The organism is Pseudomonas mediterranea CFBP 5447 (genome assembly GCF_000774145.1).
In the GTDB taxonomy this organism is placed as follows: domain Bacteria; phylum Pseudomonadota; class Gammaproteobacteria; order Pseudomonadales; family Pseudomonadaceae; genus Aquipseudomonas; species Aquipseudomonas mediterranea.
In genome coordinates, this window is record NZ_KN322986.1 from 173,015 (window position 1) to 229,146 (window position 56,132).

55 protein-coding genes and 1 riboswitch (2 of these 56 running past the window's edge) are annotated in these 56,132 nt (G+C 61.8%); of the genes, 24 read left to right on the forward strand and 31 right to left on the reverse strand.

The features are described from left to right. From mdtD to yccS, 4 genes are all read left to right on the forward strand, one after another. Positions 1-1,275: the 3' portion of a multidrug transporter subunit MdtD gene (gene mdtD, locus N005_RS17610; RefSeq protein WP_047702383.1), read on the forward strand. It extends 153 nt beyond the left edge of the window; 1,275 of the gene's 1,428 nt are visible here — the last part of the coding sequence; its start codon lies off the left edge, out of view; its stop codon occupies positions 1,273-1,275. A gap of 223 nt (positions 1,276-1,498) precedes the next feature. Further along, a complete protein-coding gene (dbpA, locus tag N005_RS17615; RefSeq protein ID WP_230164244.1) occupies positions 1,499-2,836 on the forward strand; it encodes an ATP-dependent RNA helicase DbpA in 1,338 nt (445 codons plus the stop codon). 148 nt (positions 2,837-2,984) lie between these two features. Further along, positions 2,985-4,163: a BaiN/RdsA family NAD(P)/FAD-dependent oxidoreductase gene (locus tag N005_RS17620; RefSeq protein WP_047702384.1), complete on the forward strand. Its 1,179-nt coding sequence runs from the start codon at positions 2,985-2,987 to the stop codon at positions 4,161-4,163. A 235-nt stretch (positions 4,164-4,398) separates the two neighbouring features. Beyond that, the gene (gene yccS / locus N005_RS17625; RefSeq protein ID WP_047702385.1) at positions 4,399-6,582 is read left to right on the forward strand and encodes a YccS family putative transporter; all 2,184 of its coding nucleotides are present in this window, start codon (positions 4,399-4,401) and stop codon (positions 6,580-6,582) included. 119 nt (positions 6,583-6,701) lie between these two features. Here the strand turns inward: yccS and N005_RS17630 are convergent, their stop codons facing one another. Then, positions 6,702-7,439: a substrate-binding periplasmic protein gene (locus N005_RS17630; protein WP_047702386.1), complete on the reverse strand. Its 738-nt coding sequence runs from the start codon at positions 7,437-7,439 to the stop codon at positions 6,702-6,704. A gap of 255 nt (positions 7,440-7,694) precedes the next feature. Here N005_RS17630 and N005_RS17635 point away from each other — a divergent pair, with 255 nt between their 5' ends. After that, entirely contained in the window at positions 7,695-8,147 is a 453-nt protein-coding gene (locus N005_RS17635; RefSeq protein ID WP_047702387.1) for a GNAT family N-acetyltransferase, read from the forward strand. Positions 8,148-8,243: 96 nt separating this feature from the next. On the opposite strand, the gene N005_RS17640 is transcribed toward N005_RS17635, so the two are convergent. Genes N005_RS17640 through N005_RS17650 form a run of 3 tightly spaced genes read right to left on the reverse strand, consistent with a single transcriptional unit; the run spans position 8,244 to position 11,214 of the window. Further along, positions 8,244-8,540, reverse strand: a complete 297-nt coding sequence (locus N005_RS17640) for a winged helix-turn-helix domain-containing protein (RefSeq protein WP_047702388.1) — start codon at positions 8,538-8,540, stop codon at positions 8,244-8,246. Positions 8,541-8,544: 4 nt separating this feature from the next. Next, on the reverse strand, positions 8,545-9,048 hold the full coding sequence (locus tag N005_RS17645) for a M48 metallopeptidase family protein (RefSeq protein ID WP_047702389.1): 504 nt from the start codon (positions 9,046-9,048) through the stop codon (positions 8,545-8,547). A gap of 42 nt (positions 9,049-9,090) precedes the next feature. Beyond that, positions 9,091-11,214: a putative bifunctional diguanylate cyclase/phosphodiesterase gene (locus N005_RS17650; RefSeq protein WP_047702390.1), complete on the reverse strand. Its 2,124-nt coding sequence runs from the start codon at positions 11,212-11,214 to the stop codon at positions 9,091-9,093. A 312-nt stretch (positions 11,215-11,526) separates the two neighbouring features. Here N005_RS17650 and N005_RS17655 point away from each other — a divergent pair, with 312 nt between their 5' ends. The 5 genes from N005_RS17655 (at position 11,527) to N005_RS29095 (ending at position 14,876) form a co-directional block, all read left to right on the forward strand. After that, the gene (locus tag N005_RS17655; protein WP_047702391.1) at positions 11,527-12,198 is read left to right on the forward strand and encodes a polysaccharide lyase family 7 protein; all 672 of its coding nucleotides are present in this window, start codon (positions 11,527-11,529) and stop codon (positions 12,196-12,198) included. Between the two features lie 299 nt (positions 12,199-12,497). Further along, on the forward strand, positions 12,498-13,166 hold the full coding sequence (locus N005_RS17660; protein ID WP_047702392.1) for a polysaccharide lyase family 7 protein: 669 nt from the start codon (positions 12,498-12,500) through the stop codon (positions 13,164-13,166). Positions 13,167-13,654: 488 nt separating this feature from the next. Continuing rightward, a complete protein-coding gene (locus N005_RS17665; RefSeq protein ID WP_047702393.1) occupies positions 13,655-13,939 on the forward strand; it encodes a fructose-bisphosphate aldolase in 285 nt (94 codons plus the stop codon). 287 nt (positions 13,940-14,226) lie between these two features. Further along, positions 14,227-14,499, forward strand: a complete 273-nt coding sequence (locus N005_RS17670; RefSeq protein WP_047702394.1) for an I78 family peptidase inhibitor — start codon at positions 14,227-14,229, stop codon at positions 14,497-14,499. An 83-nt stretch (positions 14,500-14,582) separates the two neighbouring features. Next, positions 14,583-14,876, forward strand: a complete 294-nt coding sequence (locus N005_RS29095) for a hypothetical protein (protein ID WP_144402697.1) — start codon at positions 14,583-14,585, stop codon at positions 14,874-14,876. 253 nt (positions 14,877-15,129) lie between these two features. Here N005_RS29095 and fba read toward each other — a convergent pair whose 3' ends face one another. From fba to tkt, 6 genes are all read right to left on the reverse strand, one after another. Then, entirely contained in the window at positions 15,130-16,194 is a 1,065-nt protein-coding gene (gene fba, locus N005_RS17675) for a class II fructose-bisphosphate aldolase (protein ID WP_047702395.1), read from the reverse strand. A 245-nt stretch (positions 16,195-16,439) separates the two neighbouring features. After that, entirely contained in the window at positions 16,440-16,772 is a 333-nt protein-coding gene (locus tag N005_RS17680) for an MliC family protein (RefSeq protein ID WP_047702396.1), read from the reverse strand. Positions 16,773-16,829: 57 nt separating this feature from the next. Continuing rightward, positions 16,830-17,051, reverse strand: a complete 222-nt coding sequence (locus N005_RS17685) for a hypothetical protein (protein WP_047702397.1) — start codon at positions 17,049-17,051, stop codon at positions 16,830-16,832. A 31-nt stretch (positions 17,052-17,082) separates the two neighbouring features. Beyond that, positions 17,083-18,246 (reverse strand): phosphoglycerate kinase, encoded by a 1,164-nt coding sequence (locus N005_RS17690; RefSeq protein ID WP_047702398.1) that lies wholly within the window; start codon positions 18,244-18,246, stop codon positions 17,083-17,085. Positions 18,247-18,270: 24 nt separating this feature from the next. After that, positions 18,271-19,326, reverse strand: coding sequence for an erythrose-4-phosphate dehydrogenase (gene epd, locus N005_RS17695; protein WP_047702399.1), 1,056 nt, complete (start codon positions 19,324-19,326; stop codon positions 18,271-18,273). Between the two features lie 161 nt (positions 19,327-19,487). Beyond that, positions 19,488-21,485: a transketolase gene (gene tkt, locus N005_RS17700; RefSeq protein WP_024778840.1), complete on the reverse strand. Its 1,998-nt coding sequence runs from the start codon at positions 21,483-21,485 to the stop codon at positions 19,488-19,490. Between the two features lie 255 nt (positions 21,486-21,740). Between tkt and N005_RS17705 the strand changes: the two genes are divergently transcribed. Both N005_RS17705 and metK read left to right on the forward strand, forming a co-directional pair. Beyond that, positions 21,741-22,736 carry an ArsR/SmtB family transcription factor gene (locus N005_RS17705; RefSeq protein ID WP_047702400.1) on the forward strand — a complete coding sequence of 332 codons (996 nt, stop codon included), beginning with the start codon at positions 21,741-21,743 and terminating at the stop codon, positions 22,734-22,736. A 19-nt stretch (positions 22,737-22,755) separates the two neighbouring features. Beyond that, the gene (gene metK, locus N005_RS17710) at positions 22,756-23,946 is read left to right on the forward strand and encodes a methionine adenosyltransferase (RefSeq protein WP_047702401.1); all 1,191 of its coding nucleotides are present in this window, start codon (positions 22,756-22,758) and stop codon (positions 23,944-23,946) included. Between the two features lie 224 nt (positions 23,947-24,170). Here metK and N005_RS17715 read toward each other — a convergent pair whose 3' ends face one another. Further along, positions 24,171-24,791 (reverse strand): LysE family translocator, encoded by a 621-nt coding sequence (locus N005_RS17715; RefSeq protein ID WP_047702402.1) that lies wholly within the window; start codon positions 24,789-24,791, stop codon positions 24,171-24,173. Between the two features lie 207 nt (positions 24,792-24,998). Between N005_RS17715 and ligB the strand changes: the two genes are divergently transcribed. Continuing rightward, on the forward strand, positions 24,999-26,672 hold the full coding sequence (gene ligB, locus N005_RS17720; protein WP_047702403.1) for an NAD-dependent DNA ligase LigB: 1,674 nt from the start codon (positions 24,999-25,001) through the stop codon (positions 26,670-26,672). A gap of 89 nt (positions 26,673-26,761) precedes the next feature. After that, complete coding sequence (locus N005_RS17725; protein WP_047702404.1) at positions 26,762-27,157, forward strand: DUF1090 domain-containing protein; 396 nt, start codon at positions 26,762-26,764, stop codon at positions 27,155-27,157. 91 nt (positions 27,158-27,248) lie between these two features. Here N005_RS17725 and N005_RS17730 read toward each other — a convergent pair whose 3' ends face one another. Beyond that, positions 27,249-27,698, reverse strand: a complete 450-nt coding sequence (locus tag N005_RS17730) for a c-type cytochrome (protein WP_047702405.1) — start codon at positions 27,696-27,698, stop codon at positions 27,249-27,251. Between the two features lie 125 nt (positions 27,699-27,823). On the opposite strand from N005_RS17730, the gene mltA reads away from it, so the two are divergent. After that, complete coding sequence (gene mltA / locus N005_RS17735) at positions 27,824-29,011, forward strand: murein transglycosylase A (RefSeq protein ID WP_047702406.1); 1,188 nt, start codon at positions 27,824-27,826, stop codon at positions 29,009-29,011. A gap of 151 nt (positions 29,012-29,162) precedes the next feature. On the opposite strand, the gene N005_RS17740 is transcribed toward mltA, so the two are convergent. Both N005_RS17740 and N005_RS17745 read right to left on the reverse strand, forming a co-directional pair. Next, positions 29,163-29,546: an MAPEG family protein gene (locus tag N005_RS17740; RefSeq protein WP_047702407.1), complete on the reverse strand. Its 384-nt coding sequence runs from the start codon at positions 29,544-29,546 to the stop codon at positions 29,163-29,165. A gap of 53 nt (positions 29,547-29,599) precedes the next feature. Then, on the reverse strand, positions 29,600-30,433 hold the full coding sequence (locus N005_RS17745; RefSeq protein ID WP_047702408.1) for an EamA family transporter: 834 nt from the start codon (positions 30,431-30,433) through the stop codon (positions 29,600-29,602). A 206-nt stretch (positions 30,434-30,639) separates the two neighbouring features. Between N005_RS17745 and N005_RS17750 the strand changes: the two genes are divergently transcribed. Then, positions 30,640-31,809, forward strand: a complete 1,170-nt coding sequence (locus N005_RS17750; protein WP_047702409.1) for an MFS transporter — start codon at positions 30,640-30,642, stop codon at positions 31,807-31,809. Here the strand turns inward: N005_RS17750 and N005_RS17755 are convergent. Then, positions 31,760-32,641, reverse strand: coding sequence for a formate/nitrite transporter family protein (locus N005_RS17755; protein WP_047702410.1), 882 nt, complete (start codon positions 32,639-32,641; stop codon positions 31,760-31,762). The two genes, N005_RS17750 and N005_RS17755, sit on opposite strands and share 50 nt — an antisense overlap. 179 nt (positions 32,642-32,820) lie before the next feature. Beyond that, positions 32,821-33,225 (reverse strand): acyl-CoA thioesterase, encoded by a 405-nt coding sequence (locus N005_RS17760; protein ID WP_047702411.1) that lies wholly within the window; start codon positions 33,223-33,225, stop codon positions 32,821-32,823. Between the two features lie 190 nt (positions 33,226-33,415). Continuing rightward, positions 33,416-33,521: riboswitch (S-adenosyl-L-homocysteine riboswitch) on the forward strand. A gap of 23 nt (positions 33,522-33,544) precedes the next feature. Between N005_RS17760 and ahcY the strand changes: the two genes are divergently transcribed. From ahcY to rhlE2, 4 genes are all read left to right on the forward strand, one after another. Then, positions 33,545-34,954, forward strand: a complete 1,410-nt coding sequence (gene ahcY / locus N005_RS17765; protein WP_024778853.1) for an adenosylhomocysteinase — start codon at positions 33,545-33,547, stop codon at positions 34,952-34,954. Between the two features lie 186 nt (positions 34,955-35,140). Then, positions 35,141-35,986 carry a methylenetetrahydrofolate reductase [NAD(P)H] gene (metF, locus tag N005_RS17770; protein WP_047702412.1) on the forward strand — a complete coding sequence of 282 codons (846 nt, stop codon included), beginning with the start codon at positions 35,141-35,143 and terminating at the stop codon, positions 35,984-35,986. A gap of 160 nt (positions 35,987-36,146) precedes the next feature. Then, positions 36,147-36,905: a substrate-binding periplasmic protein gene (locus tag N005_RS17775; protein ID WP_047702413.1), complete on the forward strand. Its 759-nt coding sequence runs from the start codon at positions 36,147-36,149 to the stop codon at positions 36,903-36,905. A gap of 258 nt (positions 36,906-37,163) precedes the next feature. Beyond that, positions 37,164-38,996 carry an RNA helicase RhlE2 gene (gene rhlE2 / locus N005_RS17780; protein WP_047702414.1) on the forward strand — a complete coding sequence of 611 codons (1,833 nt, stop codon included), beginning with the start codon at positions 37,164-37,166 and terminating at the stop codon, positions 38,994-38,996. A 243-nt stretch (positions 38,997-39,239) separates the two neighbouring features. On the opposite strand, the gene N005_RS17785 is transcribed toward rhlE2, so the two are convergent. From N005_RS17785 to N005_RS17795, 3 genes are all read right to left on the reverse strand, one after another. Beyond that, a complete protein-coding gene (locus N005_RS17785; protein WP_047702415.1) occupies positions 39,240-39,836 on the reverse strand; it encodes a YceI family protein in 597 nt (198 codons plus the stop codon). Between the two features lie 32 nt (positions 39,837-39,868). Next, the gene (locus tag N005_RS17790; RefSeq protein WP_047702416.1) at positions 39,869-40,420 is read right to left on the reverse strand and encodes a cytochrome b; all 552 of its coding nucleotides are present in this window, start codon (positions 40,418-40,420) and stop codon (positions 39,869-39,871) included. A gap of 567 nt (positions 40,421-40,987) precedes the next feature. Next, positions 40,988-42,769, reverse strand: a complete 1,782-nt coding sequence (locus N005_RS17795; protein ID WP_047702417.1) for a flavin monoamine oxidase family protein — start codon at positions 42,767-42,769, stop codon at positions 40,988-40,990. Between the two features lie 223 nt (positions 42,770-42,992). Between N005_RS17795 and N005_RS17800 the strand changes: the two genes are divergently transcribed. After that, positions 42,993-44,399, forward strand: coding sequence for an adenosylmethionine--8-amino-7-oxononanoate transaminase (locus N005_RS17800; RefSeq protein ID WP_047702418.1), 1,407 nt, complete (start codon positions 42,993-42,995; stop codon positions 44,397-44,399). A gap of 130 nt (positions 44,400-44,529) precedes the next feature. Further along, complete coding sequence (locus N005_RS17805) at positions 44,530-45,249, forward strand: 16S rRNA (uracil(1498)-N(3))-methyltransferase (RefSeq protein WP_047702419.1); 720 nt, start codon at positions 44,530-44,532, stop codon at positions 45,247-45,249. Positions 45,250-45,375: 126 nt separating this feature from the next. Here N005_RS17805 and N005_RS17810 read toward each other — a convergent pair whose 3' ends face one another. Both N005_RS17810 and N005_RS17815 read right to left on the reverse strand, forming a co-directional pair. After that, the gene (locus N005_RS17810; protein ID WP_047702420.1) at positions 45,376-46,278 is read right to left on the reverse strand and encodes a transporter substrate-binding domain-containing protein; all 903 of its coding nucleotides are present in this window, start codon (positions 46,276-46,278) and stop codon (positions 45,376-45,378) included. Positions 46,279-46,301: 23 nt separating this feature from the next. After that, positions 46,302-47,543, reverse strand: a complete 1,242-nt coding sequence (locus N005_RS17815) for a D-amino acid dehydrogenase (RefSeq protein WP_047702421.1) — start codon at positions 47,541-47,543, stop codon at positions 46,302-46,304. Positions 47,544-47,648: 105 nt separating this feature from the next. Here N005_RS17815 and N005_RS17820 point away from each other — a divergent pair, with 105 nt between their 5' ends. Further along, the gene (locus N005_RS17820; protein ID WP_047702422.1) at positions 47,649-48,566 is read left to right on the forward strand and encodes a LysR family transcriptional regulator; all 918 of its coding nucleotides are present in this window, start codon (positions 47,649-47,651) and stop codon (positions 48,564-48,566) included. Here the strand turns inward: N005_RS17820 and trhA are convergent. Further along, on the reverse strand, positions 48,563-49,180 hold the full coding sequence (gene trhA / locus N005_RS17825; RefSeq protein WP_047702423.1) for a PAQR family membrane homeostasis protein TrhA: 618 nt from the start codon (positions 49,178-49,180) through the stop codon (positions 48,563-48,565). The two genes, N005_RS17820 and trhA, sit on opposite strands and share 4 nt — an antisense overlap. Before the next feature lie 308 nt (positions 49,181-49,488). Here trhA and N005_RS17830 point away from each other — a divergent pair, with 308 nt between their 5' ends. Continuing rightward, entirely contained in the window at positions 49,489-50,409 is a 921-nt protein-coding gene (locus N005_RS17830; protein WP_047702424.1) for a LysR family transcriptional regulator, read from the forward strand. Positions 50,410-50,462: 53 nt separating this feature from the next. On the opposite strand, the gene madM is transcribed toward N005_RS17830, so the two are convergent. From madM to mdcA, 9 genes are all read right to left on the reverse strand, one after another. Beyond that, entirely contained in the window at positions 50,463-51,227 is a 765-nt protein-coding gene (madM, locus tag N005_RS17835; RefSeq protein WP_047702794.1) for a malonate transporter subunit MadM, read from the reverse strand. 5 nt (positions 51,228-51,232) lie between these two features. Next, entirely contained in the window at positions 51,233-51,625 is a 393-nt protein-coding gene (gene madL, locus N005_RS17840; protein ID WP_047702425.1) for a malonate transporter subunit MadL, read from the reverse strand. A 67-nt stretch (positions 51,626-51,692) separates the two neighbouring features. Next, positions 51,693-52,613, reverse strand: a complete 921-nt coding sequence (mdcH, locus tag N005_RS17845) for a malonate decarboxylase subunit epsilon (RefSeq protein ID WP_047702426.1) — start codon at positions 52,611-52,613, stop codon at positions 51,693-51,695. After that, complete coding sequence (locus tag N005_RS17850; protein ID WP_047702427.1) at positions 52,610-53,233, reverse strand: malonate decarboxylase holo-ACP synthase; 624 nt, start codon at positions 53,231-53,233, stop codon at positions 52,610-52,612. Before N005_RS17850 ends, mdcH begins: the two co-directional genes overlap by 4 nt. Next, complete coding sequence (gene mdcE, locus N005_RS17855) at positions 53,227-54,030, reverse strand: biotin-independent malonate decarboxylase subunit gamma (protein WP_047702428.1); 804 nt, start codon at positions 54,028-54,030, stop codon at positions 53,227-53,229. Before mdcE ends, N005_RS17850 begins: the two co-directional genes overlap by 7 nt. Beyond that, positions 54,027-54,878 (reverse strand): biotin-independent malonate decarboxylase subunit beta, encoded by an 852-nt coding sequence (locus N005_RS17860; protein WP_047702429.1) that lies wholly within the window; start codon positions 54,876-54,878, stop codon positions 54,027-54,029. The genes mdcE and N005_RS17860 overlap by 4 nt, the downstream gene beginning before the upstream one ends. After that, the gene (locus tag N005_RS17865; protein WP_047702430.1) at positions 54,871-55,170 is read right to left on the reverse strand and encodes a malonate decarboxylase subunit delta; all 300 of its coding nucleotides are present in this window, start codon (positions 55,168-55,170) and stop codon (positions 54,871-54,873) included. Before N005_RS17865 ends, N005_RS17860 begins: the two co-directional genes overlap by 8 nt. Next, positions 55,170-56,045 carry a triphosphoribosyl-dephospho-CoA synthase gene (locus N005_RS17870; RefSeq protein ID WP_047702431.1) on the reverse strand — a complete coding sequence of 292 codons (876 nt, stop codon included), beginning with the start codon at positions 56,043-56,045 and terminating at the stop codon, positions 55,170-55,172. The genes N005_RS17865 and N005_RS17870 overlap by 1 nt, the downstream gene beginning before the upstream one ends. Then, a protein-coding gene (gene mdcA, locus N005_RS17875; RefSeq protein ID WP_047702432.1) for a malonate decarboxylase subunit alpha crosses the window boundary here: on the reverse strand, positions 56,045-56,132 show its end. It continues 1,583 nt past the right edge of the window; 88 of the gene's 1,671 nt are visible here — the last part of the coding sequence; the start codon falls outside the window, past its right edge; it ends in the stop codon at positions 56,045-56,047. Before mdcA ends, N005_RS17870 begins: the two co-directional genes overlap by 1 nt.

Consider the following 56,132-nt stretch of genomic DNA (forward strand, 5'->3'; position numbering starts at 1 on the left):
CAGGGCGTGATCATCGCCTACATGCTCACCGTGGCGCTGCTGATCCCGGCCTCGGGCTGGATCGCCGACCGTTTCGGCACCAAGAAGATCTTCTTCGGCGCAATCCTGTTGTTCAGCTTCGGCTCGCTGCTGTGCGCCTTGTCCGGCTCCCTGACGATGCTGGTCGGCGCACGGGTGGTCCAGGGCCTGGGCGGCGCGCTGATGCTGCCGGTGGGCAGGCTGGTGGTGCTGCGGGCCTATCCGCGCTCGGAACTGGTGCGGATCATGGGCTTCATCACCATTCCCGGCCTGCTAGGCCCGCTGATCGGCCCGACCATGGGCGGCTGGATGGTGCAATACCTGACCTGGCACTGGATTTTCATCATCAACCTGCCGGTGGGTGTGATCGGCTGCTATGCAGTGTGGAAATTCATCCCCGACCTGCGCGGCAGCGAACGCACCCGCTTCGACGGCGTGGGCTTCCTGCTGTTCGGCGCGGCGATGGTGCTGATCACCATCGCCATGGAAGGCCTTGGCGAACTGCACTTGCCGCACCTGCGGGTGATGTTGCTGCTGTTCGGCGGCATGGCCTGCCTGGCGGCTTATTGGTTGCGGGCCGGACACATCGAGAACCCGCTGTTCGCGCCGTCGCTGTTCAAGACCCGGACTTTCGCAGTGGGCATCCTTGGCAACCTGTTCGCCCGCCTGGGCAGCGGCGCCCTGCCCTTCCTGGTGCCGCTGCTGCTGCAAGTGGCCCTGGGTTATTCGCCGTCCCAGGCCGGGATGAGCATGTTGCCCCTGGCGGCGGCGGCCATGGTCGCCAAATCCGTGGCCCGGCCATTGATCGAGCGCCTGGGCTATCGCATCGTCCTGACCGGAAACACCCTGGCCTTGGGCGTGATGCTGGCGAGCATGGGGTTGGTCAGCGAACAGACTCCGTACTGGCTACTGTTGGCGCAACTGGCGGTATTGGGAGCGATCAACTCGTTGCAATTCACGGCGATGAACACGGTGACTCTGATCGACCTGGACGATGCCAGCGCCAGCAGCGGCAACAGCCTGCTGTCCGTGGTGGCACAACTGTCCCTGAGCCTCGGCGTCGCCTGTGCCGGCGCCCTGCTCGGCGGTTTCACGGCCCAAGTGGGTAACGATGGAGTCGACACGGTGCTGGGCGCGTTCCAGCTGACGTTCGTGACGGTGGGCGTCATGGCGATGTTGGCGGCGACGATTTTTTCCCAGTTGTCGAAGCAGGATGGGCGGCGGCAGAAACGTCACGATGAGCATATCGAGCATTAGCCCAAGCTTGAGTGGCTTCAGTAAGCTTTTGTGGCGAGGGGATTTATCCCCTCGCCACAGGTTCATCACCCAGCCTTCCAAGAGCCCCATGGCTCGCACAGCTCGTCCAGAACTTTCGAAGAAAGTGGCACGAGGCTGCTACACTGCGCGACATTTTGTTTTGCAGGCCTGTCCCGTGACCACCATTGCCACCGCTTTCAACACTTTGCCGCTGTCCGCCGCCATGCTGGCTAACCTCGAATCCCTCGGTTATGCCCAGATGACGCCGATCCAGGCGCAAAGCTTGCCGGTGATCCTCAAGGGCCTGGACCTGATCGCCCAGGCCAAGACCGGCAGCGGCAAGACCGCGGCGTTCGGTATCGGCCTGCTGAACCCGATCAATCCGCGCTACTTCGGCTGCCAGGCGCTGGTCATGTGCCCGACCCGCGAGCTGGCCGACCAGGTCGCCAAGGAAATCCGTCGCCTGGCCCGCGCCGAGGACAACATCAAGGTCCTGACCCTGTGCGGCGGCGTCTCCTTCGGCCCGCAGATCGCCTCCCTCGAACACGGCGCCCACATCATCGTCGGCACCCCCGGGCGCATCCAGCAGCATCTGCGCAAGGGCTCGCTGGTACTCGATGGCCTCAACACGCTGATCCTCGACGAAGCCGACCGCATGCTCGACATGGGTTTCTATGACGCGATCGAAGACATCATCCAACAGACCCCGGAGCGTCGCCAGACGCTGCTGTTCTCCGCTACCTACCCGGTGGGCATCAAGCAACTGTCGTCCAAGTTCATGCGTGACCCGCAACAGGTGAAAGCCGAGGCACTGCATTCCGACGCGCAGATCGAGCAGCGTTTCTACGAGATTTCTCCAGAGGAGCGCATGGCCGCGGTGGTCAAGGTACTCGCGCACTTCCGCCCGGCCTCTTGCGTGGCCTTCTGCTTCACCAAGCAGCAGGTTCAGGAAACCGTCGACCACCTGACGTCCAAAGGCATTTCCGCCGTCGGCCTGCATGGCGACCTGGAACAGCGCGACCGCGACCAGGTGCTGGCGATGTTCGCCAACCGCAGCACGTCGGTGCTGGTGGCCACCGATGTGGCGGCCCGCGGCCTCGATATCGATGCCCTGGACATGGTGATCAATGTCGAATTGGCCCGGGACTCGGAAATCCACATCCACCGGGTCGGCCGCACCGGCCGCGCCGGCGAAACCGGCGTTGCCATCAGCCTGGTAGCGCCGTCCGAAGCCCACCGCGCCCAGGCCATCGAGCAATTGCAGAAGGCGCCGTTGAACTGGGACCAGTTGGACAACCTCAAGCCCCAAGGGGGCGGCCCACTACTGCCGGCCATGAGCACCCTGTGCATCGCCGCCGGTCGCAAGGACAAGGTGCGCCCCGGCGACATCCTCGGCGCCCTGACCGGCGACGCGGGCATCCCCGGCACCCAGGTCGGCAAGATCGCGATTTTCGATTTCCAGGCGTACGTGGCCGTGGAACGCGGGATCGCCAAACAGGCCCTCAAGCGCCTGAACGAAGGCAAGATCAAGGGCCGTTCGTTGCGGGTGCGGATCCTGTAACCATCCCAACCAACGAAGTTCCCCTGTGGGAGCGAGCCTGCTCGCGATTGCGGCGGGTCAGCCAACCTTTATTTGACTGACACGCCGCAATCGCGAGCAGACTCGCTCCCACAATGGGTTTTGTGGTGACACATGAGAGGACACCGTTTTGCGCTCTACCGAAGTCGTGATCATTGGCGCTGGCGCCGCAGGGTTGATGTGCGCGCTGACCGCCGCGGGGCGCGGGCGACAGGTGCTGTTGCTGGACCACGCCAACAAGGCCGGCAAGAAAATCCTCATGTCCGGCGGTGGACGCTGCAATTTCACCAATATGTACACCGAGCCGGGCAACTTCCTTTCGCAAAACCCGCACTTCTGCAAATCGGCCCTGGCCCGCTACACCCAGTGGGATTTCATCGCCCTGGTGGCCAAGCACGGCGTGCCGTATCACGAGAAGAAACTCGGCCAGTTGTTCTGCGATAACAAGTCCAGCGACATCCTCGGCATGCTCCTGGACGAGTGCGAGCAGGTCGGGGTCAACCTGCACCTGGACACCTCGATCGAGCACATCGAGAAAACCGACGGCGGCTATCGGTTGCAAACCACCCTCGGCGCCATCGCCTGCCAATCCCTGGTGATCGCCACCGGCGGACTGTCGATCCCGACTCTCGGCGCCACCGGTTTCGGTTACCAGATCGCCAGGCAGTTCGGCCACCAGTTGCTGCCAACCCGCGCCGGCCTGGTGCCGTTCACCATTACCGATCAGCTCAAGGCCTTGTGCACCGAACTCTCGGGCACGTCGGTCGATTGCCTGGTGAGCTGCAACGACCAGAGCTTTCGGGAAAACATCCTGTTCACCCACCGCGGCCTCAGCGGCCCGGCGATCCTGCAGATCTCGTCGTTCTGGGAGCCGGGGGACACGGTGCAGATCAACCTGCTGCCGGACCACGACGTGCCCCAATGGCTGCAACAACAGCAGGCCGAACGCCCCAATAGTGAGCTGAAAACCCTCCTGGGCGAGTTGTTCACCAAGAAAATGGCCAACCTGCTGGCCGACAGCTGGTTCATCTCCAAACCCATGAAGCAATACACCCACGGGGAACTGGCGGACATTGCCGAGAAACTGGCGAGCTGGAACGTCATCCCGGCCGGCACCGAAGGTTATCGCACCGCCGAGGTGACATTGGGTGGCGTCGACACCCGGGAAGTCTCGTCCAAGACCATGGAATCGCTGAAGAGCCCCGGGCTGTACTTCATCGGCGAAGTGCTGGACGTGACCGGTCACCTGGGAGGGTTCAACTTCCAGTGGGCCTGGGCTTCGGGCTATGCCGCCGCACAGTACGTCTGACTCAACAGCACCTTGAATGCAGGCAGAGTCCTCTGTGGGAGCGAGCCTGCTCGCGATAGCGATGGTTCAGCCACTGATGAATTGACTGACATACCGCCATCGCGAGCAGGCTCGCTCCCACAGGGTTCGTGTCAGATGACGGAACACTTTTTGCTGCCAGATGTGATCGCCGCCATTGCGCCGGCGTCATTACTGCCTCAATTTAGTGTCATTGCCCGTCAGGCCCTTGCATTTCATGTCATCGACCTCGTTCCGTCAGTCTTTGCGTCGCCTCTGGGCGTTGGATAAATTCAGTTATAGCGTGCGGGTGTTCATCGCCCTGACCGGCAGCATGGCGCTGTGCTGGTACCTGGACGAGATGACCCTGTTGATTCCCTTGTTCCTGGGCATCATCGCCAGCGCCCTGGCCGAGACCGACGACAACTGGCAGGGCCGTCTCAATGCGCTCGCCGTGACCCTGGTCTGCTTCACCGTCGCGGCATTGTCGGTGGAGCTGCTGTTCCCCTACCCGATCCTCTTCATCGTCGCCTTTGCCCTGGCCAGTTTCGGCCTGACCATGCTCGGCGCCCTGGGCGAACGCTATGGCGCGATTGCCTCGGCCACCTTGATCCTGTCGGTCTACACCGTGATCGGCGTGGACCAGCGCGGTGGCGCGGTCACCGATTTCTGGCACGAACCCTTGCTGCTGGTGGCCGGCGCCGCGTGGTACGGCATGCTCTCGGTGCTGTGGCATGTCCTGTTTTCCAACCAGCCGGTGCAACAGAGCCTGGCGCGATTGTTCCGCGAGCTGGGCCGTTACCTGAAACTCAAGTCGTCGCTGCTCGAACCGGTCCGCCAACTGGATATCGAAGCCCGACGTCTGGAACTGGCCCAACAGAATGGCCGCGTGGTGGCGGCCCTCAACGCGGCGAAGGAAATCATCCTGCACCGCGTCGGCAACGGCCGCCCGGGCTCGAAGGTCAGCCGTTACCTGAAACTGTATTTTCTCGCCCAGGACATCCACGAGCGCGCCAGCTCCTCCCACTATCCCTACAACGCCCTGGCCGAGGCGTTCTTCCACAGCGACGTACTGTTCCGCTGCCAGCGCCTGCTGCGCCAACAAGGCAAGGCCTGCCAGGCGCTGGCCGAGTCGATCCAGATGCGCCAGCCGTTCGTCTACGATGATCGCTTTGCCGAGGCCTTGAATGACCTGCACGCGTCTCTGGAACACCTGCGCATCCAGAGCAATCCGGCCTGGCGTGGCCTGTTGCGTTCGTTGCGGGCCTTGTCGGCGAACCTCGGCACGCTTGACCGCCTGCTCAGCGACGCCAGCAACCCTGACGCCCTGGCCGACGCTACCGACAGCAGCCTGCTGGACCGCTCGCCGCGCAACCTCAAGGACGTCTGGCTACGCCTGCGCACACAGCTCACACCGACCTCGCTGTTGTTCCGCCATGCCTTGCGCCTGCCCCTGGCGCTAAGCGTCGGCTACGCGATGGTGCACTGGATCCACCCGTCCCAGGGTTACTGGATCGTGCTCACCACACTGTTCGTCTGCCAGCCCAACTACGGCGCCACCCGGCGCAAACTCGGCCAGCGGATCATCGGCACCGCCATTGGCCTGACCGTGGCCTGGGCGCTGTTCGACCTGTTCCCCAGCCCGCTGGTGCAGTCGAGCTTCGCCATTGCTGCAGGAGTGGTGTTCTTCACCAACCGTACGACCCGCTACACCCTGGCTACGGCGGCGATCACGGTCATGGTGCTGTTCTGCTTCAATCAGGTCGGCGATGGCTACGGGCTGTTGCTGCCACGGCTGTTCGATACCCTGCTCGGCAGCCTGATCGCCGGTCTGGCGGTATTCCTCTTCCTGCCGGACTGGCAGGGCCGGCGGCTGAACAAGGTCCTGGCCAACACGCTGACCTGCAACAGCATCTACCTGCGCCAGATCATGCAGCAATACGCCGCCGGCAAAAGTGACGACCTGGCCTATCGCCTGGCCCGACGCAACGCCCACAACGCCGACGCTGCGTTGTCCACGACGCTGGCGAACATGCTGATGGAGCCGGGGCATTTCCGTAAGGAAGCCGACGTCGGGTTCCGCTTCCTGGTGCTGTCCCATACCTTGCTCAGCTACCTGTCGGGCCTGGGGGCCCACCGGGGAACCGAACTGCCAACGGATGTTCGCGAGCAGTTGATAGACGGCGCGGGGACGAAGCTGGCCTCCAGCATCGACGAAATCGCCCAGGGCCTGGCAACCAAAACGTCGATCATGATCCAGAGTGACGAGGAAGAAGCCCTGGCCAACGAGCTCGAGCAGATGCCTGATGAAATCGATGAAGGCCAACGGCTGGTGCAGACTCAGTTGGCGTTGATCTGCCGTCAGCTTGGACCGTTGCGCACCCTGGCGGCGCATCTGATCAAGGATACAAGCGAGGCCTGAAAACTGTGGCGGTCAATCGGGCCCCATCGCGAGCAGGCTCGCTCCCACAGGAGTATGCATTCCAATGTGGGAGCGAGCCTGCTCGCGATGAGGCCGGCACGAGCGCCGCAAAAACTCGCTCACATGCCGTGCATTTCCATGATCCGCGCATAACTCCCATCGGCCTTCATCGCGGCGATTTCCCGATCGAACCCCGCCACGATCTGCTCATGCTCCGGGTTCTTCAGGCTGACCAGGATATGCAGGCTGTTTTCGCTCAACGGTTTGGGCAGGAACTCCACGGAATTGCGCACCTTGGGCGATTCGCGAGCCAGGTAATAACGAGCGACATACTCGTCTTCCAGGGTCAACTTCACGCGGTCGGCAGCGACCATGCGCACCGCCATCGCAAAGTTGTGCACAGGGACTTTCTGCAGTTGCTGGTTCTCATCGAACGTCTTGGAATAGGCATAACCGCGAACCACTGCGATGGGATAGTCGTAGAGTTGTTGCAGGCTGTCGAACTGGATCGAAGTCTCCTTGCGCTTGAGGAAGCGCACGCGGTTGAGCAGGTATTCAGCCGAGAACTGGCCTATATGAGTGCGCTCTTCGCTGTACCAGGCGTTGACCAGCACGTCATAACGCCCCTCGCCGATGCCCAGCATCGCCCGGGCCCAAGGTACCTGTTCGAATTCGGTGGCATAGCCGGCACGCGCCAGGGCGGTGCTGACGATATCGGTCGCCAGGCCGCCATTGACCAGCGTCGAGTCGGTAAAAGGCGGCCAGCCATCCGCAACCAGGCGCAATTTCTGCGCACAGGCGTTGTGACCCAGCAATAGCAACCCGATCAAAACAAGAGCTCGATGCAATTGCGGCATGCCATACATCCTTGAAGGTTGCGAAGCTCATGTTTTCAGCCGAAATTCGGGGGGATAAACAGAGACATCCGACCTAACATTAGCTCATTGGAACCGCTGTGCAGCGCTTGGACGAAGATTACATAAAGACGACAATGCTGCGAAAGAAGAATGATGGCAATTTGGTCTTTTTCACAGATTTCGTTCATCCGGGAAAGAGACCTCCAAACACAGCGCACTTAATATCGGCATCAGGTTTTTCAGGAAATTCAGAACATGGACATCGATTGGGTCTGCAAACACCACAGTGACCTGAGCAAGGAACAGCTGTATGCCATTCTCAAATTGCGCGCCGACGTGTTCGTCGTCGAGCAGAACTGCGCCTATCCGGACGTCGATGGGCTGGACCTGGAGGGCGACACCTTCCACCTGATGGCCTGGCGGGATAACCACCTCGTGGCCTATCTGCGCCTGCTCGATCCCCACTCGCAGAACAGCGACGTGGTGATCGGCCGGGTGATCATCGCTCCAGAAGCCCGGGGCCAGGGGTTGGGTCACACCTTGATGGAGCACGGGCTCAAGCACGCCGAGAAGCACTGGCCCGGAACGTCGATTTCATTGTCGGCGCAGGCGCATCTGCAGGGGTATTACGGGCGGTATGGGTTTGAAGTGGTGGGGGTCGAATACCTGGAGGATGGGATCCCGCATATAGGCATGCATCGGCCCTGAGGTCGTCATCGCGAGCAGGCTCGCTCCCACATTGGCATACCTACCCCTGTGGGAGCGAGCCTGCTCGCGATGAGGCCAGCACAGCCACTATCCCTATCAGGGGTATTCGAGCACCGCCTTGATCCGCTGCAGATTGGCCTCGATCCAGCCTCGATCTATCGCTCCCCAATTGCGGATCCGATAACACCCGGCATGGTTGCGAGCACCTTCCTGCTGCTCGAACTCGCACACGATATCCAGGTCCGCCAGCGCCGCGACGGTGTCCTGGGCGGTGCGTCGCGGCATGCCGGTCGCGTCGACGAGTGCCGGGACATTGCTGGCCACGCCGCTGTCGATCAGATATGCAACATACAAGCGGCGATAGAAGCTGCTCTTGGTCTTGCTGACATCCATCCGGTCATTCCTTCGGTTGTTGCAGATCGCGCCAGGTCAGGTACACCCGCAGGTCGAATTCCAGCTGGTGATACCCCGGCAACATGTGCTCGCAGAGTTGGTAGAACGCCTTGTTGTGGTCCGATTCCTTGAAGTGGGCCAGTTCATGCACCACGATCATGTTCAGGAATTCGGGCGCTGCGTCCTTGAACAGCGACGCGATGCGGATTTCCTTCTTCGCCTTGAGCTTGCCACCCTGCACCCGCGAAACCGCGGTATGCAGACCGAGGGCGCGATGGGTCAGGTCGAGGCGGTTGTCGAACAACACCTTGTCGATGGCCGGCGCATTACGCAGATACTGTTGCTTGAGCTCTAGCGCATACGTGTACAGGGCCTTGTCGCTCTGGATCGGATGTCGGCCCGGATAGCGCTGGTGCAGGTAATCACCCAGGCGGGCCTGGACAATCAGCTGCTGCACCTGGGCTTGTAGTGCGGCGGGGTAGGCCTGGAGATACTTGAGCGCGATCATCGGGCAGAAATACTGTGGGAAAAGGCCGCCAGTGTAACGAACTCAGGCGGTTAGCGCGCCCCAGTCAAAGGGTTTGGCAAACGCATCGGTGTCTGCGGCCATCAAGGGTCGCGCCACCAGGAATCCCTGCACATACTCACAACCATGGTCCTTGAGCCATCGATATTGCTCCAGGGTTTCCACGCCTTCGGCGATCACCCGCAAGCCCAATTGCGTGCATAGATCGATCACCGAGGCCGCCAGGGCAGCATCCCGCGGCGAATCCGGCAATCGGGCGATCAGGTGCCGGTCGAGCTTGAGAGTATCGAGTTCAAGGTCGCGCAAATGGGTCAGGGAGCACGGTCCCGAGCCGAAGTCATCCAGCGCCACCCGCACCCCGAGGTGGCGCAACAGCCGCAACTGCTTCTGGGTTTCGTCGGGATTACGCATCAGCGCGTCTTCGGTCACCTCGACCTCCAGCTGTCGGGGCTTCAAGGCATGCCGCTCCAGGACCTGGCGCAACTCGGTCACAAGGTTCGGCATGCCGAACTGGGTGCTGCTCAGGCTCACGCCCAGCACCAGGTCATCGGCGAAATTCCGCTCCCAGACTTTGCGCTGGGCCGCGCTGCGATGATAAATCCAGCTGCCCAGCCGGCTGATCAGCCGCGCTTCCTCCAACAAAGGCAGGAACAGGCCCGGCGGCACATCGCCGACGCTCGGGTGCTGCCAGCGCAATAACGCTTCGAAGCCGCGAATTTGCCCATCGTGAATGTTCACCTGGGGCTGGTAGACCATATTGAAATCGCGGTTCTCGATGGCCGAGCGCACACTTTCCTCAAGCATCAGCCGTGAACGGGCTCGACCGTTCATTTCGTGGTCGTAGAAACGGTATTGCTGGCGGCCGGCGCGCTTGGCTTCGTACATGGCGATGTCGGATGCTCGCAGCAAACCATCAAGATTGGCGCCGCAATCCGGGTACGTGGCAATGCCGATACTGGCGCCCAACGCCACATCCATGCCTTCAATCTGCTGGCAGATCGCGACCCGCTCGATGAGTTTTTCCGCGATCTTGGCCGCCTGCTCCGGGTGCTCCAGATCCAGCAGGGCCGTGAACTCGTCACCGCCCAATCGCGCCAGGATGTCGAAGGGGCGCAGGCAGGCTTTCAACTGCTCCGAGACCCAGCGCAACACCCGGTCACCGGCATCGTGACCCAACGAGTCGTTGACGCGCTTGAAGCCGTCGAGATCCAGGTACAGCAGCACCCAGTTGCTTTCCAGGCGCTCGCTACGCATCAACAGGTTTTCGGCGGTCTGATAAAACCCCCTGCGGTTGAGCAAACCCGTCAGCGGGTCCGTGACAGCCTGGAACTCGAGTTGCTGGTGCAAGTGCCGGACCACCGACATGTCCTGGAGCGTCACCACCATGGCCTTCTGTTCCGAAGGCAGCGGAGCGCAGGACAAGGCCACCGACACCTGTTGGCCGGGGGCGGTACGCAGGACCGCATCATGCAGGCGCCAGGTCTGGCCACGGCAATAGGCGACATGAATATCGGAGTTGACCCATTGTGGAATATGAGGTTTCTGCAGGTAATCCAGGAACGGCGTCCCCTGCAGCTGCTCCGCCTTTGCATTGAGCAGACGGCAAGTCGATGGGTTGGCGAAGCGGATGCAACCGGCCTCGTCCACCACGAGAATCCCTTCGGCAGCGTTATCCAGCACCGAGGCGTTGAACGCCCTGGCCGCTTCCAGGTCCTGGCTCAGGCGCTGCAAGGCACGGCGATTGCGCTGGTGCTCCAGCAACGCCTGGACCTTGGGCTTGAGGATCTGCGGATCGAAGGGTTTGAACAGATAGTCCACCGCCCCACTGGCATAGCCCTTGATCACCGCGTCCTGGGATTGCTCATTGGCGGTCAGGAAAATGATCGGCGTGAGCCGCGTGCGCTGGCTGCCGCGCATCAGGCGCGCCACTTCGAAACCGTCCATGTCCGGCATCTGCACATCGAGCAGAACCAGGTCGATGTCATGTTCGAGCAGCAGGTTAAGCGCCTCGACACCCGAGGCAGCGGTCATGACCTGCCAATCCTGACGCTGCAACAACGCCCGCATGCTGAGCAGGTTTTCAGGGTAATCATCAACAATCAAAAGGACGGAGTTGTCTTCACCAAGCGTAGGTTGCGCGCATTCCATGCTGCTTCTCTTATCGGGGCGCCACGTCCGTTTTACGTCGCAAAACAGACAAATACTGTGTTCTCACTCTAGACCGTGATTTTGAAAAGCAGTAGGTGTCATCACGCCATCATCCCGACAATGCCCAAAATAGCCGACTAACGGTCACCCATCTCGGGCACAGAAACTGCAATAGACCACAGTGACGATCACTTGACGTCAATCATTCGCCGCAAGAACGACAACAAGCTCACACCGGTGCTATCAGGACGCCCCAACTCGCGGGCTAGAGCCTCGCGTTGTTGCGCCCACATTTCACTGCAGGAACTGAACATGATCGACCTTAACACTTGGAACTTGAGCATCCCCGAAGGCAGCCCGGCGATGACCATCGAAACCCCTCGCCTGGCGCAAGGGTTCAAGGATCAGTACTTCAACGCCGAAACCGGCACCGTGTTTTTCTGGGCACCGGTGACCGGCACCAGGACCGAAAACGCAATCTACCCACGTAGCGAACTGCGCGAAACCTATAGCGACGGCACCCTGCGAAACTGGCTGTACTCGGCGGCGGACAACACCCTGCGGGCCACGGTCACCGTCAACCAGGTCCCCAGCAGCGGCAAGGTCGTGATTGGCCAGATCCACACTAAGAACAGCACCAGCCCCATGGTGAAACTGGAATACCAGTACAAAGCCTATAGCGCCTCCGGCAACATCGTCGCCAAGGTACGGATGCGCCCCGATGACGAAACCGGTCAAGTCATCACCGTCGCCACGGGTGTGAAGCTCGATCGTAGTTTCTCCTACATGATCCACCTCAGCCCCAAGGGTGCCCTGGGCATTACCGCGGCGGGATACAACTGGAGAACGACCATCGACCCGAGCTGGAAGGACAAGCCCCTGTACTTCAAGGCGGGTGTGTATGTGCAGGACAACACCGGTTACCCCACCGAAGGTGGAAAAGTGTCGTTCAGTCTGCTGGAAATCAAACACACCGCTCTTTGACGATTGCTCCATCCTTAAAAAGGCATCCGTTTCCGGATGCCTTTTTTTGTCCGTACGCAACGAAGCGCCAAATGGCCATGTGCCAATTGTTCCGAGAAAAATCAGCCTGGCCGACCAACGGTCAGTTGTCTCGGGCACAAAAGCGGCAAATGCAACTCTGACGGACTGTTGACGCCAACCCCCCGCCGTACGAGCGTACCAATTACTCGTGCGCACCCTCTCCTGGCCTCAGCAAAAGCGCGTCTTAGAGCCTCCGGCTGTGGCGTAAATCATTTCTTCTTCTCGGAAAGGATCCGAACATGGTCGATCTTGCAACCTGGAACCTGAGCATCCCCGAAGGCAGTCCGCCGAAGACCATCGAAACCCCTCGGCTGGTGGATGGGTTCCGGGATAAATATTTCAATTCCGAAGGCAGCACCGTGTATTTCTGGTCACCCGTCACCGGTACCAAGACTGAAAACGCGATCTACCCGCGCAGCGAATTGCGCGAAACCTACAGAGACGGCACCTTGCGCAACTGGCTGTATCCCGATGCCGACAATAAATTGAGCGCGACCCTGGTCGTCAATCAGGTACCCAGCAGCGGCAAGATCGTGATCGGTCAGATTCATGCCAAGGACAGCAGCAAACCCATGGTGAAACTGGAATACCAGTACAAGGACGCCAGCGACACCGGCGATATCGTCGCCAAAGTCCGCATGCGCCCCGATGACAGCAAGGGCCGGGTCGTCACAGTCGCCAGCGGGGTGAAACTTTCTCAGGCGTTCTCTTACCGGATCCACCTGGATCGTACCGGCGACCTGGGTATCACCGCGGCAGGTCGTAGCTGGTACACCACCATCAGCTCCACGTGGCGGGTCAAGCCGCTGTACTTCAAGGCTGGCGTGTACGTGCAGGACAACACGGGCTATACCAGCGAAGGCGGGAAAGTGACGTTCAGCAAATTGGATATCGATCACAACACCTGATATCGCCTCAGGCGCCGCAGCGAAATGCTGCGCGCCTGCCCTACTGAAAATCTCGTAGGAATCCGCTCCTTGTAGCGAGGGGATTTATCCCCGCTGGGCTGCGAAGCGGCCCCTCTTCTCGTCAGCCCCACCCCATGCCTCAAGGTTTACGGCGGCTACGCCACCGAGCGGGAGCAAGCTCCCTCGCCAGAGGGGTTGCGGGCGTCCTACAGGTCGGTTGTTGCGCCGAAAATCGCCTTCTATAGTTCGGCTCGTCTGCTGGCTTTGGTCAGGGACAGGGTTTCGCAGCCCGAAAGAGAAATGACTTTGCACCGCAAAATGAAAACTCAGGCAAAATTGCCGACGTTCATTTTATGGCGGTTGTGCGCGGGAGATCTTCGGGTCTGCCGGGTTTGGTCATTCTCGGTCTGCGAACCCACGCGCAACTGCCACCCCTTTTGTTTCGCAGCGAAAAGGTGGCAATTCATTTTCTCCATGGATTCCATCATATGACCACGAACCAAACATTCAGCCGCTTCACCCCACTAACCCCAATCGCCACCACAGAACCCGTCCTGTTCATCGACAGCACGGCCTCACTCCCCGAACTCCACGCCTGCGCCAGCGAACGCCTGCACGCCACACTCGACTACCTGACGCTCATGGCCTGCGCCACCCTGCGCGACTCCGCCGCCGGCGACTTCAATACCCTCACCAATGTCGCCCGGATTCTGGTTCAGGATGTCACCGACGTGTTCGGGGTAATTGAACGACGCGGGCTCGAAGGAAAATAAAAACCCTGTGGGAGCGAGCCTGCTCGCGATGCGCCGGTTCAGCAACATGAAGGGTGACTGACACAGCGCTATTCCGAACAAGCTCGCACCCGTTGAATCTGGCGAGCGGGCGCCTGGCCCTCCAAAACGTCGGAAGCTGCTCTATTTAATATCGAATATTAAATAAGTCAAAAAGTGAAAAAACCTATAAAGAACTGTCATCTATGACAGTAGCTTTCAACATTACAAAGTTTCAGGCTGGCTCCACCCCGCTTGTAAACGGAGGCCCATAGAAAGGGAGCCTATCTATGAAAAATCAATTACTGATCCTTGCATCGACCCTGTTGTTGGGCGCAGCCGCCCATGCGCAGGCCGCCTGCGATGCAACACTCGTCAAGGACCTTATCGGCAAAAGATTCGACGCCGCTACTGAGAAGGATGCAAAGGCTCGAGCGGGAGCGGATATCGTAAGAAGCACACAGCCAGGAGGGATCTTTATGACTAAAGAAGGAAAAAAGGACAATCGTCTCAGCATTATGGTCGACGGGGAAGGCAATATAAAGAGCATCGACTGTAACTAGTAGCAGCGGCGGAAATTCATCAAAAGACAATGATCGTTGACTTAACCATTGTTCAACACCTCTGTAAATAAAGGGAGAAAGACATGGCTATCCAAGAACCAGTATTTCAAAATCCAGCCAGAGATAGCACTAATAACGGGACAAATCCCTATGTCGACGGAACAGCGCAACCTGGCACATTTGTCACAATAATGGAGTCCAACACATACAATGTACTAGCAAAGGTATATTGCGACATTAACGGCCACTTTTCGGCACGCTTGAATTTGAGCGGCATTCATAACCCTAACCCTGGCCGAATGCTTTCAATCGGAGCATATACTGAAAATGGTCAAGAGCAATCTGGTTGGGCGAGAGATCTCCAATTCTATCTTTAATGCTGCCCCCCAAAAATACCTGACCCCACTGGCGATAAAAATAAAAGGGGACGAGTTTATTTAAAAGATAAATTCGTCCCCTTGCCCAACGGGGCGGCCGTATAGCCGGCCTGATTTGGAGTGAAAAGCGTTCATCCTGCGGGAACGATCACAATCAATTGCTCGCCTGGCCTTCTGTAAGTCTCGTAGGAATCTACTCCCATAGCCCATAAAAAAACCCGCACAAATGCGGGTTTTTTCCAAACCAAAAGACTCAGTTGACCTTGGCGTTCAACTCACCCTTCAGATAACGCTGGAACATCGCTTCCAGGGAGATTGGCTTGATCTTCGAGGCCTGGCCGGCAGTACCGAACGCTTCATAACGCGCAATACACACATCACGCATCGCCGTCACGGTCGCGCCAAGGAACTTGCGCGGATCGAACTCGCTCGGGTTGGTCGCCATCAAGCGGCGCATGGCGCCGGTAGACGCCAGGCGCAGGTCGGTGTCGATGTTGACCTTGCGCACGCCGTGCTTGATACCTTCGACGATTTCCTCGACCGGCACGCCGTAGGTTTCCTTGATGTCGCCACCGTACTGGTTGATGATCGCCAGCCATTCCTGCGGCACCGACGACGAGCCGTGCATCACCAGGTGGGTGTTGGGAATGCGCTTGTGGATTTCCTTGATGCGGTCGATCGCCAACACGTCACCGGTGGGCGGCTTGGTGAATTTGTAGGCGCCGTGGCTGGTGCCGATGGCGATGGCCAGGGCGTCGACCTGGGTTTTCTTGACGAAGTCGGCGGCTTCTTCCGGATCGGTCAGCATCTGGCTGTGATCCAGCACGCCTTCGGCGCCGATACCATCTTCCTCACCGGCCATGCCGGTTTCCAGCGAGCCCAGGCAACCCAGCTCACCTTCCACCGAAACACCGCAGGCGTGGGCCATGGCGACGGTTTGTTGGGTGACGCGTACGTTGTACTCGTAGTCGGTCGGGGTCTTGCCGTCTTCGCCCAGGGAACCGTCCATCATCACCGAGCTGAAGCCCAGTTGGATGGAGCGCTGGCAGACGTCAGGGCTGGTGCCGTGGTCCTGGTGCATGCACACCGGGATGTGCGGGAACTCTTCGATTGCCGCCAGGATCAGGTGACGCAGGAATGGCGCACCGGCGTATTTGCGGGCGCCAGCCGAAGCCTGGACGATTACCGGAGAGTCGGTCTTGTCAGCGGCTTCCATGATGGCGCGCATCTGCTCAAGGTTGTTGACGTTAAAGGCTGGGACGCCATAGCCGAACTCGGCTGCGTGGTCCAGCATCTGACGCATGCTGATAAGTGCCATTGTGTGTCTCTCCCGGTCGAGGGTCGTTAATCGTGCCAGCCTGCCGTAGCGGCGGCGGCTATTCAAGTCATTGCGGGCAAGGGGTTAGCCTCGGCCGCGAATTCGGTGTTACCTGTATCTTCAGTGTTCACAGAACCCTGTGGGAGCGAGCCTGCTCGCGATAGCGGTAGATCAGTCGACATCCGATTGGATAATATATCGCTATCGCGAGCAGGCTCGCTCCCACATGGGTCCATGGGCTTCAATTACTGCGCCTTGCAACCCCGGCCAATCAAATCATTGGTGGCAACCCAGTAGGCCAGGCCTTCGTCACCGTTGATGTGAAACGCCAGCATGTCATCGCTGTACAGCGCGCCCGACGCGCCCGGCTCCTGCTTCAGGCGGTAAACCTGCTCGGCCCCGCCGAGGCGTACATCGACGGCCTTGCGGGTGGCGTCGGTATAGCGCCAGAGCACCTTGGCCTCGCTGTCACAGGTCCAGGTCGTCCACCCCGCCACAGGTTCGGATGCGTTCGAAAAACCCAACTGCGCACAACCGGCCAGCGATGCCAATGCCACAACGGCGATCAAGCCTTTCATCCGTGTTCCTCGACCGGCGGCGCATGCCGCCAGCCATGAGTTAAAGGGTCAGACCCGTCAAGGACAACCATGTTCCTTGGTCGGGGTTTGCGTTTCGTATTTGTCCAGACCGTCCGGCCCGGAGCGCTTGTTCAGCACCGGGTTGGTTTCCGCCTGCCAGTCCGCCTGGTAGCAGCCTGGCTCCGGATCGCCGGTGGCCGGTTCCGGCGTCGCTGGCGGGTGACTCCCGCAAGCGGCCAGGGCCCCGGTCAGCAACAAAAGCGTCCACGTCTTGACCATAAAAACACTCCCTTGCCTGGTCAATGCAGCCTCAGGCCTTGGCCCGGCTTTCCAGGACTTCTACCGCTGGCAGCACCTTGCCCTCGACGAACTCGAGGAACGCACCGCCGCCGGTGGAGATGTAGGAGATCTGTTCGGCCACGCCATATTTGTCGATGGCCGCCAGGGTGTCGCCACCACCGGCGATGGAAAACGCAGCGCTGTCGGCGATGGCCTGGGCCAGGACCTTGGTGCCGTTGCCGAACTGGTCGAACTCGAACACACCGACCGGGCCGTTCCACAGGATAGTCCTGGAAGATTTCAACAATTCGGCAAAGTTGGCCGCTGTCTGCGGACCGATGTCCAGGATCATGTCATCGGCGGCCACGTCAGCGATGGCCTTGACGGTCGCAGCGGCACTCTCGGCGAATTCCTTGGCGACCACCACGTCCACCGGCAACGGCACGCTGACCTTGGCGGCGATTTCGCGGGCGGTGTCCAGCAGATCCGGTTCGTAAAGGGACTTGCCGACCGGGTGACCGGCTGCGGCGAGGAAGGTATTGGCAATGCCGCCGCCGACGATCAGCTGGTCGCAGATCTGGCTCAGGCTGTTCAGCACGTCGAGTTTCGTCGACACCTTGGAGCCGGCGACGATGGCCGCCATCGGCTTGGCCGGTGCGCCCAGGGCCTTGCCCAATGCATCCAGCTCAGCAGCCAGCAGCGGGCCGGCCGCGGCGACCTTGGCGAACTTCGCCACACCGTGGGTCGAACCCTCGGCACGGTGGGCGGTGCCGAAAGCGTCCATCACGAACACGTCGCACAAGGCGGCGTATTGCTGGGCCAACTCGTCGGCGTTCTTTTTCTCGCCCTTGTTGAAGCGCACGTTTTCGAACAGCACGACATCGCCGGCCTTCACGTCGACGCCGCCCAGGTAATCAGCCACCAGCGGCACTTCGCGCCCTAGGGCACGGCTCAGGTAGTCGGCCACGGGCTTGAGGCTGTTTTCGGCCGAGAACTCGCCTTCGGTCGGGCGGCCCAGGTGGGAGCAGACCATCACGGCCGCACCTTTTTCCAGGGCCAGCTTGATGGTCGGCAGCGAGGCCAGGATACGCGCGTCGCTGGTGACAACACCGTCCTTGACAGGGACGTTGAGGTCTTCGCGGATCAGTACGCGCTTACCTTGCAGATCGAGGTCGGACATCTTCAACACGGTCATGGGTCGCAATTCCTGGGTAACTGTTTAGAGAGCAGGTTTTTTGGAAGCGGTTTGCAGGTAATGCTCGGCAACATCCAGCATTCGGTTGGCAAACCCCCATTCGTTGTCGAACCAGGCCAGGATATTCACCAGCCTCGGGCCGGATACACGGGTCTGGCTGGCATCGACGATGGCCGAATGGGGGTCATGGTTAAAATCACAACTGGCATGAGGCAACTCGGTATAGGCCAGCAGGCCTTTGAGCGGGCCGCTGGTAGCGGCTTCGCGCAGGATCCGATTGACCTCGGTGGCGTCGGTATCGCTCACGGTCTGCATCGTCATATCGAGGCAGGACACGTTGACCGTCGGCACTCGCACGGCTTTGGCCTGAATTCTCCCCGCAAGTTCCGGCAGCAGCCGTTCAATGCCTCGCGCCAGACCAGTGGACACCGGAATCACCGACTGGAACGCCGAGCGGGTGCGGCGCAAGTCTTCGTGATGATAGGCGTCGATCACCGGCTGATCGTTCATCGCCGAATGGATAGTGGTGATCGACACGTATTCCAGGCCAATGGCCTGATCCAGCAAGCGCAACAGCGGCACGCCACAATTGGTGGTGCAGGAGGCGTTGGAGACCAGCAACTCGCGGCCGGTCAGGCAATCCTGGTTGACGCCGTAGACGATGGTGGCATCTACATCCGCTTCACTGGCCATCGGCTGGGAAAACAGCACCCGTGGAGCACCGGCAGCGAGGAAACGCTCACCGTCTTCGCGGGTGTGATAGGCGCCGGAACACTCGAGCACCAGATCGACGCCGAGGGACGCCCAATCGATGCCTTCGGGAGTGGCACTGCGCAGGACTTTCACGCAGTTGCCATTAATGTGCAGACAATCGTCCTCGACCCGTACTTCGCCGGGAAACCGGCCATGGGTGGAGTCGAAGCGTGTCAGGTATTCGATGCTGGCCATATCGGCCAGATCGTTGATGGCCACGATTTCGAAACCCGCCTCTGCCCCTCGCTCGAACAACGCACGCAAGACGCAACGACCAATCCGGCCGTAGCCGTTGAGTGCAACTTTGTAGGGACGCGGTTGGGGCATGAGGGCTCTCTGACCAGGTGAATCCATTAAGACAGGGTTGCCTGAACCACCGCTATCGCGAGCAGGCTCCCTCCCCCAGGGGGGTTGATGGCGATCGGTGGAGATCCTTGTGGGAGCGAACTGGCTCGCGATGGCGTCAGAACAGGCAACCTATTTGCAGATCAGTCTTCCAGCAATTCTTCAGCCTGACCCAGGATGTTTTCCAGGGTGAAACCGAATTCCTCGAACAACGCCGGGGCAGGCGCCGATTCGCCGTAGGTGGTCATGCCGATCACGCGGCCTTCCAGACCCACGTACTTGTACCAGTAGTCGGCATGAGCAGCCTCGATGGCGATCCGGGCGCTGACCTGCAGCGGCAATACCGATTGCTTGTAGCCGGCGTCCTGGGCATCGAACACGCTGGTGCAAGGCATGGACACTACGCGCACGTTGCGGCCCTGCTCGGTCAGTTTGTCGTAGGCCTGGACCGCCAGGCCGACTTCGGAACCGGTGGCGATCAGGATCAGCTCAGGCTCGCCGATGCAATCCTTGAGCACATAGCCGCCACGGGCGATCTCGTCGATCTGGCCGACTTCGCGAGCCTGATGCTGCAGGTTCTGGCGGGAGAAGATCAGCGCCGACGGGCCGTCGTTGCGCTCGATCGCGTACTTCCAGGCCACCGCCGATTCCACGGCGTCGCATGGACGCCAGGTGTCCAGGTTCGGGGTGCAGCGCAGGCTCGCCAATTGCTCGATCGGCTGGTGAGTCGGGCCGTCTTCGCCCAGGCCGATGGAGTCGTGGGTGAAGACGTAGAGCACGCGCTTCTTCATCAAGGCCGACATGCGTACGGCATTGCGGGCGTATTCCATGAACATCAGGAAGGTAGCGCCGTAAGGCACCAGGCCGCCGTGCAGCGCGACGCCGTTCATGATCGCGCTCATGCCGAACTCACGAACGCCGTAGTACATGTAGTTGCCGCTGGCATCTTCGGCGCTGACGCCCTTGCAGCCTTTCCACAGGGTCAGGTTGGAGCCGGCCAGGTCGGCCGAACCGCCCAGCAGTTCCGGCAGCAATGGACCGAAAGCGTTCAGGGTGTTCTGGCTGGCCTTGCGGCTGGCAATGGTTTCGCCCTTGGCCGCGACTTCGGCGATGTAGGCCGAGGCTTTTTCGGCGAAGTCGGCAGGCAGCTCACCGCTGAGGCGACGCACCAGTTCGTTGGCCAGCGCAGGGAATTCGGCGGAATAGGCAGCGAAACGCTGATCCCAGTCGGCTTCGAGGGCACGGCCTTTTTCCTTGGCGTCCCATTCGGCGTAGATGTCCGCCGGGATTTCGAACGGACCGTGTTCCCACTTCAATGCAGCGCGGGTCAAGGCGATTTCCTCGGCACCCAGGGGGGCGCCGTGGCAGTCTTCCTTGCCCTGCTTGTTCGGCGAGCCGAAACCGATGGTGGTCTTGCAGCAGATCAGGGTCGGCTGGGCGCTCTTGCGGGCCGTCTCGATGGCGGTCTTGATCTCTTCCGGATCGTGGCCGTCAACATTGCGGATCACCAGCCAGTTGTAGGCTTCGAAACGCTTCGGCGTGTCATCGGTGAACCAGCCTTCGACTTCACCGTCGATGGAAATGCCGTTGTCGTCGTAGAACGCGATCAGCTTGTCCAGGCCCAAGGTACCGGCCAGGGAGGCGACTTCATGGGAAATGCCTTCCATCATGCAGCCATCACCGAGGAACACGTAGGTGTGGTGATCGACAACGTTATGCCCTGGACGGTTGAACTGTGCTGCCAGGACTTTTTCCGCCAGGGCAAAGCCCACGGCATTGGCCAGGCCCTGGCCCAGTGGGCCGGTGGTGGTCTCCACGCCCGGGGTGTAGCCGTATTCGGGGTGGCCCGGGGTGCGGCTGTGCAATTGGCGGAAGTTCTTCAGGTCATCGATCGACAGGTCGTAGCCGGTCAGATGCAGCAGCGAGTAGATCAACATCGAGCCGTGGCCGTTGGACAGCACGAAGCGGTCACGGTCAGCGAACGATGGATTGCTCGGGCTGTGCTTGAGGTAGTCGCGCCACAGCACCTCGGCGATATCCGCCATGCCCATCGGGGCACCTGGGTGGCCGCTGTTGGCTTTCTGCACGGCATCCATGCTGAGGGCACGAATGGCATTGGCACGCTCACGACGGCTGGGCATCGCTGATCTCCTGGGTTTGAATAACGAAACTGAAAAAAGGCGTGCATTTTCCCTCACCCACCCGCCCGGGGCAATGACAGATAGTCATCCAGAGCGGTTTTTCCGGTGGATAAAGTCGCTTTCGCCAGGTGAAACCTTTCCGCTGATGGTTTGTAGAGTAAAGCCCGTTTCCGGAAGTGCCATTTATCGAGCAATATCAAAACTTTTTGATATTGACCTTGCGAGGAACCGGACCCATCACTAGACTGCCGCCCTATGAACTTACGCGTGCCGTCCATTCGCCATGAAGACAGCGATGAGCTGGCGGCCCTTTGCAAGGCCGGCGGCGATCCGTTGCGGCTCAATGTATTGCGCGCCCTGGCCAACGATTCGTTCGGCGTATTGGAGCTGGCGCAGATTTTCGGCATCGGCCAGTCCGGCATGAGCCATCACCTCAAGGTCCTGGCCCAGGCCGACCTGGTGGCAACCCGCCGCGAAGGCAACGCCATTTTCTATCGCCGCGCCCTGCCCCACACCGAGCTGTTGGGCGGCAAGCTGCATGCGGCATTGCTGGACGAAGTGGACGAGTTGCACCTGCCGGCGGACGTGCAGGCCCGCATCGCCCAGGTGCATGGGCAGCGGGCCGCCGCCAGCCAGGACTTTTTCGCACGGGTAGCGGAAAAATTCCGGGCCCAGCAGGACCTGATCGCGGGACTGCCGCAATACCGTGAGAGCGTCGTGGCACTGCTCGACAAGCTGAGCTTCGAGCCTGCCGCCACCGCCATTGAAGTCGGCCCCGGCGACGGCGCTTTCCTGCCGGAACTGGCGCGGCGCTTCAGCCAGGTAACGGCACTGGACAACAGCCCGGCCATGCTCGAACTGGCGCGCCAGGTATGCGAACGCGAACAGCTGACTCATGTCAGCCTGCAATTGGCCGATGCCTTGGAGGGTGTGAACCTGCGGGCCGATTGCGTTGTATTGAACATGGTACTGCACCATTTTGCCGCACCGGCCGATGCGCTCAGGCACATGGCCGACCTGCTGCAACCAGGCGGTAGCCTGTTGGTGACAGAGTTATGCAGCCACAACCAGAGTTGGGCCAGGGAGGCCTGCGGTGATCTCTGGTTGGGGTTTGAACAGGACGACCTGGCCCGTTGGGCCACCGCTGCGGGCCTCGTGCCCGGGGAAAGCCTCTATGTAGGCTTACGTAATGGTTTCCAGATCCAGGTTCGCCATTTTCAGCGACCGGCTGGCGACACTCACCATCGGTAACTTGTAGGAAAACATCGAGATGAGCGAATACTCCCTTTTCACCTCCGAGTCCGTGTCTGAAGGGCATCCGGACAAAATCGCCGACCAGATTTCTGATGCGGTGCTGGACGCCATCATTGCTGAAGACAAGTTCGCCCGCGTGGCGTGCGAGACTCTGGTGAAAACGGGCGTGGCGATCATCGCCGGCGAAGTCACCACCTCGGCCTGGGTCGACCTGGAACAGATCGTCCGCGACGTCATTCTGGGCATCGGTTACAACAGCTCCGACGTCGGCTTCGACGGCGCGACCTGCGGCGTGATGAACATCATCGGCAAGCAATCGGTGGACATCGCCCAGGGCGTTGACCGCAGCAAGCCGGAAGACCAGGGCGCCGGCGACCAGGGCCTGATGTTCGGCTATGCCAGCAACGAAACCGACGTGCTGATGCCAGCGCCGATCACCTTCTCGCACCAACTGGTGCAGCGCCAGGCCGAAGCCCGCAAGTCCGGCCTGCTGCCGTGGCTGCGTCCGGATGCCAAGTCCCAGGTCACCTGCCGCTACGAAAACGGCAAGGTGGTGGGTATCGACGCTATCGTGTTGTCGACCCAACACAACCCTGAAGTTTCCTACAAAGACCTGCGCGAAGGCGTGATGGAGCTGATCGTCAAGCACGTGCTGCCTGCCGAGCTGTTGAACAAGGACACCCAGTTCCACATCAACCCGACCGGCAACTTCATCATCGGTGGCCCGGTAGGCGACTGCGGCCTGACCGGTCGCAAGATCATCGTCGACAGCTACGGCGGCATGGCCCGTCACGGCGGTGGCGCCTTCTCCGGCAAGGATCCATCGAAGGTTGACCGTTCGGCGGCCTACGCCGGTCGCTATGTGGCCAAGAACATCGTCGCCGCCGGCCTGGCCGAGCGCTGCGAGATCCAGGTTTCCTACGCCATCGGCGTTGCCCAGCCTACGTCGATCTCCTTGAACACCTTCGGCACCGGCAAGATCGGCGACGACAAGATCATCAAACTGGTCCGTGAAGTGTTCGACCTGCGTCCGTACGCCATCACCACCATGCTTGACCTGCTGCACCCGATGTACCAGGAAACCGCAGCCTACGGCCACTTCGGTCGCACGCCGCAAACCAAGACTGTCGGTGGCGATACGTTCACCACCTTCACCTGGGAAAAAACCGACCGCGCCGACGCCCTGCGCGCCGCTGCCGGCCTGTAATACCTGCTGTCATGAAAAAGCCCCTGGCGACTTGGTCGCCAGGGGCTTTTTCATGCTTGGTATCAACTGACACACCGCGTTTTGTGGCGAGGGGATTTATCCCCGCCGGGCCGCGCAGCGGCCCCATATGGTTGAACGGACGGCCTGATACCTCCAGGCAGACTTTAGGGCTGCTGCGCAGCCCAGCGGGGATAAATCCCCTCGCCACAAAAGCCAGCAGACCTTCAGGAACGCCGCGCCACCAGCAGGAACGAAGCCGCGCTCGCCAACAGTCCCGCACACATCCGGTTGAACAGACGCTTGCCGCTGGGTCGGGCAAACAACTTCCGCGCATAGATGCCCATGTAGCAATACAACCCGATGGCAATGCACTCCAACGCCAGGAACAACCCGCCCAGCACGGCGAACTGCTGGGTGACGGTACCCGAGCGGTCAACGAATTGCGGCAGAAACGCGGTAAACAACAGGATCGCCTTGGGATTGCCGATTGCGACCAGGAACTCCTGGCGCGCCAGTTGCCCCATGCCCTTCGAACCCATCGCAGCTTCGCTACCGGCCTCGGGTCGGGCCCGCCACAGTTGCACGGCGAGGTAGAACAGATACCCGGCCCCCAAGAGTTTGATCCCCAGGAACAACAACTCCGAGGTATGCAGCACGGCGGTCAGTCCCACCGCTGCCAGGGCAATCATGATGGCGAACGCCAGCAGCCGGCCAATACCGCCGCTGCACGCCCGGACGAAGCCATAACGCGAGGCGTTGCTGATGGACAACAGGTTATTGGGACCTGGCGCCATGTTCAGGGCGAAACAGGCCGGAATGAAAACAGCGAGTGTCGTCAGGTCCATCGGGTGCACTCCTGGCAGCGTGGATCGGGGGATCCATTCTGCGCCGGCCAGCGATGGGTTCAAGAGACAGTTGCACGATCAAATCGCGCCCCACTGTACCGCCATAGCAGTGCCATCAGGCTCGGCAAAATCCGGTAACCATCCGACCCTCGCCTCCTCCGTGTCAGTGGCTAGCCTTCAGGCACACCACCCAGCAAGGATGCTTCGATGCTGCCGCTATTGTGTGCCCTCGCCGTTTTAATACTCATCCCCATTCCCGTCATCGCCGGCCCTTGCCCCGACTGGCCTGACGAACGAGCCCGGGCGGAGGTCGCGGGCCTGCAAGGGCAAATCGACGCCTGGGACGACAGCTATCACCGCCTCGGCCGTTCGTTGGTCGCCGACGAGCTTTACGATCAATCCCGTAGGCAGCTGGACCAATGGCGCAACTGTTTCGATCTTGCGGTAACCGCTGACCCGCTGCGCTCGGCGGCCGGCAAAGTGCGCCATCCGATCCCTCATACGGGCCTGGACAAACTGAAGGATGCCGACGCCGTGCGGGCCTGGCTGCAAAATCGGGAAGACATCTGGGCCCAGCCGAAAGTCGACGGTGTAGCAGTCACCCTGATCTATCGCGAAGGTCGCCTGCATCAGGCGATCAGCCGCGGCGATGGCATTCAAGGCCATGACTGGACGCCGACGGCGCGCAAGATCGGCGCCATTCCCCAACGCCTGCACCGGCCTTTGGACCTGCTCGTTCAGGGAGAGTTGTACTGGCGACTGGACAAGCATGTGCAGGCCAGGGATGGCAGTCTCAATGCCCGCTCAACCGTGGCGGGTTTGATGGCCCGCAAGGACCTGACGACTGATGAAGCCTCGGGTATCGGCCTGTTCCCCTGGGACTGGCCCGAAGGGCCCGCCACCCTCCCCGAACGGGAGGCCGCATTGAATGCCCTGGGCTTCACCGACACCAGCGGCTACAGCCAACCCGTCCAGGCCGCGACCGACGCCGAACGCTGGCGCGATCACTGGTATCGCACGGCGCTGCCATTCGCCAGCGACGGGATCGTCCTGCGCCAGAGCCGCCGACCGCCTGCCGAGCGCTGGCAGGCCAAGGCGCCGTTCTGGGGCGTGGCCTGGAAATACCCCTACGCCCAGGCACTGGCCGAAGTGCGCAAGGTGCACTTCAAGGTCGGGCGCACCGGGCGCATCACTCCGCTGCTGGAACTCGAACCTGTCATGCTCGACGACCGGCAGATCCGCCGGGTAAGCGTCAACTCCCTCAAGCGCTGGGAGGACCTGGACATCCGTCCCGGAGACCGGGTAGCCATCAGCCTGGCCGGGCTGACCATCCCGCGACTCGATGGCGTTGTGTTGCGCGGCGTCGAACGGCCGGACATCACGGTCCCTGTGGCGGCGGACTATCACCCGCTGAGTTGCTGGCAACCGACGCCCGGCTGTGAAAGTCAATTCCTGGCGCGCTTGAGCTGGCTCAGCGGCAAGCACGGCCTCGCCCTGCCCCATGTGGGCCTCGGAACCTGGGAAAAACTCCTGGCAGCGGGCCGACTCGACGGATTGCTGGATTGGATGACCCTCGATGCCGCCGAGCTTGCTAACATGACCGGCTTCGGCGAACGCAGCAGCGCCCGCCTGCTCGTCAGTTTCCATGGCGCCCGACGACGCCCGTTCGGTCAATGGCTCAAGGCCCTTGGCTTACCGCCCGCCGGAGCGGCCAGGCTGGATGGGCCGTGGGCGGTACTGGCCGAACGGACTACCGAACAATGGCAAGCTGAAGTCGGCATCGGGCCAGGACGCGCCGCGCAACTGAGCGCTTTCTTCCGCGACCCGCACGTGCTGGCGTTGAGTGAAGTATTACGGGCTGCCGGGGTCGAAGGTTTCTGACATTGTCCCGCGCAGTTGAACCCAAGGGGCGAACCTGCGTTCCAACAGCGCATCTGGACCGACCGCTCGCGAGTTTTTACGGAGTTGCTATGAATTTCCTGCCCCCCTTTGCCTTGCTGGTCCTATGCGCCACCCTGGCCGCGCCCTCGATGGCGGACGAGCAGACCCCGGAGCTTACCGGTTGCGCAGCCAAGCGCCAGGGCATCATCAACCAGATCGAACTGGCCAGGTCCCGCGGCAATGCAGACCAGCAGGCCGGCCTGGAAACCGCCCTGAATGAAGTCACCACCCATTGCACCGACGCGTCCCTGCGCAAGGAGCGTGAAACCAAGGTGCTCGACGCCAAGCACGAAGTCAGCCGCCGCCAGGCCGACCTGGAAAAAGCCATGAAGAAAGGCGATCCCGAGCGGATCAACAAGCGCAAGGACAAGCTGGCAGCCTCCCGCAAGGAACTGCAGGAAGCGGTGGATGAATTGGATAAATAAGCGGCAAGTTTCGAGCTACAAGCTGCAAGTAACGGCGGATCGCGAGCCCTTCACTTGCAGCTTGTAGCTGGTAACTTGAAGCTGCCCCACCTCAATGATCCCGAAACTCCTTATGACAGGCACTGCACGCATCCTCGACCTTCTGCACCGCCGGCCCCAGGTAACTGGCGCTGTAGGGCTGGACCTTGCTGGCCGTCACCAACTCCCCGGTGGCCGCTTCAAGACTGTGGGCCAGTTCCTGGAACCGCGCCTGTTTCTGCCAGACTTCATCCCGGGCGCTGGTGTGGTCCTGCTCGCGTACTGGCGGGAAGTGTTTCCACGGCTCGCGGGACAGCTGGTCAAGCTGCACGGCACCCTCGGCGAAGCGGGCACCGTCGAACGGGATCCGACCACGCAACATACCGCCCAACTCTTCGTTGGTCTTGAGCATTTGCTTGAAAATCGCCTTGCGCTGGCCCAGTGGGGAGTTGGGATCGACACCGCCGCAGGCGGACACCATCAGGCAGGCCAGCATGACCATGGAAAATCGTTTTACAAACATCTTGGCCTCGGAACAGGAAACGGCGGTTAGTATCCTCGGGTCATCGGCAAAGACCAATGGCCCTATTCACAATACGGGTTGTTCGAATGCCTGACAGCGTTCGAACGACTGCAAGGAAAAATTTCATGAACAGCCGCTTCAAGACCTGGCACAAAGGCCTGGCATTGACCCTACCGCTGATCGCGCTGCTATCCGGCTGCAATCGCGGTGAAAAGGTCGAAGAGCCCCAGACTCATGCCCTTGCCACTTATGTCAGCACCCCCTGGGAAGCGCTGCCGGCGGTCTCCGATGAAGACCTGCTGGCCGGTTTCGGCTCCTGGCGCAGCGCTTGCACCCGGCTCAAGGCCGACGCGACCTGGGGAGCCACCTGTGCAGCGGCGGCCAATGTGCCGCAGTCCGCTCCCGCTGTGCGCAATTTCCTGAAACAGAACCTGGACGTCTACGGCTTGCGCTCGGGAGACAACAGCCCCAATGGCCTGATCACCGGGTATTACGAGCCGGTCTACCCGGGCAGCCTCACCCAGACCGCCAGCGCCAACATCCCGGTGTACGGCGTACCGGACGACATGATCATCGTGGCGCTGGACAGTCTCTACCCCGAGCTCAAGGGCAAGCGTCTGCGCGGTCGCCTCGAAGGCCGGGTACTCAAGCCCTACGACGACGCAGCCACCATCGAGACCAACGGCGTGAAGGCGCCCGTGATCGCCTGGCTGACGGACCCGATGAACCTGCAATTCCTGCAGATCCAGGGCTCGGGCCGTATTAGGCTCGATGACGGTCGCCAGTTGCGCATTGGCTATGCCGACCAGAACGGCCACCCTTACCGGCCAATCGGACGCTGGCTGGTCGAACAGGGCGAGCTGAAGAAGGAAGACGTGACCATGGGCACCATCAGTGCCTGGGCCAAGGCTCATCCGACGCGGATTCCCGAACTGCTGGGCAGCAACCCCAGCTATGTATTTTTCAACCGCAACCCCGACAGCAACGAAGGCCCACGGGGCTCGTTGAATGTGCCGCTGACCGCCGGCTATAGCGTGGCGGTGGACCGCAAGGTCATCCCGCTGGGCAGCCTGTTATGGCTCTCCACCACCCGCCCTGATGGCAGCGCATTGAACCGACCGGTAGCGGCCCAGGACACCGGCGGCGCCATTGCCGGCGAAGTACGGGCGGACCTGTTCTGGGGCACCGGCGAAGCCGCGGGGCAATTGGCCGGCGACATGAAGCAACAGGGGCAGATCTGGATGCTGTGGCCCAAGGGCATGGCGTTGCCGCAAGTGCCGCAGGTGGCGAATGCCGTCACCGCGAATCCCTGAGCAGGGCTCTGCCTGTGCCGACGCCTTCGCGAGCAGGCTCGCTCCCACATTGATTTCGGTGCTCACAAAATAGATGTCCACTGGAGATCCACTGTGGGAGCGAGCCTGCTCGCGAAGGGGCCAGCACGGCCCCAGGATTCAATAGCCAGGCTCAGACAGAAACACAGAAGAAACTGACGATCAGCCCCACTCCCACGAACCACACCAGCGAACGCAGAATCGCCCAGTCCGCCAGGTAGCAGATGATGTACAGCAGGCGGCTGGTGATGAACAACACCGCCAGCACATTGATGGTCACCAGCTCGGCATTGCCGGCCAGGTGCGCAACGATCACCGCGGCAGCGAATGCCGGGGCGATTTCAAAGCTGTTGAGCTGCGCGGCATAGGCGCGCCGGGGAAAACCCTCGAGGGTCTCCAGGAAGTCCCGAGGATCGTGGTTGTCTTGCAACCGGTATCTTCCGCCGATCTTGGCGATGGCGATACACAGGTAAGGCAGGATGATCGCGATCAAAATACACCACAGGGCAACCGTCATGACGCAGTTCCTTCTTTGAGTTTCAGGGGGGAATCGAAAAATCGGGGAGTCGCTCAGAATTTCATCACCAGCATGCCAATCAGCACCAGCCCGCAGGCTAAGAGCCGCGGCCGACCGAAAGGTTCTTTCAGGTAGCGCATGCCGAACAGCACCACCAGGATCACACTGATCTCCCGCAGCGCCGCCGCTTCGGCGATCGACCCCAGTTGCATGGCCCAGAGCACCAGAGCGTAGCTGAACAAGACGCAGAGCCCGACTGCCAACCCGAGCCTCCACTGTTCACGCCAGAACCGCCCGAAGGCCGGTCGCTTGCTCACCACGGCCAACAGCGGGAATGGCCAGGCGCAGAACAGGGTGATCCAGACCAGGTAGTCCAGCGGATGGGACCAACGCCGCAGGGCCTGGCCATCGATGTAGGTGTAGCAACCGATACACAAGCCGATCAGCACCACCACCGGCAGCATCGACCAAGGCAATCGCTCGCCGCCGCCACCCTGCCACAGCAGGCACAGCATGCCGAACGGGATCAGCAAAATGCCGAGGGTCTGCTGGGTCGTCAGTACCTCGCCGGCAAAGACCAGCGTCAGGGCCAATACCACCAGCGGTGACAAGCCGCGCATCAACGGATAGACCAACCCCAGGTCTCCGACCCGATACGCCTGGATCAGCAGATAGCGATACAACAGCTCGAAGGCTGCCGACGCCAGGATCCACGGCCAGATGTCCATCGGTGGCAACGCCACGAAGCCCAGGGCCGACACAGCGAACAGCAGCGCGACGCTGTCCATGCATGCCACTACCAGAAGACGCTCGCCGCTGAATTTGATCAACGTATTCCAGGCGGCATGCAGCAGCGCAGCCACCAGCACCAAGGCCGTTGCAAGCAAGGCACACTCCTTATCCCACCGGGCAGCTGCGCAATGAATGGGTTCGCGATCCGTTCGCAGCTGTTTATACTGCAAACGACCACGCCGCACTCAGTTGCGCATAAGCCAATTCCAATAATTCTGCCGCCGCCCCCTCCATTCGAGCCAGGGTAACGGCATGCGTATGCCTGATCAGAGCGTCAAGACTACAGACAGAGACCTCACGCATGCCACTCGCCTTGCTTGCCTTGGCCGTTGCCGCTTTCGGCATCGGCACCACTGAATTCGTCATCATGGGTTTGCTGCCCGATGTCGCCCGCGACCTGGCGGTGAGTATTCCCCAGGCCGGCCTGTTGATTACCGGCTATGCCCTGGGCGTGGTGTTCGGCGCGCCGATCCTGGCGGTCGGCACCGCCAACATGCCGCGCAAGGCGACATTGCTGGGCATGACGCTGATGTTCATCCTGGGCAACATGCTCTGCGCCCTGGCACCGAACTACGCGACGCTGATGGCCGCCCGCGTCATCACCGCGCTATGCCATGGTGCATTTTTCGGCATCGGTTCCGTGGTGGCGGCTGGGCTGGTGGCGCCGAACAAACGCGCCCAGGCCATCGCCATGATGTTCACCGGCCTGACCCTGGCCAACGTTCTTGGCGTCCCGCTGGGCACCGCGCTGGGGCAATACGCCGGCTGGCGTTCGACCTTCTGGGCGGTGTCGGTGATCGGCGTCATCGCCGCCATCGCCCAATGGCTGTGGCTGCCCAGGGAAATCCCCATGGAGAAGGCCAACCTGGCCAGCGAGTTCAAGGTGCTGGGCAAGACCAGCGTGCTGCTGGCCCTGGGTATGAGCGTATTGGCGTCTACCAGCCTCTTCAGCGTATTCACCTACATCGCACCGATTCTCCAGGACATCACGGGGGTCAGCCCCCACGGCATCACCCTCATGTTGCTGTTGTTCGGGGTCGGCCTGACGGCGGGCAGTTTCCTTGGCGGGCGCCTGGCGGACCGGCGCCTGCTGCCGTCACTGGTGGGCATGGCCCTGGCCGTGGTGCTGGTGCTGGCCGCGTTCAGCCAGACCAGCCGCTCGGTGATACCGGCAGCCATCACGTTGGTGCTGTGGGGGATCTTCGCCTTCGCCCTGTGCCCGATCCTGCAGTTGCTGATCATCGACCAGGCTCATGAAGCGCCGAACCTGGGCTCGACGCTGAACCAGAGTGCCTTCAACCTGGGCAATGCGGCTGGCGCCTGGATCGGCGGGCTGGTGGTCGGCAGCGGGGTCGACCTGGCCGAGCTGCCCTGGACCGGGGCCCTGGTCGCCGGATTGACCGTGCTGACGGCCCTGTACTTCATTCGTCACCAACGTCGCCTGGGCGCTCCGGTGGGGGTGGCCGATTAGGCGTGCCGCTCTCGCTGCGCACTTGCGCGTGGCTGAGCAGCGCAAAGATGAAGCTGCCACCGATGATGTTTCCCGCTAGGGTCGGCGCGGCGAACACCAGCCAGAAGTCTTCCCATGACAACTGTCCGGCGAATACCAGATACGACACTTCGGCGGAGCCGACGACAATATGGGTAAAGTCGCCAAGCGCCATCAGGTAAGTGATGAGGATAATGATCCACATCTTGGCACTTTCCATGGAGGGGATCATCCAGACCATGGTGGCAATCATCCAGCCGGAAATGATGCCCTTGGCGAACATCTGACGGGTGTCGTTTTCCATGACCTTGCGACCGATCTCAAGGAAAGCCAGGTCGGTGCGCCGGTCGAAAATCGGCAGATGCAGCATCACGTAGGCCACCAGCAAGGTGCCGCACAGGTTGCCCACCAACACGATGCCCCATAGCCGCAACAGCCTACCGAAATTGCTTAGGGTGGGTTTGCTCATGATCGGCAGCACGGCGGTCAGGGTGTTTTCGGTGAACAACTGCTGGCGGGCCAGGATCACTGCGAGAAAACCGGCGCAGTAGCCGAAACTGGCAATCACCTTGAAGGCCTCTCCCTCCGGCAATCGGGAATTGAGCAGCCCCATTGCCATCAGCGACAAGCCCATGGTCAACCCGGCCGCCAGGGCCGACCACCAGAGCGCGGCGACACTGCGCTCCAGCTCCTGATTGCCCTGGGTGCGGATGATTTCATGCAGCACCGCGGCCCGCGGCGGCTGGTTACGGTCGACTTCGTGTTTTTCCTGGGCGGAAAGGTCAGGGGTCTTGCCGTCGTCGTGGGTGTCCATAGCGCTCCTGAACCGGTGGCGTGATGAATCTACGACACGTGGCGTGCGGAGCTGTTCAGTGGTGACTCAAGCTTGATTTTCAATGTTTGCAGACCGCTATCGCGAGCAGGCTCGTTCCCACAGGGGAAATGAGGACTTCTGTGGGAGCGAGCCTGCTCGCGATGGGTGCATCGCCCATCTCACTCGTTGGCGATGTCATCCTTGAACTGATCCTTGACGTACTTGATCTCGGTCCGCCCATGGGGCGCGGGCAGACCGTCCTCGCCAAGATTGACGAAGACCATTTTTTCCACGGTCAGGATGCTCTTGCGGGTGATCTTGTTGCGCACTTCACAGGTCAGGGTGATGGAAGTGCGGCCAAATTCAGTGGCGGTAATCCCCAGTTCGATGATGTCGCCCTGGCGCGAGGCGCTGACGAAGTTGATTTCCGAGATGTATTTGGTCACCACGCGCTGGTTGCCCAATTGGACAATGGCGTAGATCGCCGCTTCCTCGTCGATCCAGCGCAGCAGGCTGCCACCGAACAGCGTGCCGTTGGGGTTGAGGTCTTCGGGCTTGACCCATTTGCGGGTGTGGAAATTCATGATCACTCCTGAGCGTCTTGCCGATGGATGGCTGCATCATGGCAGACCGGGCAGGCAGGCTCTACGTCGCCGGTTCAATAACGGTCATCGGCATTTTTGATTTGCCGACAGAAACCCTTTGGAAGATCCGATTAGCCCGCTATAATCGCCCTCGCTTCAACCGGTCCACGCTTTGGACCGTTCCCGCCACCTGTCCGAGGGGCGCTGCAGCAGGCAAGACCTGTCAGGCTCGGATGGGGCGTTGTTCGCTCGGTACTCCCGCACGGACACTAAACGCACAACGGCGCCCATTCGCATACATTACGAATGGAGGCTCTTCATGAGCGCTGTTATCACGCCTGCAGATTTTACCGATTACAAAGTCGCCGATATGTCCCTGGCCGCCTGGGGCCGCCGCGAGATCATCATCGCCGAATCCGAAATGCCGGCCCTGATGGGTCTGCGTCGCAAGTACGCCGGTGAACAACCGCTCAAGGGCGCGAAGATCCTCGGCTGCATCCACATGACCATCCAGACCGCCGTACTGATCGAAACCCTGGTCGCCCTGGGTGCCGAAGTGCGCTGGTCGTCCTGCAACATCTTCTCGACCCAGGACCAGGCCGCTGCCGCCATTGCCGCTGCCGGTATCCCGGTGTTCGCCTGGAAAGGCGAGACCGAGCAGGAATACGAGTGGTGCCTGGAGCAGACCATCCTCAAGGATGGTCAGCCGTGGGACACCAACATGATCCTCGACGACGGCGGCGACCTGACCGAATTGCTGCACAAGAAATACCCGGCCGTCCTGGACAAGGTTCACGGCGTGACCGAAGAAACCACCACCGGCGTGCACCGCCTGCTGGACATGCTGGCCAAGGGCGAACTGAAGATCCCGGCCATCAACGTCAACGACTCGGTGACCAAGAGCAAGAACGACAACAAGTACGGCTGCCGTCACAGCCTCAACGACGCCATCAAGCGTGGTACCGACCACCTGTTGTCGGGCAAGCAGGCGCTGGTGATCGGCTACGGTGACGTGGGCAAGGGCTCGGCCCAGTCCCTGCGCCAGGAAGGCATGATCGTCAAGGTGTCCGAAGTCGACCCGATCTGCGCCATGCAAGCCTGCATGGACGGTTTCGAACTGGTCTCGCCGTTCATCGACGGGATCAACGACGGCACCGAAGCCAGCATCGACAAGGCCTTGCTGGGCAAGATCGACCTGATCGTGACCACCACCGGCAACGTCAATGTCTGCGACGCGAACATGCTCAAGGCCCTGAAGAAGCGCGCCGTGGTGTGCAACATCGGTCACTTCGACAATGAAATCGACACCGCTTTCATGCGCAAGAACTGGGCATGGGAAGAAGTGAAGCCGCAGGTTCACAAGGTTCACCGCACCGGCACCGGCAGCTTCGACCCGCAGAACGACGACTACCTGATCCTGCTGGCCGAAGGCCGCCTGGTTAACCTGGGCAACGCCACCGGTCACCCAAGCCGGATCATGGACGGTTCGTTCGCCAACCAGGTCCTGGCCCAGATCTTCCTGTTCGGCCAGAAGTACGCCGATCTGTCGCCGGCCCAGAAAGCCGAGCGCCTGACCGTGGAAGTACTGCCGAAGAAACTCGACGAAGAAGTGGCCCTGGAAATGGTCCGCGGTTTCGGCGGCGTGGTCACCAAGCTGACCAAGCAACAGGCTGACTACATCGGCGTGACCGTCGAAGGCCCGTTCAAGCCGCACGCTTACCGGTACTGACAGCAGCCGCAAGCTTTGAGCTTCAAGCTGCAAGTAAAAGCAGTTTATTTACTTGCGGGTTGAAGCTTGGGGCTTACTTCTTCATCGCTATTACGCAGCCGCGAGCTGCAAGCTTAAAGCACAAGAATTCGGCACAGCGCCCTTTTCTAGCTTGCAGCTTGCAGCTTGAAGCTGGGAGCTCCGACCATGTCCCAAGACCGTCGCTACAGCTTCGAGTTCTTCCCGACGAAGACCGATGCTGGACATGAAAAACTGATTGCCACTGCCCGCCAGTTGGCGAGCCATAACCCTGACTTCTTTTCCTGCACCTATGGCGCCGGCGGTTCGACCCGTGACCGTACGCTGAACACCGTTTTGCAGCTGGAAAGCGAAGTCAAAATCCCGGCCGCCCCGCACCTGTCCTGCGTAGGCGACAGCAAGGACGACTTGCGTACCCTGCTGGCCCGGTATAAGGCCGCGGGCATCCAGCGTATCGTTGCCCTGCGCGGTGACCTGCCCTCGGGCATGGGCATGGCCAGCGGCGAGTTGCGCCACGCCAACGACTTGGTGAGCTTCATTCGTGAAGAAACCGGCGAGCACTTTCACATCGAAGTCGCCGCTTATCCGGAAATGCACCCCCAGGCGCGTAACTTCGAAGACGATCTGCGCAATTTCGTCAACAAGGCCAACTCCGGCGCCAACAGTGCGATCACCCAGTACTTCTTCAACGCCGACAGTTATTTCTACTTCGTCGAACGCGTGCGCAAGATGGGTGTGGACATTCCTGTCGTGCCGGGAATCATGCCGATCACCAACTACAGCAAGCTGGCGCGTTTCTCCGACGCCTGCGGTGCGGAAATACCCCGGTGGATCCGCAAACAGCTGGAGGCCTACGGCGACGACACGTCCAGCATCCAACGTTTCGGCGAGGACGTGGTCACACAAATGTGTGAGCGCTTGCTGCAGGGCGGGGCACCAGGACTGCACTTCTATACCCTGAACCAAGCCGAACCCAGTCTGGCGGTATGGAATAATCTCCAACTGCCGCGCTAGCGATACAAAAAAGGCCTTGGCAAAACCAAGGCCTTTTTATTGTCCGATGATCGCCGGCACCCATCGACCAGCCTGCTGGCCTCCCGCACAAGCGAGGGCAAACAAACCTTGTGCTAGAGCGCTCTGGCTATTTGATCCGTAGTCGTCGTAACCTCAGGCCATGCCCGTCATCGCCCAATTACTGACCGCCCTTCTTCTCCTGTGCCTGAGCCTCGCCGCCCGGGCCGAAAAGTTGCGTATCGTCACCGAACCCTGGGCGCCCTACGTCTTCGAGGAGAACGGCAAGATCCTCGGGCTGGACTACGAAACCACGGCCATCGTGTTCAAGCGCCTGGGCATTGATGTCGAATGGCAGCTACTGCCATGGAAACGTTGCCTGGCGATGCTGGAGCAAGGGCTGGCGGATGGGGCACTGGACATTTTCCATAGCGACGAACGCGACTCCATGCTGCTCTACCCCAGCGAGCCATTGTCGGAGGTGGAGTTCGTGATGTTCCATGCCAACGCCAGGCCCCATCCATTTCGCACGCTCGCGGACCTGAGCGGCCTGACCGTCGGCACATCGCCCGGTTATCTCTATAACCAGGCGTTTCGCGAGTCGAGCCTGTTCAAGCGTGAAGCGGCACCCACCCATGAAGCCAACTTCGGCAAGTTGCAGCTGGGCCGTATCGATCTGCTCATCACCGATCGCCGGGTGGGCCGGCATCTGCTCAAGCAGATGCAACTGGGCGATCAGATCAGCGAAAACCCTACTGTCGTCAGCCGTCAGAGCCAATACCTGGCCCTGCGGCGCAAGGCCGGGATGGACTTGCTGGTGCAGCGCTTCAGCGCCGAACTCAAGCGCTTCAAGCGCGAACCGGCCTATGCCGAGCTGAGCGCACGCTACGGCGCCGCGCCCGTCGATGGGAGGTTGAAATAAACCGTTGAGCAGCAGGAAAGCGGCGCACGGCGTTTGCTCTGTTATACTCGCGCCTTCCCGCCAGGCTCACGCCCGGACGCCCGGTCTTGCAAAAGGCATCCCGACACCGCTACAGCGCAGCTTCCAGCCAGCGCGAGCCCTGTCCGGAGCTGTCTTCCAGACCCGGCAGGACCGGACGGGATGACGTCTTTTTGAACGTCATTCGCGCCAGGCAAGATTATCCCATTGGGCCAGGCCCTCACTAAAACAGGATTACTCATGTCCTTTGCTTCCCTCGGTCTCTCCGAGGCTTTAGTCGGCGCCATCGAAGCCGCCGGCTACACCGAGCCTACCCCGGTGCAACAGCGGGCCATTCCCGCCGTGTTGCAAGGTCGCGATCTGATGGTCGCCGCACAGACAGGTACTGGTAAAACCGGCGGTTTCGCCCTCCCGATCCTGGAGCGGCTGTTCCCCAACGGTCACCCGGACAAATCCCAGCGTCACGGCCCGCGGCAGCCGCGCGTACTGGTCCTGACCCCGACCCGGGAACTGGCAGCCCAGGTCCACGAGAGCTTCAAGGTCTACGCCCGCGACCTGAAATTCGTCAGTGCCTGCATTTTCGGCGGTGTCGGCATGAACCCCCAGGTCCAGGCCATGGCGCGCGGCGTCGACGTGCTGGTGGCCTGCCCCGGCCGCCTGCTGGATCTGGCCGGCCAGGGCAGCGTCGATCTGTCCCACGTTGAAATCCTCGTGCTGGACGAAGCCGACCGCATGCTCGACATGGGCTTTGTCCATGACGTGAAGAAAGTCCTCGCCCGCCTGCCCGCCAAGCGTCAGAACCTGCTGTTTTCGGCAACGTTCTCCAAAGACATCACCGACCTGGCCGGTAAGCTGCTGCACAACCCGGAACGCATCGAAGTCACGCCGCCGAACACCACGGTCGAACGCATCGAACAGCGCGTATTCCGCCTGCCGGCCAGCCATAAGCGCAGCCTGCTGGCGCACCTGATCACCACCGGCGCCTGGGAACAGGTCCTGGTGTTCACCCGCACCAAGCACGGCGCCAACCGCCTGGCCGAATACCTCGACAAGCATGGCCTGCCCGCCGTGGCGATCCACGGCAACAAGAGCCAGAACGCCCGCACCAAGGCCTTGGCCGATTTCAAGGCCGGCGAAGTACGGATCCTGGTTGCCACCGACATCGCCGCCCGCGGCCTGGATATCGACCAACTGCCCCACGTGGTCAACTTCGAGCTGCCGAACGTCGATGAAGACTACGTGCACCGTATCGGCCGTACCGGCCGGGCCGGTCGTTCGGGCGAAGCGATCTCGCTGGTCGCACCGGACGAAGAAAAGCTGCTCAAGAGCATCGAGCGCATGACCCGGCAGAAGATTCCCGATGGCGATCTGATGGGCTTCGATGCCAGCACCATCGAGGCCGAGAAGCCTGAGGTGCGCGAGCGTCCGGACGTGCGCAATCCGCGCAATCCACGCGGCCCACGGGGTGACGGCCCGAATGGCGGCGGTGGCGGCCGTAAGGACAAGGGCAAGGACAAAGGCAAGGAAAAACCGGCCGGCAGCAATCGCGGTGAACGCCCAGCGCGCGAGCAAAAGCCTCGCGAAAGCACGCCAGCCCCTCGTGCCGCGGCTGATCGCGCTCCGGACGAATTCCTGGACGACGATATCGATAACTTCGGTAACCGCGTCGACTACGTGCCGCAGCAGAAACCGGCTCAGGGTCGTGGTCGCCGTCCGGGTGCTCCGGGACAGGGTGCTGGCGCAGGTGCTCCACGCGGCGGCCAGCCACAGGGTCGCCAGAACGGTCCGCGCAACAGCAACGGTTCGTCCACCGGCACCCCGCCCGCCAAGCGCAACGGCCCGCGCAACGGCGGTCCTCGCGACGGTCAGGCCCGCCGCGAAGACGCCCGCCGGCGCCCGGCCCGCGATGACCAGGCACGCCAGGAACCCGCGGTGCAGAACCCTCGCGGCAACCAGCCGAAAATCATGCACAAGGAGTCCAAGCTCGATCGTTTCCCGACGCCCGAGCAGCTGGACCAACTGCCAAGCCGTCCACGGGGTGAAAAACCTGCGTTGCTGACTCGCAATCGCTGAGTTTTTCCAGACCGTAGAAAAAGCCCCTGATCTCACGATCAGGGGCTTTTTCATGGGCGCCACAATTCCCCTGTGGGAGCGAGCCTGCTCGCGATAGCAATCCAACTTTGACGACTATGTTGACTGACACACCGTTATCGCGAGCAGGCTCGCTCCCACAGGAAAGCTCAGTGAAGGGGTCCGGAGCAATAAAAAACGCCCCGGATCGCAGGATCGGGGGCGTTTTTTTGTCAGGCGCGAATATTACTTCGCCTTGACGCCTTCAAACGAAACGTACAGCTCAACCAAGTCGGACGATGGACCCAGGTCTTTTTGCTTGCCGAAGTCGGAACGCTTGATGCTGGTGGTGCCTTCGAAACCGGCACGGTAGCCGCCCCATGGATCCTTGCCTTCGCCCAGGAAGGTAGCCTTGACCACCACAGGCTTGGTCACGCCCAGCAGGGTCAGGTCGCCGGTAACATCGGCAGTTTCCTTGCCATCGGCGTTTTTGCCTGTGGATTTGACGCTGGTGGAAACAAAGGTGGCCTTGGCGAACTTGCCCGCGTTGAGGAAGTCAGGGCTGGCGATGTGCTTGTCACGTTCGGCGTGGTTGGTGAACACGCTGGCGGTGTTGACGTTGAACTCAACCTTGCTGGCTTCAGGCTTGGCGGCATCGAAGCTGAACTTGCCGTCGATATCCTTGAAGGTACCAGTGATATAGCTATAGCCCAGATGGCTGATCTTGAAGTCGACGAAGGCGTGCTGGCCTTCCTTGTCGACCACATAGTCGACAGCCATGGCCTGGCCGGCCGACAACAGTGCAGAACCGATTGCCAGGGCGGCGAGCGTCTTTTTCAACATGCTTTCTATTCCTTTGGAGTCGAGGTTGAACATCAGGCTTGGCGCCCCAGCATTCGCTTGAGGGTCGCGTCACGGTCGATAAAGTGGTGTTTCAGTGCTGCCAGGGCATGAAGGCCGGAAAAGATGACCAACGCCCATGCCAGGTACAGGTGGATCTGGCCGGCGACGTCTGCCTGGTCGGGCAGTCCAGACACCAGCGCGGGTACTTCAAACAAACCGAACACCGGGATCCCGACACCGTCTGCGGTGGAAATCAGGTAACCGGCAAACATCACGGCAAACAACCCGAGATACAAGGCACCATGACCGAGCTTCGCACCGATACGGGTCATGCGCCCATAGGTATCCAGGGTCGCTGGCGGTGGGCTGACAAAACGCCAGACCACCCGCAGCAGCATCACCGCCAGCAGCACCAGGCCAATGCTCTTGTGCAGGTCCGGCGCGTCTTTGCGCCAGGTGCTGTAGTAATCCAGTCCGACCATCCACAGCCCCAGCGCGAACAACCCGTACACCACCAGCGCGACGCCCCAGTGCATGACGATGCTGACCCAGCCGTAGCGAGAAGAAGAGTTGCGTAGCTGCATTGCTCATATCCTGTAAAAACTGCGACCAAGACTAGCGAGTTATCTATCGATTTAAAGCGGAAATTTTCGCTTTGAAATATCGAGAAATACGATCATCAGTCTGGGTTGGGTGGGTTAAGGAAAGATTAAAGCGAATGGAAAGTGTCATGGCGGGTAAAACAGGTCTTTCGGTAGCCAACGCGAGCGGGCCCTGCTCTCCTCTGGGCCGTGTCGCCCGGACTCTCGATCCGCTCAGAACATCAATTGACCGAGCATTCAGGCTTATAGGGGTCTATCTCGCATCTGTAGGCTAATTGAGGGTCTCGCTTTGGAATCATTTTTGCCTTTGCGATGAATTCATCAGATACGCAACCAGCAAGCGCCGCCAGGATTATTACGATTGTTGTTACTTTCATGTTCAGTGCTCCGGTTTTCTACGCAGCCTAAAACCTGCGATCCGGACCACCCCATCATTCCCTTCCGATTCCCCTGTGGGAAGTATCTGATATACCCAATACCTGAACATCGAGCTTGATAGCAGGCAAAAAAAAGCGCGACCCTTGGGCCGCGCTTTTTTACGCCTGAACGTTACTGAGCCGGGGTCTCAGTGGTTGTCGCCGGTTTGGCCGCCGGCTTCTTCGCCGGTTCAGCCTTTTTCGCTGGCGCCTTGGCCGGGGCTTTTTTTGCCGCGGGTTTGGCGGCCGGCTTCTTCGGCGCGGCTTTGGTCGTGGCCTTTTTGGTCGGCTCGGCTTTTACCGGCGCGGCAGGCTTCGGCGCTTCCACCGGCGCTGGGGCCGGGGTTGGCGCAGGGGTCGGGGCTGGCGCAGGGGCCGGTGCTGGCGGAGCTACCGGCTCAGGGGCCTTGACCGGCTCTGGCTTCTTCTCGTCATCCGAACCGCCGAACAGGTTGGTGAAGAAGTTGCCTTTCTTCGCCGCCACCGCACCCGCAGCCGCCGCTGTCGCGGCCGGTGCGACCTTGGCCGGCTCGAACGACTTGCCCGCCGCCAGGTCCTGCACCTGACTGGCCGCGCGCTGGCCGCTGCGCAACGCGCCCTCCAAGGTGCCGGGGTACAGGGCATCGGTGTGTTCACCGGCAAAGGCTACGCGCTGCAATGGTTTTTCCCACAGACGCCAGTACTTGCTGATCTGGCCCGGACCGAAGGCCAGGTACGAACCGCCCGTGGACGGGTCGGTGCTGTAGCGGCGGATTTCGTAACCGGTGAAGGCACCACGGGCCTGTGGATAGAACGCGTGCAGGCGGATCAGCACCTGGTCGACCATCTGCTTGTCGCCAAAAGCCTGCATCACCCGGGCACTGTCGCCCGAGAGGTTGATGATCACATTGGCACCGCCCTTCACGGCCGGCTCGATCCACATCATGCCCAGGCCGGCGTTGCTGAAGATTTCACCCGACATGCGCGCCTTGCTGTCCCAGACCGGGGTCTTGAACTTGAGCATGATCTGGTCGCGCCAGCCGTAGTTGGTGCCCTTGATCGCACCAAGGTGCTGGGCGTCCAGGGCCGGGGTCAGCTGGATCTTGTTCAGGGCGCGCAGCGGTACGGCGAGCACCACGTAATCGGCCTGGTAACCGACGCTGCCGACCTTGACGGTCACGCCGTCCTTGTCCTGGGAAATGGCTGACACCGGAGAATCGGTCTTGATGGTTTTCAGTTGTTTGAGGAAGGCCTGGGCCAGCGCCTGGCTGCCGCCGAGCAAACGCGAAGCCCGCAGGTCGCGGTCGGATACGCCGCGATTGACCCGGTTCTGCTGTGCGAAATACAGCAGCGACAGGCGCGACGGTTCGTCGTAACGGGTACGGATCTCCTGATTCACCAATTGCCGTGCAGTGGCCGGCAGTTGCAAGCGATCGAGCCAGGCGGACACGGTCATCTGGTCCAATGCATGCAACGTGCTGGTGGCCGTCGGATTCAGCGGGTCTTCGATGGAGCGTGCCAGCTCGTCCAGGGTGGTTTCGTAGCGCTTGATGGCTTCGGCAGTGGCAGGCTGTTTCGTGGCCAGGTCAGCGGCGGTGAAATAGGTGCCGTCGATCAGATAGCTGGGGGTGCGCACGAACTCGGGGGCCGGGGTGGTGCCCAGCTTGAACGTCGAGACATATTTGTTCAGCACCGGCTGGGTCTTTTCGTTGCCGATCCACTCACTGGTAGCCATGCCCGAACGACCGCCCACGCTGGGTTTGGCTTCCAGCAGGGTCACCGCCCAACCTTTGTTCTGCAACTCATAGGCCGCCGTGAGCCCCGCCAGGCCGCCACCGATGACGATAGCCGTCGGTTGCTTGTCCTTCGCCAGCGCCGTAACGCTGAAAAGCCCTATCACCACCAGCGCACACGCGCGCAGCCAACCAGCAGACATTCAACGAACTCCGGAATAAAACAGGAAAAATTTCAGGTTTCGAGCCAGCCGGCTCAGAGAACGGCGAAGAATACGCCAGCCATCAAAACGCCGCCAGCGACGTCTATCGCCTCGCTCAGAGCAGCAGGAACGACACAATGGGTTGTTCGCAGGGCCGTCATTGCATAGGCTTGCCCGATTGTTTGGCCCGCACCCGCCGCGAGCCGCCTCGAGGAGACTGTAAATGGGCCTGAATAACCAGTGGATGCAACGCGACCTCGCGGTGCTGTGGCATCCCTGCACCCAGATGAAAGACCACGAACAACTGCCGCTGATCCCCATCAAGCGCGGTGAAGGCGTGTGGCTGGAGGACTTCGAAGGCAAGCGCTACCTCGACGCCGTCAGCTCCTGGTGGGTCAACGTCTTCGGCCATGCCAACCCGCGCATCAACCAGCGGATCAAGGACCAGGTCGACCAGTTGGAGCATGTGATCCTCGCCGGTTTCAGCCACCAACCGGTGATCGAGCTGTCCGAGCGCCTGGTGAGGATGACGCCGGAAGGCCTGACCCGGTGCTTCTATGCCGATAACGGCTCGTCCTGCATCGAAGTGGCGATGAAGATGAGCTTCCATTACTGGGTCAATCGCGGCCGTCCCGACAAGAAGCGCTTCGTCACCCTGAGCAACAGCTACCACGGCGAAACCATTGCGGCGATGTCGGTGGGCGACGTGCCGCTGTTCACCGAGACCTACAAGGCGTTACTACTGGACACCCTCAAGGTGCCGAGCCCCGACTGCTACCACCGCCCCGAAGGCGTGAGCTGGGAAGAGCATTCACGCACGATGTTCGCGGCCATGGAACAGACCCTCGCCGAGCACCACGCCACGGTGGCGGCGGTGATCGTCGAGCCGCTGATCCAGGGCGCCGGCGGCATGCGCATGTATCACCCGGTGTACCTGAAACTGCTGCGCGAAGCCTGCGACCGCTATGGCGTGCACCTGATCCATGACGAAATCGCCGTCGGCTTCGGCCGCACCGGGACGATGTTCGCCTGCGAGCAGGCCGGTATCACGCCGGACTTCCTCTGCTTGTCCAAGGCCCTGACCGGCGGTTACCTGCCGCTGGCGGCGTGCCTGACCACCGACGACGTCTACAGCGCGTTCTACGACGATTACCCCACCCTGCGTGCCTTCCTGCACTCCCACAGCTACACCGGTAACCCGCTGGCCTGCGCGGCGGCTCTAGCGACACTGGATATCTTCGAAGAAGACCACGTCATCGACAACAACAAGGCCCTGGCCCAGCGCATGGCGAGCGCCACCGCACACCTGGCCGATCACCCGAACGTGGCCGAAGTGCGCCAGACCGGCATGGTGTTGGCCATCGAGATGGTCAAGGACAAGGCGAGCAAGACCGCCTACCCCTGGCAGGAGCGGCGCGGCCTGAGTGTGTTCCAGCATGCCCTGGAGCGCGGTGCGTTATTGCGGCCGCTGGGCAGCGTGGTGTATTTCCTGCCGCCGTATGTCATCACCCCGGAGCAGATCGACTTCCTGGCACAAGTGGCCAGCGAAGGCATCGACATTGCCACTCGCGATACGATCAGCGTGGCGGTACCGAAGGACTTTCACCCGGGTTACCGCGATCCGGGCTGAGCCTGAGCCACCGCCATCGCGGGCAAGCCTTGCTCCCACAGAGAAATGCGAACCCACTGTGGGAGCAAGGCTTGCCCGCGATGAGGCCGGGCGCTTCAACCACGATATTTTTTTCTTGCAGAGACTCCACATGAGACTGTCCCGCTTCTTCATCGACCCCCCCCTGAGCCTCGGCGATCACGAGTTGCCCGAAGCCCAGGCCCATTACATCGGCCGTGTGCTGCGTATGGCCGAGGGTGATGCGGTGCAGGTGTTCGACGGTTCGGGCCAGGAGTTTCGCGGCAGCCTGGCTGAAGTCGGCAAGAAGCGCGTGCGGGTGCAACTGGACGAGCAGTTCGCCGGGCAGCCTGAATCACCGCTACGCATCCACCTCGGCCAGGGCCTGTCCCGGGGCGAGCGCATGGACTGGGCGATCCAGAAAGCCACCGAGCTGGGGGTCAGCGAGATCACGCCGATTTTCAGCGAACGCTGCGAAGTGCGCCTCAAGGACGAACGCGCCGACAAACGCCTGCTGCATTGGCGCCAGGTGGCGATCAGCGCCTGTGAGCAATGCGGACGCTCGACCGTACCGGTGATCCATCCACCGATGCTGCTGGCCGACTGGCTGAAACAGGCCGATGCCGAACTGAAGCTGGTGCTGCATCCAGTGGCCGAGCCGCTGGTCAGCCATGCCAGACCCGCGACGCTGGCGTTCCTGATCGGGCCTGAGGGCGGTTTGTCCGAGGCCGAAGTCGAACAGGCCCAAAACGCCGGTTACCACGCCGCCCGCCTCGGCCCCCGGGTGCTGCGCACCGAAACCGCGCCGGTGGTGGCACTGGCGGTGGCGCAGCAGTTGTGGGGGGATTTCTAGATCCGCTCAAGTTTCACTGTGGGAGCGAGCCTGCTCGCGATAGCGGTGCATCAGTCAATTACCTCTTGATCGACACGCCGCCTTCGCGAGCAGGCTCGCTCCCACAAGGGTTATTGGCGGTGCCGGTTATTGCACCGGATCACTCACAGGCCTGGCAAAAATCGCCTTCAGCTCGCTGGTCATCGGGAACTCCAGGTTCAGGCCCTTGGGGGGAATCGGTTTCTGGAACCAGCGCTCATAGATGGCGTTGATCTCACCTGACTTGTACAAATCCCCCAGGGTCGCATTGACCAGCGCCAGGAACTGCGGATCGTCCTTGCGCACCATGCAGCTGTAGATTTCCCGCGATTGTTCCTCGCCCACCACGACCCATTTGTGTGGGTCGCGGGCCTTGGCTCGTTCGCCATAGAGCAGCGCATCGTCCATGTAGAACGCCGCCGCCCGGCCGGTCTCGAGCATCTGGAACGCTTCGCCGTGGTCCTTCGCACTGATGACGAACAGGTCGGCCTTGTTGTCCTGGTTGTAGCTCTTGAGGAAACGTTCGTTGGTGGTGCCGGCGGTGGTCACCACGTTCTTGCCGCGCAAATCGGCGAAGCTGTGGATGCCACTGTCCCGGGCCGTCAGCAACTGGCCTTTCACGTAGATGAAACCGTAGGAAAACGCCACTTGCTTCTGCCGCTCGGCCGTTACCCCGGTGGAGCCACACTCCAGGTCGACAGTGCCGTTCTGCACCAGCGGGATGCGGGTCTGGGAAGTGACCAGGTTATACTTCACGTCCAGTTGCGGCAGTGCCAGTTGGGTCTTGATCCGCTCGACGATTTTGTTTGCCAGGTCCACCGAATAGCCCATCGGTTTGCCGCTGCTGTCACCTATGTAGGAAAACGGCACCGAGGCGTCGCGATATCCCAGAGTGATGCCATGGGTGCTGGCGATTTTCTCCAGCGTGCCGCCCGGAGGCGCTTGAGTGGCGTGGACAGGGGCGCTCAACAACAGGCTCAGGGTGTAGCCGATCAACGTGATTTTTTGCATTGTTATTCTCCGTTGCGGGTGGGTCAGGCGGCGCGGGGCGTGAGGCCCTGCAAGTCAATGGACGGTGTACGCTGGCGGATCAGTTCGCTGAGCAGGCGAGCGCTGCCGCACGCCAGGGTGAAGCCCAGTGCCCCATGGCCGAGGTTGAGCCAAAGGTTGCGATAGCCGCTGGCGCCGATCAGCGGCACGCCGCTGGGCGTGGCCGGACGCATGCCGGCCCATTCGATGGCGTGCTCGTAATCCCCGGCCAGGGGGAAGGTTTCCCGGGCCTGGCGCTTGATCAGGGCCAGGCGCCGCGGGTCCGGCGTCGGGTCGAAGCCGACGATATCCACCATCGCCGCGACTCGCAAATGTTCGCCGATTCGCGCATAGACGATCTTGCGGTCATAGTCGGTAATGCTCAGGTCCGGGGCCCGATGCACTGCGCCAATCGGCACGGTCAGGCTGTAACCCTTGAGCGGATACAGCGGCATTCGCACCCCCGGCAATGCCAGGGCCGCACTGCGGTGACCGGCAGCAATTACCAGGTTGTCCACCGGCAAGCGCTGCCCGCCCAACTCAATGGCCTGCACCTGCCCATCGGCGTGGCCAATGCTGGTCACCGTCTGCCCCAACAAGAATTCGCAGCGCCCCGACGCCTGCAGGCGTGCGGCCAGTCGCTGGCAGAAAGCGTGACAATCGGCGACCTCCTCGTCCGGCGTGTAGATCCCGCCCACCCATGGCATGCCCGCCAGTGCCGGCTCCAGGCTCGCGCACTCGGCGGGCCCTAGCACCTGCTGGTGCACGTTGTCCGCCAGTCGCTGCCGGGCATGCTGGAAATGGGCGGCATCACGAAACGTCACCAGCTTGCCGTTGCGCCGCCAGCCGAAGCCATCGAGACGATCGTCTTCGCGCCAGTCCTGCAAGGTGGCCTGGCTCAGCAGCGCCAGGCGCAACAGATGGGCGCCGTTACGCCGGTTGACCGATGTCCGGCACGCCGCGATGAACGCAGCCATCCAGCGCCATTGGGCAGGGTCCAGGCGGGGCCGCAACCTGAGTGGCGAATCCCCGCGCAACATCCACCCGAGCGCCTGCCAGGGCACCCCGGCGTCAGCCAGGGGAGCGACGTAGCGATAGGACAATTGGCCGCCGTTGGCAAAACTGGTTTCGCTGCCCAGCGCGTCCCGGGCCTCCACCAGCGTCACGTCGATACCGTCGCGAACCAGTGCATAAGCCGTCGCCAACCCGACCACGCCACCGCCGATGATGCACACCCGTTGCCCCATGTCCGTCTCACATCCGTTTCCGATCAGCTGAGGTTAGGGGCAGGTGACAGGTTCGGAACAATGAATAAAGATGGGGCACCTATAAACAAAGGTTATGGGGCTGCGATGCGCCTTCGTCACATCGAGATATTCCAGGCCATACGCCAGGCCGGCTCCATCAGCGGCGCCGCGCAGTTGCTGCACGTTTCCCAGCCGGCGGTGACCAAGGTGCTGCAGCACGCCGAGCAGCAACTGGGATTTGCCCTGTTCCTGCGGGTGCGTGGCAAGTTGCAGGCCACCCCCGAAGCCCTGGAGCTGGAGCGCGAGGTCGACAAGGTCAGCGAAAGCCTGCAAGGCGTCCGACGACTGGCCCAGAGCCTGCGCCGCGAGCCCGGGCATAACCTGCGTATCGGCGCGACCCCGGCCCTGGCCCTGTCACTACTGCCGGCGGCCATTCATCAATGGACAAGGCGCTACCCGGACATCGTCTGTGAACTGTCCAGCGCCCACAGCCGTGAGCTGGTGCAGAACCTGCTGATGCGCGAGATCGACGTTGCCCTGACCTTGCAGCCGCCCGATCATCCGGGGCTCAAGGCCCAGGCCCTGGCCAGCGGAGTGCTGGTGGCGCTGGCGCCGAAGGGGCACTGGAGCGATGCGGCGGTGGGTAAACCGATGTCACTGCAAGAACTGGCCGGCGCGCCGCTGATCGGCTTGTCCAGCGCCGACCCGCTCTCGGCCCGGCTGGACGGCTATCTGGAAGCGGTGGCCCCCGCACCGCGCATCAGCATCGCGGTGCAGACCTATTCCCTGGCCCGAGCGATGGTGGAATCCGGTGCCGGCATGACGGTGATCGACCCGTTCACGGCCCTCGGTGCCTCGAAGACCTGCACGGCGATCCGACCGTTGTCGCCACCGCTGCCCATCTCGCTCTACGCCGTGACCCGGGCCAATGAAGCGCCGGTACACACCCTGGGCACCCTGCTGGAGATTTTCGCCAGCCAGGCCCAGGAGCAACTGGATCGGCTGTTCACGTCTACCCGCTAAAGCACGTAGAACAGGATCGCCACGAAGTGCAGCAGGCTGCCGGCGATCACAAACAGATGCCAGATGCCATGGGCGTGGCGCAGTCGCTTATCGAGGGCGAAGAAAATGATGCCCACGGTGTACAACACCCCGCCCGAGGCCAGCCAGGCGAAACCGGTGCTGCCCAGGGCCGCCAGCAGCGGCTTGACCGCCACCAGCACGATCCAGCCCATCACGGCGTAGATCACGATCGACAGGATCCGTGCTTCGGACCGCGGCTTGATCTCTTGCAAGATGCCGATCAACGCCAGCCCCCAGACGATCCCGAACAACGTCCAGCCCCAAGGCCCACGCAGGGTCACCAGGCAGAACGGCGTGTAGCTGCCGGCGATCAGCAGGTAGATCGAAAAATGATCGACCTTCTGCATGATCGCTTTTTTGCGCCCGCGCACACTGTGATAGACCGTCGAGGCGCTGTACAGCACCAGCAGGGTAAACCCGTAGATCGCCACGCTGACGATCTTCCACGGATCGCCGGCCAGCCCGGCGAGCACCACCAGCCACACCCCGCCGATAAACGCCGCGATCGCCCCGACCAGGTGGGTCCAGGCGTTCAGTCGTTCGCCGTGATACATCGATTCCTACCCCTCCATGATGAAACAGCCGCCAAGGCTCAGGCCTGCGGCGCAAAAGTGCAATGGTTTGCAGCACTCGTCGATCCATCAATCATCTGTGGGGAGGGGATTTAGCGAAACGTCGCACCGCCCCGCTGGGGCGTGTAGCGGCCCTAAACTCTGTATCGCGACTCAACCCCCATGGCGAGCGCTTCGCACTCGAACGGGGATAAATCCCCTCGCCACAGCAAGCTCCCTCGCCACAGGAAATCTCCTTTGCATCAGGTCGATTGAGGCACAATCGGATGACACGAATGAGAGCCCGCCCCATGCTGATCGACGAAGAATTGACCCTGAAGAAACTCGAGGTGTTCCTGGCCTTCATGCGCACCGGCAACCTGGCGCGGGCGGCGGCGGAGTTGCAGACCAGCAACGTCAGTGTGCACCGGGCCATTCATTCGCTGGAAAGCGCCCTGCGCTGCCCGCTGTTCAAGCATGAAGGCCGCAACCTCACACCGCTGGAAAGCGCCTATGTGCTGGAAGAACGCGCGCAGAAGCTGATCCAGGACGTGGTCGAAAGCGTACGCCTGACCCGCGAGGCCGCCGGGTTCTCCGCCGAGCGCTTCAAGTTGGGCTCGCTGTACTCGCTGACGGTCAAGACCGTGCCGCAATTGATCATGGGCCTGAAGATCCGCCGCAGCGAACTCAACATCGACCTGATCATGGGCTCGAACATCGACCTGCTGTACAAGCTCAAGAACATGGAAGTCGATGCGATCCTGGTGTCCCTGGACGACAGCGTCAACGACCCGGACTGCGAGCAGATCGCCCTGTTTTCCGACGATATCTTCCTCGCCACGCCGGCCGACTCACCGTTTGCTCAACGCAGCGAAGTCGACCTGGCCGAAGTCCGTGACGAGACGTTCATCACCCTGACTCAGGGCTTCGCCACTCATCAGGACGGGGTGCGGGTATTCAGGCAGGCGGGGTTCGAGCCGAAAGTGGCGATGCAGGTCAACGACATCTTCACCCTGCTGAGCATGGTCAGCTCCGGGGTGGGTTATGCGTTGCTGCCGGGCAGAATTGCGGCGGTGTACGAGAACCGGGTGAAACTGATCCCGCTGCAGGAGAAATATCGTTTGCAGCAGCACATCGGCGTGGTGTTCCTCAAGGCCAAGGAGCGCGATCCGAACCTGCTGGCGTTATTGGCCGAATGCCGGATGTATGCCAATCGCCAAGCCATCCCATGATCGTCCCCACGCTCTGCGTGGGGACGCGGTCCGGGGCCACTGCAGCCTGCAAACTAGCCCAGCAACCCACGCATGATCAGGAACAACACCGAAGGCCCCAGCAAACACCCCAGCGCGGTATAGAACGCCGCCGTCAGGCAACCATACGGCACCAGCTTCGGATCGGTCGCCGCCAACCCGCCGGCCACGCCACTGGAAGTGCCCATCAACCCACCGAAGATCACCGCACTGCGTGGGTTGTTGAGACCAATCGCCGGTGCTACGAAAGGCGTCGCCACCATTACCAGGATCGCCTTGATCAACCCTGCGGCAATGGACAGCGCCATCACCTCGGAACTGGCGCCAATGGCCGCTCCGGTGACCGGTCCGACGATGTACGTGACCGCCCCGGCGCCAATGGTAGTCAGGCTCACTGCATCGGCGTATCCGAAAGCCATCGCCACACCCACGCCGGCAATGAACGAGGTGCCCACGCCGACAAACAGCGCCACCACTCCGACGAAACCGGCGCGCTTGAGCTCCTCGACACTCACTCCAAACGCCGTGGCGACAATGGCAAAGTCCCGCAGCATGGCGCCGCCCAGCAAGCCGATTCCGGAAAGCAGTGGAATGTCCACCACCCCCTTCTGCCCACCGGTCATCGCCCCACCGATGTACGACAGTATCAGCCCCAGCAGAATCGCGATGGCCGAACCGTGCAGACGGCCCTTGGTGAACGTGTTGCTGATCCAGTACGAGACCCACATGGTGATGCCGACAACCGCAAAACCACTGATCAGGCCATAGCCGGTAATTACTTTCATCATTGATTCGTACATGGCGATCACCCTGCCGTCTTCACGGAAACGTCGGCTTCAGGCCCTTTGTTGCCGATGCGCACCAACACCGGCACCAACGCAAAGGCAATCACCACCGCCAGGGTCCCGGCCAGAATCGCCATCGGCCCGCCCTTGAGGGCGCCATAGACGTTTTGCTGGGCCGCCATGGCAACCACGATGGGAATGTAGATCGCACTCCAGAATTCCACGCCGGCTTCGGATTTGCCCTTGAACAGACCGCGCTTGTTCAAATAACTGCCCAGGCCGATCAACAGCAGCATCGCAATGCCGACGCCGCCGACATTAGCCGGCACGCCGATCAGTTTGCCCAGCAGCTCACCGATGAAAATACCCGCCAGGGTACAAAAGGCCAGAAACGCCACACCGTAAATAATCATTGTCGTAGTCCTCAAAGTGCATCGTCGAAGTTGTTGTTTTTGTGCTTCGCCAGCTTGAGTCGGTGATCTAGGGTTGGCGGCTTCCCTCCTCTGCGAGCAGCGCTTGCAGGGTATCGAGCCGGGCACCGTCGAAGGCCATGACAGTGCCCTGCTCGAACACCCGGCGTGCCAGCCCGGTCAACACCGCACCGGGTGGCAGCTCGATCTGCAAGCGCACGCCGCGCTCATAGGCACTTTGCACCGTGCCGCGCCAATCGACGACGCGGCACATGTTGAAAGCCAGGTCGTCGCGCAAGGCGTCGGGCTTTGTCATTGGCCGGGCGCGACTGCCGCTGAGATAACCCAATGCCGGGGCTTGCAACGGTACGTCGGCAAAGGCCTCGGCCAATGTTCGCGCCGGCCTCTCCAGCAACGGGCAATGGGACGGCACGCTCACCGCCAGGCGACATGCCTTGCCGGCGCCCTGGAGGCGTGCGCGGCTGGCAACGACCGCCATGGCCTCGTCGCTGCCGGCAATGATCACTTGGTGATCGGCATTGATGTTGGCCAGGTAGACCGGCGCTGCATCGCTGTGCACCTGGGCCAGCAACCCTTCCACGACGGCGAGGTCCAGGCCTATGATCGCGGTCATGCCGTAACCTTGTGGATAAGCCTGCTGCATCAGTTCGCCACGCAGGCTGACCAGTCGCAACGCATCCTCGAACCCCAGCGCCCCCGCCACCACCGCGGCCGGATACGCGCCGATGGACAGCCCCGCCACGTAGTCCGGCGCCGGGGCTTGTTCCAGCAGGCAGCGTGACGCCGCCACACCGGCGATCAACAGGCACAACTGCACGGCGCGGGTCGATTGCAAGGCCTCGGCGCTGTCCAGTTGCAGTACGTCTTCACCGAGCACATCGCTCGCCTCGGCCAACACGTACGGCGCCAGGCCATGGAGCATGCCCGTCCGCTGCGCACCCTGGCCGGGAAACACCAGGAGGCTGCTCATGCGACTTGCTCCAGCGACGACTGCCAGGGATTGCTCACCAGCCGAGCCTGGATGTCATCCTTGAGCAGGACCCGGCGTGACGAACCCGCCCATTCGCGCAGGGCCACAGCGCCGAATGGGGTCTGCAACTGCATGTCCACGGCGCACACCGAACCATCCAGTTGCGCCAGCAAGTCCCTGGCCTGATTGCGATCCATCAGCTGTGGCGTGCGCAGAATCAGGTCCAGGTCGCTGCACTCATGCAATGCCTCGATGCCGCTGGCGAGTTCGAACCCGGCGCTGCCGCTGATGCCCCAGGTCCAGCCGCAGGCGTCGAGCATCGGCCGCAGGCGAGACAGCACCTGCAGGGCCGGCAAATCCCGCTGGCAGTCGATGTGGCACAGGTCTTCCGGGCGCACCCGACGCTGGATCGCCGAGCGCGGCATCAACGCGGCGTAGCGCTGCTCCCGAGTCCGGCCACGAACGCCCACCGCCACCTGTCCCGGCGCCGTCAGCGCCCGTCGCACCACCACCGGTTGCCCGAGGCCGAGGGCCTGCACAGCCCACGCCGGCGCATCCAAAGTCAAATACTGCGGGGTCATCCCCCACAGCAGGTCGTGGGCCAGGAAGGTGCTCACCACTGCGCACTCAGCAACTGACGAACATGGCTGGACGCGGCCCGATGGGGCGCGCCCAGGCGACTGCTCAAGTTCCGAGGCGCACCGGCCACGTCGTTGATCGCCTGTTGCAGGCAGTGGCTGACCCGGGCCAGATCGTTCGCCGATGGCTGTTCGATCTGCTCCACCGACAGGGTTTCCCACAGCAGCCCCAGACTGGCATAGCTGTCGATGTCATAGGCCATCGGCGGCACGCTGGCGGCCAGGGCTTCGAGCTCTTCGATGCTGCGCAGGGTCACCCGCGCCGCCGAGGCCTTGCCCATGGCGTGGACCATCACCCCGGGATCGCGCAGTGCAATCAGTCGGTTGGCCTGGTAGCCGTGGGCCAGGAAGGCCCCGGACATCGCCTTGCCCACCAGCAAGCCGATCACCGGGTGACCGGCCAATCGGGCACGGGCGTAACTGTCCGCCGCACCGGCCAGCGCCTGATGGATGCCCAGGGCTTCTTCCCGGCGACCATAAGCCTGGCTGGGCACATCGACGATGGCGATCAGCGCACGCTTGGCGGACGCCTCACGGTCAGCCTCGATGGCGTCATCCACCGCCTTGGCCAGGCCCCAGCCCTCCAGCAGGCCGACCTCACCGTTGCGCGCTCGGGGAAAACGATTATCGGGATCGGCCACCACCGCCAACAGGCGCACGGTCTGCCCGCTCAAGCTGGCGTCGGCGACTTTCACCGAAGCGGGCAATCCTGCCAGCGGCTCGGCGCCACCACTCAAGGCTTCGAACCAGCGCAAGCCTCTCAATGAATACGAACTCATGGGCGTTCTCCCTGATACAACTGGCGAACCGCTGCGGGTTCGATCTGCATGTCAGTGTCCAACCGGGCCAGACGTTGCAGGAACCACTCGGCCTGGCCGCTGCGGTGTTCGGCGGGCACGCCCAGGTGCAACAACTGGCTGACCTGCTGGCGGATCTGTTGCACATCATCGGTTGCATAACGATCCACCAACCCGCTGGCGAAACGCTGCTCGCCACCGGTCAGACTCCAGATGAACGGGCGATCCCGGGCGTCGTATTCCTCGATGCCGGCTTCCTGCTCGATCACTTGCGGGCCGTTCAATCCCAGCCGCGCTTCCTGGGTCACCAGCAGATAACTGCACAGCCCGGCGGCGATGGACATGCCGCCAAAGCAACCGACGCTGCCAGCCACCACACCGACCACCGGCTGATACTGGCGCAGGTCGACAATGGCCGAATGAATCTCGGCGATGGCCGCCAACCCGAGATTGGCTTCCTGTAAACGCACGCCGCCGGTTTCCAGCAGCAGCACCGCACGGGTCGCAATGCCCTTGCGGTTGTCCTCGGCGGCCAGCTCCAGGGCGCCGGCGATCTTCGCCCCACCCACTTCGCCAAGGCTACCGCCCTGGAACGCACCTTCGATGGCGGCGAGCACCACCGGCAGGCCGTCGATGCTGCCCTTGGCGATCACCACGCCGTCGTCGCTTTGCGGCACCACGCCTTGACGCAGCAGCCACGGCGACATGACTCGCTGGAACGGGTCAAGCAGTTCGCGAAACGTGCCGTCATCGAGCAAGGCCCTCGCCCGTTGCCGGGCGCCGAGTTCGACGAAGCTGTGCTTGTTGAGCAACGCTGCACTGTCAGTCATGGCCGATCTCCTCGAAACCTTGCTCCAGGCGCAAACGCACCACGCCAGGGGTCGCGCCGAAATCGTGAATGTCGATGGACAGCGCGGGCGGCACCTGGCCGTCGAACATCCGGCTGAAGAGATGCCGCCAGCGTTGTTCGCTGCCATTGACCGAGGTCTGCACCTGGATGGTCAGCTTGCCTGCCAGTCCCGGCTCGATCAGCACTTCCAGGTCGCCCGAGCCGACACAGCCCACCAGCGCCCGGCCCCGTGGCGGCTGCCCGGCGGGGAATTCAAAGGATAAGGTTTCCATCAGCAAACTCCCTGGATGACGCTATCACCCGACTCGATACGGTCGATGAACAGACAGGCCGCGAGCAGGTCGGCGGCACCACCGGGCGAGGCGTTCAATGCAATCAGTTGTTGGTCCAGCGCGTGCAACCGGCGGCGGCCGTCGAGGCTCGCACTGCCACCGGCATCCAGTACCGCCTGGGCGCCGGTCTGCATGGCCTGCAAACCGGCTTCGCCGGCGCGGTACAGCACGCAGGTGTCCGCCAGTTGGGTCATGATCGCCAGCAAGGCATCGAGCCGGGCGTTCTGCTCGCCATGGCCCTGGGTGCGGCTGCGCCTGAGTTGCGGCAGTGCGCGTTGCATGATCGAAGGAAAGCCAAGCTGCGCTTCTTCCCTTGCGCCGCGTGCGCCATAGCGCTGGGCCACTTGGGCGCCATGGCTGAGGGGTCTTGGTGCGTAGCGATCTTCCAGCAGCGCCAGGCGTGCCGCGCGCAAGGTGACGGCGCTGGCCGTGCTGGATTCAGCTTCCAGCGCCGCAGCAGCCACCAGCAGGCCCAACGCCCAGATCGCGCCACGATGAGTATTCACGCCGCCGGTGGTGGCAAGCATCGCCGCTTCGCCTTCACGACCGATGCGCCCGAGGGCTTCGCGCAGCGGCAGGCCCACCTCGCCGAACGCCATCGCCGCGTCAGCCATTTCCTTGAAGGCGGGCCACAAGGAAAGCGCCGAGGCATGCATCAGTCCCAGGTGCAGATCGGTATGGGCGCCATTGCCGCGGCGGTCCACCAGTGCCGGCTTGGGCGACAGGTCCGCTTCGTCGATCAGCGCATCCACCGCCAGGTCCGCCAGCCGTTCGGCCAGGGTCAGGGGTTTCGGTTGCAGGTTGTGTGCGCGCATTACCAGCTCCTGAACTTGGCGGGTGGGTTGTAGAGGCCGCCGGACCACTCCACCAGGTCGGCCACGCTCTTGGCGGCGAGCAATTCG

What these genes read in the sequence shown, in the direction of transcription:
- dbpA (WP_230164244.1), top strand. Translation starts at nt 1,499, where the DNA reads ATGCTGGCTAACCTCGAATCCCTCGGTTATGCCCAGATGACGCCGATC.
- yccS (WP_047702385.1), top strand. Translation starts at nt 4,399, where the DNA reads ATGTCATCGACCTCGTTCCGTCAGTCTTTGCGTCGCCTCTGGGCGTTG.
- N005_RS17630 (WP_047702386.1), bottom strand. Translation starts at nt 7,439, where the DNA reads ATGCCGCAATTGCATCGAGCTCTTGTTTTGATCGGGTTGCTATTGCTG.
- N005_RS17635 (WP_047702387.1), top strand. Translation starts at nt 7,695, where the DNA reads ATGGACATCGATTGGGTCTGCAAACACCACAGTGACCTGAGCAAGGAA.
- N005_RS17640 (WP_047702388.1), bottom strand. Translation starts at nt 8,540, where the DNA reads ATGGATGTCAGCAAGACCAAGAGCAGCTTCTATCGCCGCTTGTATGTT.
- N005_RS17645 (WP_047702389.1), bottom strand. Translation starts at nt 9,048, where the DNA reads ATGATCGCGCTCAAGTATCTCCAGGCCTACCCCGCCGCACTACAAGCC.
- N005_RS17650 (WP_047702390.1), bottom strand. Translation starts at nt 11,214, where the DNA reads ATGGAATGCGCGCAACCTACGCTTGGTGAAGACAACTCCGTCCTTTTG.
- N005_RS17655 (WP_047702391.1), top strand. Translation starts at nt 11,527, where the DNA reads ATGATCGACCTTAACACTTGGAACTTGAGCATCCCCGAAGGCAGCCCG.
- N005_RS17660 (WP_047702392.1), top strand. Translation starts at nt 12,498, where the DNA reads ATGGTCGATCTTGCAACCTGGAACCTGAGCATCCCCGAAGGCAGTCCG.
- N005_RS17665 (WP_047702393.1), top strand. Translation starts at nt 13,655, where the DNA reads ATGACCACGAACCAAACATTCAGCCGCTTCACCCCACTAACCCCAATC.
- N005_RS17670 (WP_047702394.1), top strand. Translation starts at nt 14,227, where the DNA reads ATGAAAAATCAATTACTGATCCTTGCATCGACCCTGTTGTTGGGCGCA.
- N005_RS29095 (WP_144402697.1), top strand. Translation starts at nt 14,583, where the DNA reads ATGGCTATCCAAGAACCAGTATTTCAAAATCCAGCCAGAGATAGCACT.
- fba (WP_047702395.1), bottom strand. Translation starts at nt 16,194, where the DNA reads ATGGCACTTATCAGCATGCGTCAGATGCTGGACCACGCAGCCGAGTTC.
- N005_RS17680 (WP_047702396.1), bottom strand. Translation starts at nt 16,772, where the DNA reads ATGAAAGGCTTGATCGCCGTTGTGGCATTGGCATCGCTGGCCGGTTGT.
- N005_RS17685 (WP_047702397.1), bottom strand. Translation starts at nt 17,051, where the DNA reads ATGGTCAAGACGTGGACGCTTTTGTTGCTGACCGGGGCCCTGGCCGCT.
- N005_RS17690 (WP_047702398.1), bottom strand. Translation starts at nt 18,246, where the DNA reads ATGACCGTGTTGAAGATGTCCGACCTCGATCTGCAAGGTAAGCGCGTA.
- epd (WP_047702399.1), bottom strand. Translation starts at nt 19,326, where the DNA reads ATGCCCCAACCGCGTCCCTACAAAGTTGCACTCAACGGCTACGGCCGG.
- tkt (WP_024778840.1), bottom strand. Translation starts at nt 21,485, where the DNA reads ATGCCCAGCCGTCGTGAGCGTGCCAATGCCATTCGTGCCCTCAGCATG.
- N005_RS17705 (WP_047702400.1), top strand. Translation starts at nt 21,741, where the DNA reads ATGAACTTACGCGTGCCGTCCATTCGCCATGAAGACAGCGATGAGCTG.
- metK (WP_047702401.1), top strand. Translation starts at nt 22,756, where the DNA reads ATGAGCGAATACTCCCTTTTCACCTCCGAGTCCGTGTCTGAAGGGCAT.
- N005_RS17715 (WP_047702402.1), bottom strand. Translation starts at nt 24,791, where the DNA reads ATGGACCTGACGACACTCGCTGTTTTCATTCCGGCCTGTTTCGCCCTG.
- ligB (WP_047702403.1), top strand. Translation starts at nt 24,999, where the DNA reads ATGCTGCCGCTATTGTGTGCCCTCGCCGTTTTAATACTCATCCCCATT.
- N005_RS17725 (WP_047702404.1), top strand. Translation starts at nt 26,762, where the DNA reads ATGAATTTCCTGCCCCCCTTTGCCTTGCTGGTCCTATGCGCCACCCTG.
- N005_RS17730 (WP_047702405.1), bottom strand. Translation starts at nt 27,698, where the DNA reads ATGTTTGTAAAACGATTTTCCATGGTCATGCTGGCCTGCCTGATGGTG.
- mltA (WP_047702406.1), top strand. Translation starts at nt 27,824, where the DNA reads ATGAACAGCCGCTTCAAGACCTGGCACAAAGGCCTGGCATTGACCCTA.
- N005_RS17740 (WP_047702407.1), bottom strand. Translation starts at nt 29,546, where the DNA reads ATGACGGTTGCCCTGTGGTGTATTTTGATCGCGATCATCCTGCCTTAC.
- N005_RS17750 (WP_047702409.1), top strand. Translation starts at nt 30,640, where the DNA reads ATGCCACTCGCCTTGCTTGCCTTGGCCGTTGCCGCTTTCGGCATCGGC.
- N005_RS17755 (WP_047702410.1), bottom strand. Translation starts at nt 32,641, where the DNA reads ATGGACACCCACGACGACGGCAAGACCCCTGACCTTTCCGCCCAGGAA.
- N005_RS17760 (WP_047702411.1), bottom strand. Translation starts at nt 33,225, where the DNA reads ATGAATTTCCACACCCGCAAATGGGTCAAGCCCGAAGACCTCAACCCC.
- ahcY (WP_024778853.1), top strand. Translation starts at nt 33,545, where the DNA reads ATGAGCGCTGTTATCACGCCTGCAGATTTTACCGATTACAAAGTCGCC.
- metF (WP_047702412.1), top strand. Translation starts at nt 35,141, where the DNA reads ATGTCCCAAGACCGTCGCTACAGCTTCGAGTTCTTCCCGACGAAGACC.
- N005_RS17775 (WP_047702413.1), top strand. Translation starts at nt 36,147, where the DNA reads ATGCCCGTCATCGCCCAATTACTGACCGCCCTTCTTCTCCTGTGCCTG.
- rhlE2 (WP_047702414.1), top strand. Translation starts at nt 37,164, where the DNA reads ATGTCCTTTGCTTCCCTCGGTCTCTCCGAGGCTTTAGTCGGCGCCATC.
- N005_RS17785 (WP_047702415.1), bottom strand. Translation starts at nt 39,836, where the DNA reads ATGTTGAAAAAGACGCTCGCCGCCCTGGCAATCGGTTCTGCACTGTTG.
- N005_RS17790 (WP_047702416.1), bottom strand. Translation starts at nt 40,420, where the DNA reads ATGCAGCTACGCAACTCTTCTTCTCGCTACGGCTGGGTCAGCATCGTC.
- N005_RS17795 (WP_047702417.1), bottom strand. Translation starts at nt 42,769, where the DNA reads ATGTCTGCTGGTTGGCTGCGCGCGTGTGCGCTGGTGGTGATAGGGCTT.
- N005_RS17800 (WP_047702418.1), top strand. Translation starts at nt 42,993, where the DNA reads ATGGGCCTGAATAACCAGTGGATGCAACGCGACCTCGCGGTGCTGTGG.
- N005_RS17805 (WP_047702419.1), top strand. Translation starts at nt 44,530, where the DNA reads ATGAGACTGTCCCGCTTCTTCATCGACCCCCCCCTGAGCCTCGGCGAT.
- N005_RS17810 (WP_047702420.1), bottom strand. Translation starts at nt 46,278, where the DNA reads ATGCAAAAAATCACGTTGATCGGCTACACCCTGAGCCTGTTGTTGAGC.
- N005_RS17815 (WP_047702421.1), bottom strand. Translation starts at nt 47,543, where the DNA reads ATGGGGCAACGGGTGTGCATCATCGGCGGTGGCGTGGTCGGGTTGGCG.
- N005_RS17820 (WP_047702422.1), top strand. Translation starts at nt 47,649, where the DNA reads ATGCGCCTTCGTCACATCGAGATATTCCAGGCCATACGCCAGGCCGGC.
- trhA (WP_047702423.1), bottom strand. Translation starts at nt 49,180, where the DNA reads ATGTATCACGGCGAACGACTGAACGCCTGGACCCACCTGGTCGGGGCG.
- N005_RS17830 (WP_047702424.1), top strand. Translation starts at nt 49,489, where the DNA reads ATGCTGATCGACGAAGAATTGACCCTGAAGAAACTCGAGGTGTTCCTG.
- madM (WP_047702794.1), bottom strand. Translation starts at nt 51,227, where the DNA reads ATGTACGAATCAATGATGAAAGTAATTACCGGCTATGGCCTGATCAGT.
- madL (WP_047702425.1), bottom strand. Translation starts at nt 51,625, where the DNA reads ATGATTATTTACGGTGTGGCGTTTCTGGCCTTTTGTACCCTGGCGGGT.
- mdcH (WP_047702426.1), bottom strand. Translation starts at nt 52,613, where the DNA reads ATGAGCAGCCTCCTGGTGTTTCCCGGCCAGGGTGCGCAGCGGACGGGC.
- mdcE (WP_047702428.1), bottom strand. Translation starts at nt 54,030, where the DNA reads ATGAGTTCGTATTCATTGAGAGGCTTGCGCTGGTTCGAAGCCTTGAGT.
- N005_RS17860 (WP_047702429.1), bottom strand. Translation starts at nt 54,878, where the DNA reads ATGACTGACAGTGCAGCGTTGCTCAACAAGCACAGCTTCGTCGAACTC.
- N005_RS17865 (WP_047702430.1), bottom strand. Translation starts at nt 55,170, where the DNA reads ATGGAAACCTTATCCTTTGAATTCCCCGCCGGGCAGCCGCCACGGGGC.
- N005_RS17870 (WP_047702431.1), bottom strand. Translation starts at nt 56,045, where the DNA reads ATGCGCGCACACAACCTGCAACCGAAACCCCTGACCCTGGCCGAACGG.